Origin of the sequence: Pseudomonas farris, assembly GCF_019145235.1 — a bacterium.
GTDB lineage: Bacteria > Pseudomonadota > Gammaproteobacteria > Pseudomonadales > Pseudomonadaceae > Aquipseudomonas > Aquipseudomonas farris.
Genome location: NZ_JAHSTV010000016.1, coordinates 1 through 56,975, shown reverse-complemented (window position 1 = coordinate 56,975; position 56,975 = coordinate 1). Strand labels below are relative to the sequence as shown.

Sequence of the window (56,975 nt, the reverse complement as noted above, 5' to 3'; positions counted from 1 at the left end):
CTGGCTGTTGTCCGCCAATGTTGTAAATGCGCCATGGCGCCATGCTGCTGGCCGGGTCTGGTTGTTCGCGGTTCCACTGCGGTGCTGCTAGGGGGGCGCGCTCGATCAGACGGGCGATGCTCTCGATGATGTCGTCGATGTAGGTGAAATCACGCTGGTGCTCGCCGTAGTTGAACAGCTTCACCGGCTGCCCTTCGGCAATCGCCCGGGCGAACTGGATCGGCGACATGTCTGGCCGGCCCCAAGGCCCGTACACGGTGAAAAAACGTAAACCGGTGCAGGGAATGCCGAACAGATGGCTGTAGCTGTGGGCCATCAGTTCATTGGCTTTTTTGGTCGCGGCGTACAACGACAACGGATGGTCGACGCAGTCCTTGACCGAGTAAGGCGTGTGCTGATTGGCGCCGTAGACCGAACTGGACGAGGCATAGATCAAGTGTTTGACCGGGTGGTGACGGCAGCTTTCGAGGATGTTGAGAAACCCGCTCAGATTGCTGTCGACGTAGGCCCGGGGATTTTCCAGGGAGTAACGCACCCCGGCCTGGGCCGCGAGGTGAATCACCACCTCTGGTTGTTCACGAACAAACAAGGCATCGAGGGCCGTGGCGTCGGCCACATCGACTTTCGCGAGCGGGAAATCGCCGACTTGCTTGCACACCCAATCCACGCGGTCGTGCTTGAGCTGCGGGTCGTAGAAGTCGTTGAAATTGTCCAGGCCGCACACTTGATGCCCATCGCGCAACAGCCGCAACACGCAATGGGCGCCAATGAAACCGGCCGCTCCGGTGACGAGTATCTTCATGGCCGTGGCGCCTCGGGAGCGATGTGCCGAAGCCCGATACCGCTGTAGTGCAAACCGGCCGCCGCCACGTGCTCCGGGTTGTAAAGATTGCGCCCGTCGACGATCACCCGCGCGCGCAATTTGCTCGCCAGCAGATCGAAGTCGACCACACGGAAATTTTTCCACTCGGTGCAGATCACCAGCGCGTCGGCATCTTCCAGGGTGTCGTCGCGGGTCGCGCACAAGTGCAGGTCATTGCGGTAGCCGTAAATGCGCCGGCACTCGGACATGGCTTCCGGATCGTAAGCCTGCACGCTCGCGCCTCCGGCCCACAGCGCCTCCATCAGATATCGGCTGGGCGCTTCGCGCATGTCATCGGTATTGGGCTTGAAGGCCAGGCCCCAAATCGCGATGGATTTGCCGACCAGGCCATCGGGAAATAGCGCCTGCAGTTTGCTGAACAGAATGTGCCGCTGGCTGTCGTTCACGTCGGTGACGCTACGCAGCAGACGCATTGGCATGCCGTTGTGTTCGGCGGTGTGCAACAGGGCACGCAGGTCTTTGGGAAAGCACGAGCCGCCGAAGCCACAGCCGGGGTAGATGAAGTGATAACCGATGCGCGGGTCCGAGCCGATGCCTTTGCGCACCGCCTCAATGTCGGCCCCCAGCAACTCGGTGAGGTTGGCCAGTTCGTTCATGAAACTGATGCGGGTGGCGAGCATTGCGTTGGCCGCGTACTTGGTCAGCTCGGCGCTGCGGTTGTCCATGAACATGAGCTTTTCGCGGTTGCGGCAGAACGGCGCATAGAGTTCGCTCAATTGGTTGCGCGCTTCATCGTCATTGGTGCCGACGATGATCCGGTCCGGGCGCATGCAATCGGCCAGGGCGCTGCCTTCCTTGAGAAACTCCGGGTTGGACACCACTCGCACGTTCAACGCCTCTTTGCCACGGCGTTGCAGTTCTTCGTTAGCGGTGCTTGCCACCTGGTCCGCGGTGCCCACCGGCACGGTGGACTTGATGATCAGGGTGCGGTCTGACTCCATGAAACTGGCGATCTGCCGAGTGACATTCAGCACATGGCTGAGGTCGGCGGAACCGTCTTCATCGGCGGGAGTGCCCACCGCGATGAAAATCAGTTCGGCGTGTTCGACCGCGTCACTGGCCTGAGTGGAGAAGAGCAGGCGACCGGCCTTGATGTTGTCTTCCAGTGTGCTGGACAGTCCCGGTTCGCTGATCGGGGGCACGGCTTGTTGCAGTTGCTTGATCTTGTTGGGGTCAATATCAACGCACAGCACACGATGTCCGACATCGGCCAATGCCGCGGCTTGTATCAGACCGACGTAACCCGTACCAAATACGCTCACGTCCATATTGGCGTGCCTCGTAAAACGGTGGATGTAACTGAAATGAGACTGTCAAAAGGGGTATAGCCCAGCCATGGGAAAGCGAGTCAGCAAAATGACGGGTAACTCGACCGGGAAAACCCCGATTTCACGGGCTATTTGCCATCAAGTGCTTGCCGCTGCTGGATTTGCCGCGGTTTTGAGGGGTTTCTGACGGTTTGAAGAAAACGATAAACGGTCGTAAGGCTTGAAACACAAGGGTTACAGACGCTTGAGTGTGTCAGATTTGAGGCAACGTTTTTTTGACGCTTTAGGAAAAAAACCGGCATTTCTTGCGCTTCGAGGGCTCGGTGCTAGTGTCAGAAAATGGCCGACAATGCATTGGCCCCGGAGGTGCTGTAAACACCATGATCCATTACCTCAAAGAACTGCTGCTGGTTCTGTATCTGCTCAAGAATTACGACTACTACCTCGATCGTCTTAGTGCGCTGGGCATCGGTTTCCCGATGGTGCTGTATGGCGCAATGTTCGTCGTGCTGACCGTGGCGTTGTTCATGACCGCTTACATCCGCCAGGCGCTGATTCGTCATCTGTTCGCGTTGGCGATGTTTGGCTCGGCGGTGTTCTTCGACGTCTATACACAAGTGACTGCCGGTTACATGACCTACAGCAGTTTTGTGTCGCTGGTGTATTCCGGTGGGTTCATTCAAGAAGCGGCGTACCAGTACCGCGATGCAATCATCAGCGGGACAGTCAGTGGTTTGTTGCTGCTGTTCGGTATTGGGCTCAAGCCGCGTCGACGGGTGCCATTACCGGGTGCGTTGTTGGTGGCGGCGCCAGTGCTGGGGGTGCTGATGCTCAGCGCCGTGCTGTTCGTGCGGGCCGGCGAGGGTGCCCGTGGCTTGCCGATCATGTACACCCCGTTGGCCTATTTGAATCTGTTCACCTATGAAGCGCTGCACAACACCGTCGGCCCGCGGGAACCGGTGAGCCTGACGCGCATCGACCAGCCGGTGGGGCACGACATTGTGCTGATCATCGACGAGAGCATTTCCGGCAACTACCTGGACATCAACACGCCGTTCGGTGTGCACAGCAACCTCAAGGAACCGCGCCCGGGCGTGGACATTTTCAATTACGGCTACGCGGCGTCCATCGCCAATTGCAGCGCCGATACCAATGTCACGCTGCGTTACGGTGGCACCCGCGCCGACTACATGCGGATCAACAGCACGCTGCCGTCGATCTGGCAGTACGCAAAAAACGCCGGGCTGCGCACCGTTTACATCGACTCCCAACGCACTGCTGGCAACTTGCAGAACCTGATGAACGCTGCCGAGAAAAAGGACATCGACGAGTTCGTGCAATTCGACCAGACCAGCGTGCGTGACCGCGACATGGCAGCGGCGGCCAAGCTGATCGATCTGCTCAACGACGGTGAGCCGCAGCTGGTGGTGATCAACAAGGTGGGTGCGCATTTTCCGGTGCACGACAAGTACCCGGATGCGTTCATGGCTTACCGCCCGACATTGCCCCGTGGGCAGTTTGTCGAAGTGGCGGACATGGGCACACGCGATGGTTTCGACGGTCAGCCAGATGATTGGTTGCTGTACCGCAATGCCTACAAAAATACTGTGTTGTGGAATGTTGGCGAGTTTTTCGCACGGGTGTTCGCTCAGGCGGATTTGAGCCGTGCGCTGTTGATTTACACCTCGGACCATGGGCAGGATCTGCACGAGCGCGGTAACCCTGGGCTCAATACTCACTGCGGTGGTGATCCGGTGGAGGAGGAGGGGTTGGTGCCGTTGGTGGTGATTTCGGGCAGCGGTTTGAAGACGCTGGACTGGCAGGCGCAGTTGCCGGCCAACAAGGATCGCTCCAGTCACTACAACATCTTCCCGACGTTGCTGCAGGTGATGGGTTATGACCTGGCGGGGATTGAGGCGGTGTATGGCAAACCGCTGAGTATGCCGACGGGGGACGATTTCACCTTTAACTATCGGTTTAATGCGCGGTTGGGGGCCAAGCCTGAGTGGAAGCATATTGATCTGAACAGCATTGTGACGCCGGGGCGGGTGGTGCCGAGTGTGGCGGTGGGGCAGTGAGGTTGTTTGTTGGCTGAGCCGGCCACTTCGCGAGCAAGCCCGCTCCCACATTTGATCGATGTGTACACAGATTCTGCGTACACCGGCATCCCTGTGGGAGCGGGCTTGCTCGCGAATACGTCAGACCGTTCAACCCAAGATTATCGGGTGTACTCTCTACCCTTGCCCCCACTCATCAAAAGAGTTTCCCCTTAATGCTTCACGTCCAGGGCGTCTTCAAAAGCTACGCCACCCCCCAAGGCCCATTGCCCGTGCTGCAAGGCGTCGACCTCACGTTGAAGCCCGGCAGCAGCCTGGCGCTGATGGGTGAATCGGGCAGTGGCAAGAGCACCTTGCTGCACCTGATCGCCGGGCTGGACAAGGTCGATCGCGGCAGCATCCGCAGTGGCGAGCATCGGCTGGAGCAGATGAACGAGAGCCAATTGGCGAACTGGCGGCGGACCGAAATCGGTCTGGTGTTTCAGCAGTTCAACCTGATCGGCAGTTTGCGCGTTGAAGACAATCTGGCGTTTCAGGCACGTCTGGCCGGGCGCCACGATCCACGTTGGCAGGCGCATCTGGTGCAGCGCCTTGGGTTGGGAGATTTGCTGCGGCGCTATCCGGAGCAACTGTCCGGCGGGCAACAGCAGCGGGTCGCATTAGGTCGCGCCCTGGCATCGCAACCCAAACTGCTGCTGGCCGACGAGCCCACCGGCAGCCTCGATGAAGCCACCAGCGATGAGGTGTTGAAGTTGTTGCTGGAGCTGCTCGACGATAGCCCGACGACTTTGTTGATGGTCACTCACAGCCCACGGGTCGCCGCGCGGTTGGCAGACAAAGTGGTGCTGCACGGCGGCCGTCTGGCTGGCGCGGACGAGCGCTGAGGTGCGGGTTTTTCGCGAGACGTTGCGGGCGCTGCTCAGCCATTGGCGCCAGCATCCGGTGCAGTTTTTCAGTGTGCTGACCGGGCTCTGGCTCGCCACCAGCCTGCTGACCGGCGTGCAAGCGCTGAACAGCCAGGCGCGAGAAAGCTACGCCCGCGCCAGTCAACTGATCGGCGGCGAACCGCAAGCCAGCCTCAGTGCACCCAGCGGAGGGGTGTTTTCCCAGCAAGTGTTTGTCGACCTGCGTCGTGCGGGTTGGCCGGTATCGCCCGTGTTGCAAGGTCGGGTGACGCTCAAGGGCCATGAAGACCAGCGCTTGCAGTTGATGGGCATTGAGCCGGTGTCGCTGCCGGCCGGGTCCGCAGTGGCCGGGCGGTCGTTGCCAATCGAGCAGGTTGTCGAGTTTTTCACCCCGCCGGGCAGCACCTGGATTTCACCGCAGACTTTACAAGCGTTGGGCTTGCACGAAGGGGAAACCCCGGTGGCCCAGAGCGGAATCACCTTGCCGCCGCTGCGTGCCCAGACCGACATGGCGCCCGGCGTGTTGCTGGTGGACATCGGCTTCGCCCAACAGATTCTGCAATTGCCCGATCAACTGTCACGGCTGCTGCTGCCCAAGGATTTCAGCGCGCCCCTGCCTGATGAGCTCAAGGGCCAACTCCAGCTCAAAACCAGTGGCGAAGAAAACAATCTCGCGCGACTGACCGAGAGCTTCCACCTGAACCTCGATGCCTTGGGCTTTTTGTCGTTCGTGGTCGGCCTGTTCATCGTCCACGCGGCGATCGGCCTGGCGCTGGAGCAACGCCGAAGCTTGCTCAGAACCCTGCGCGCCTGTGGAGTCAGTGCGCGCATGTTGATTGCCTGTCTCGCCGTCGAGCTGGGGGGGCTGGCGCTGATCGGTGGTATCGCCGGTGTCGTCAGCGGCTACCTGTTGGCGGGTGTGCTGTTGCCGGACGTCGCCGCCAGCTTGCGCGGCTTGTACGGCGCCGAAGTGCCGGGGCAATTGAATCTAAGTCTGCTGTGGTGGTTCAGCGGTATCGGCCTGAGCCTGTTCGGCGCCTTGCTGGCCGGCGCCAACAGTTTGCTGCGTGCGGCGCGTCTGCCGTTGCTGGCGCTGGCCAATCCGCAAGCCTGGCACCAAGCCCACGCGCGCTGGTTGCGGCGCCAGGGTTGGGTCGCGGCGATGGCTGCGGTGATCGCGTTGCTGGCGTTGATCTTCGGCGACAGCCTGAGCAGCGGTTTCGTGCTGATGGCCGCCCTGTTGATCGGCGCCGCACTGGCCTTGCCGGTGGTGTTGAATAGCGTGCTCAACTGGGTGCTTGGGCGCAGTCGTTCGGTGCTCGGTCAATGGTTTCTCGCCGACTGCCGCCAGCAACTGCCGGCCCTGAGCCTGGCCTTGATGGCGCTGTTGTTGGCGCTGGCGGCAAACATCGGCGCCGGCAGCATGACCGCCGGTTTCCGTCAGACGTTCAGCAACTGGCTCGAACAACGCCTGACCGCCGAGCTGTACCTCAATCCGCAAAATCCCGCCCAGGCTCGAGAACTGCACACCTGGCTCAAACAACAACCTCAAGTCACCGCAGTGCTCCCGAACTGGCAGGTGTCGATCCAGTTGCAGGGCTGGCCGGCGGATGTCTTTGGCGTGATCGATCACCCGACTTATCGTCAGCATTGGCCATTGTTGGAAGCCTTGGGTGACAACCCTTGGGAGCGACTGGCCAAGGACGACGCGTTGATGCTCAGCGAGCAACTGGCGCGGCGGTTGAAGGTACGCCTTGGTGATCAACTGACGATTCCCACGCCGAATGGCCCATGGTCACCACGGATCGTCGGGATCTACGCCGACTACGGCAATCCCAAGGGCCACCTGCTGGTCAACATCAATCACCTGTTGCGCGGCTGGCCGCAATTGACGCCCAACCGTTTCAACCTGCGCATCGAACCGGCGTCGATTCCCGGATTCCTGGCCGCACTGCAAACCCGTTTCACCCTGGACGACAGCCGCATCGTCGATCAGGCCCGGCTCAAGGGCTGGTCCACGCAAGTGTTCGAACGCACCTTTGCCGCCACCGCCGCGCTCAATAGCCTGACGCTTTGTGTCGCGGGCGTGGCGCTGTTCATCAGCCTGCTGACCCAAAGCCAGAGCCGCCTCGGACAACTTGCGCCGCTGTGGGCTTTGGGCGTAACCCGTCGCCAATTGATGCTACTGAACCTCGGGCAAACCTGGTTGCTGGCGGTACTGACGCTGGTGCTGGCATTGCCCTTGGGCATCGCATTGGCGTGGTGCCTGGACACGGTGATCAACGTTCAGGCGTTCGGCTGGCGCTTGCCGTTGCGGGTGTTTCCACTGCAATTGTTGCAGTTGATGGGCCTGGCGTTGCTCGCAACATTGCTCGCTTCAGCGTGGCCGTTGTACTCGCTGTATCGCACGCAACCGGCGGATCTGCTGAGGACGTTTGCTCATGAAGATTAAGCTCGGCGTGTTGTTACTGGCCGCGCTGCTGAGCGGATGCGACAACACGCCTGCGCCGGAAAAAGGCTTCGCCGGCCTCGGTCATCAGGCCGAGGCATTTACCCCAGTGGTGCCCGGGCGGGTGTTCAGCTTCCCGGCAGACCACGGCCCGCACGATGGCTTTCGCATCGAATGGTGGTACGTCACCGCCAACCTCAAGGACGATCAGGGCCAGGAATTCGGCGCGCAATGGACGCTGTTTCGCAGCGCCTTGAAAGCGACTCCCGAACAATCTGGCTGGAGCAATCAAACCATTTGGCTGGGCCATGCGGCGGTGACTTCCGCCACGGCGCACTATGCCGCCGAACGCTACGCCCGAGGCGGCGTCGGCCAGGCCGGCGTGAGCCTGGCGCCGTTCAACGCATGGATCGACGACTGGCGTTTCAGCAGTCAGGCCACCCATGAAGAGCCTCTGGCGGACCTGCAACTCAGCGCCCGCGACAAGGCTTTCAGCTACCAGCTTCGACTGACCTCCACACGTCCGCTGGTGCTTCAGGGCGACAAAGGCTTCAGCCAGAAATCCGAACAAGGCCAGGCTTCGTATTACTACAGCCAGCCGTTTTTCCAGGCCAGCGGCACCCTGGAAATCGATGGCAAAACCTACACTGTCAGCGGCCCTGCCTGGCTCGATCGCGAGTGGAGCAGCCAACCCCTGACCGCCAACCAGACCGGTTGGGACTGGTTCTCCCTGCACCTGGACAGTGGCGAACAGGTCATGCTCTACCGCATGCGGCAAAAGGACGGCGCGCCGTACCTCACCGGCACCTGGATCGATTCCCAAGGCCAGACGCAGCTATTGCATGCCGACGACATCAGCCTCACGCCTCAAGACACCGCCAACGTGGCCGGGCGTTCGATGCCCGTGAGCTGGTCGATCAAAATCCCCGCCAAACACCTCGAAATCACCATCAGCGCCCTCAACCCCAAGGCCTGGATGGACTTGCGCATCCCCTATTGGGAAGGACCGGTGCGGCTCAGCGGCAGTCATGGCGGGCAGGGGTATCTGGAGATGACCGGGTATTAACCGGAACTCTCGCCGCCACGCCGTTTTCCTACGTAATGAAGCCCATTTCACGGGAGCCCGCCATGAGCGACGACCTCAAACCGCCCACCCTTGCCACCTGGCAGCGGCTGTTCGACGACAAGGCCTATTGGCAGCAATCTCCCGACGCGCATTACAGCGAATTGCTGCGCATCGCCGACGATCTGCTGGGGCAGGGCGCCATCGACCTCGATCAATGGCAGATCCTCAAAACCAAGGCCGATCAATCCCACAAAGACTCGCCCGCCGTGAACGTCGCCCACGAAGTCGACGATCCCGAAGCCTGAGGAAAACCCCATGAATCCCAAACCGACCACCCCCTCGGAAAACCCCGACGAGCCCCGGCCACCAGGCGAAGTCGAGCGCGACAACGACGCCTTGCGCCCCACCGACCCGACCCGGCGCAAGGAAAGCGGCAAGGGCACAGAAAGCGGCGAATCCACCGCGCAAGAAACTGCGAACACTCCCTGAGTAGCGTCTATGCAGGCGAAAATGAAAGATCTGAACGTAGAACAGAGCGTTGTGGTGATCTATACCGCTGTGCTGAAAGTCGCCAGCCAGCGACCAAGCTGATCATTATTTGTACGTATTGATTGTTCTTGTGCAAATAACTGTATAAGAACAATCATTTTTAATGGTCGAACTGGTGAGTTTTAGAAGTTTGTATCCGTTTTTTTAGCAAAAACTTACGAAATATTACGTGCATAAATTTCATGTTTATACCGAGGACATATCGGCCAAATTCTATTAAAATCCTTCCCGTTCGCCCGGTGTCAGGGCTCTTTACCGGTGCATGGATTGCCAGGCCATTACACTGGGCGAACACCTCCTCTGGAACGCAATGTTTATAAGTTTCGGACATAAAAAATGGGCGACCTTGAAGTCGCCCATTTTTATTGGGTGATTTAAAGCTGTGTCCGCAACCGCCGCCCGCGCAAATGCCTGCTACAACGCAGCGTCATCGCCATCGCCAAGCGCCTCGCCCAGGGAACGCGTTTCCAACCGTTGAGTCACGCTGCGAATGTGCCCTTAAATTGCATCCACTACCGGAGTGCTGGCCTGGAGTTGCTGCCGGTAGTTGGCCGCACGCTGAAGCACTCGGGTCAAGGCCATAAAGTTCGCCGGTTTGGTTAAAACGTCATTGGCACCCGCGGCCCTGAAACGCTCTATCTCGCTCGAAAAAGCGCTCGCGGTGAAAGCAACGATGTAGCAAGTATCGCCCAATGGTAGTTTGCGGATTTCACGAATGGCCGCTAGCCCATCCATAACAGGCATGTTGATATCCATAAAAATGATATCTGGAGTCGAAGTCATACACTGATTGACCGCCTCCAGGCCATCTGACGCAAGGTCGGGTGTATAGCCCAACTCCTGTAGCATCGCCATGGCAACTTTCTGACTCACTGGATGGTTTTCCACCAGCAGGATATCGAACGGGTAGTCCCCGGCAAAAGATGAGTCGAAACCCACCACTGCATGATCGTCCCCGATGGGTATTTCCGAGACTGAAAAAAGCTCCATGGGGAGTGAGAAGGAGAACGTCGATCCGACGCCAGGCTGACTGGTGAAAGATAAAGTCCCATGCTGCACCTCGACCAGATTTTTGCAGATTGAAAGACCTAGCCCACTCCCGGTAAAGCGTTGACTGGCCGGCCCTTTGAACTGAGTAAAGGGTTTGAATAGGCTGTTTTGCCGTTCCGCGGGGATACCTATGCCGGTATCGCGTATAGAGAAGTCGAGTCGGGCTTGAGGGCCGTAACCGCTAGTCGTGACCATGAGCGATACCGTTCCGGCTTCGGTGAATTTGACCGCATTGCCCAACAAGTTGAGCAATATCTGGCGAAGGCAATCGGTATCGGTTTTGACCAGGGAAGGTACGTCCGGTGAGACTTGGACCTCAAGTGCTATTGGCTTGTCCTGAATGTTTTGTCGGATCATTTCAATACTGGATAAAACCAATGCTCTCACTTCGAAAACACGAGGTTTCAATTCAAGTTTGCCCGCTTCGATTTTTGCAAGGTCGAGAATGTTGTCGATAAGAGACAGCAGGGCTCGTCCACTTGTATTAATCGTTCTTAGCAGACTGCTTTGCTCGGGGTTCAGGGCGGACCTCGCCAGCAACTCGGTCGCGCCGATAACACCGTACATGGGCGTACGGATTTCATGACTCATGGTGGCCAAAAATCTGGTTTTTGAACGATCAGCGTCCTCGGCGGCATTTTTTGCCTGATTCAATACCTGTTCGTTTATTTTCAATTGCTGGAGATGAGCACGCATGCGTAAAAGGCTGAGGGCGAGAAATACCAGAATGGCCAGGATGATATGGTGCAGGGAGTCCTGATTAAGTTGGTGGTAGTAGTCCGCCAACGTAATCTCCGCGCCAGTAACATAAATCGTACCGTCCTGCGATTTCATTGGGACGAAGACGGCGCGAAAGTCTCCCCAGTGATCCGAGTAGTCGATCCAGGTGGGTTCGGTGCGCTCGAAACTGTCGAGCAAAGCCTGACTGGCATCCGGATAGGGATCGAAAAAACGTACGAAATTCTGCTCTTGAATTTCTTTTTTCGATGCGCTGGAACTGACCAGATAAGCTTCACCCGCGCGCTTGACTACGCTGTAGACAAAGGCGGTGCCCATGGACTCGTTGAAGCTGGAGAGCCGCTGAATGGAATTCCAGTCTTCTGTCTCCGATTTGGACTGTTTGTCGATCAGATTGTCATGGTAGCGGTCGCCGAGGATGGCCGAAGCGCCCAACGCAGCATGCAGCAATTTGTTATTAATGTTTTCAGTGAGGACTCCTTGAGTCTCGACGTAGAGGTAGTAGATATAGCCACTGACACCTACGATGTAGACCAAGAGTAAAGCCCATGTTTTTCGCCTGAGTTTGAACATTTATCACAGCCTCCATACTGCGCGCGGAAGTATAGTTTGAAGGTGAGGTGAAAACCATGGTTTTGTTTTTCGCGGTTTTCAGGTGAGGCGGTGAGAAGTTACTTGACCGAAGAGACGGTTTTTTGTGCTCGCGATGTTGAGTCGTTTTTTTGGATTGATCAGAAGTTTAAAGACAGTTTTTAACAAACTCTTGCGAAGTGCTGCGTGCGTAAGTCTGGGAGGTGGTGTTTAAAAGTTGCGGATATAAAAATGGGCGACGCTACCTTGGGTCGCCCATTTTTATTGATGATTTAAAGTTGCGCTCGTAACCGCCGCCCGACCACATCCAGCAAATCGCAGCCATCACGCAATTGGATTGCTAACACCCGCGCAAACTCTTGCAACAGCGCAGCATCACCACCAAGCGCCTCGCCCAGAGACAGAGTTTCCAACAGTTGAGTGACGCTGCGAATGCGATACGCCGCCGTGTCGTGCAACACGTCGACAGGCGCTTCAGTGTCGATCAGCAGGGACGGGATCGTGCAGTCGATGCCGGTAATCGGCATGTATCGAGTCATGGCTGCACCTCCTGGGTGTCGGACGCCCCACCGGGTGGGTCGAGGTTGTCCAGCGCCCTGTTCACCAACAATTCACCCAGCACGGCCAATTGCTGAATCGATAGTGCCAGGCTGCGGTGCGAGCCTTCGAGCTCGCAGGCAAAGTCGGTAGTCAGCACGTTGAGCGAGGCGAGGGTTTCGCAGGCGTGGCTTAGCAGGGTTTCGGTGTTGATGTTGGGGAGGAGGGTGAAAACGTGGCTGGTGGGGTCAGGATTTTTTGGGTCGCGGAGACGGGCGCTGATGGTGCGTTGGGTTGCTTGGCTGGCGAGGGAGTCAGGTGGAAATTTTTTCATCGTGAAGCTCCTGAAACAATGGAGCCGCAAAGCGGCATTTGCATGCCTTGATCGTGTTCGGTCTGTCAAAACCGGTCGCTGAGTTGCAGCGGCTGGGGGAGGTTATCTGGGGAGGAGAGGGTGTACAAGTTCATGGGTGGCGATGGGGGTTGTGGGAAATGTCCGGTGCTCTTGTCAGGCGTCCCGAGGGGCTGAAAAATTGAGTCAGATTTGGTTTTAAGTGAGTTCGGGTTTTTTATCGTTCATATAAACCGAGGGTCCACAAAGTAGCGGAGATTTTGTTGTGAATTCAATTATCGAGCTGCTGTTCGAAGCATGAATCGTGAAGAGATTTCCGCTCTGAGTGATTCGTATACTAAGTTTTTCTTTTGTAGGTATATTTTTGATCATCAAGCTGCTGATTTCGCTGCAGTTTAAACCGATGCGGCATGTGTTGAATTCAGCCTTTTTCCATTTTTCGGGAGGGGCGTCAGGGAGTTCTTTGATGTCAAACTCCAGTATTATCGTTGGTCTGTTGTTGTCGATATTTACGGTGAAAAGTTCAATGAGTCCAATCTCTACGGGAGTCTTGAAAACCTGGTTGAAAAAGATGTTGCCGTCGATATCGTTCCAGAATTTCATTTTTTGATCCTTTAGGCCTAGCTGAGGGGGGAGATACAGTAAAAAGGGGATACTCGTTTTCTTGGCTTAAGGCTAACTAAAAAGAAGGGAGATCCCTAGCGTAGAAGATGAGCTCTCTATTTTTGGTTAAGGCTTCCAGAATTCAATGTTTTTCATGTGTCTTTCTATGTCGCCCATATCGTCTTCGCCAAGCGTGTTATCAAAGCTCGCGCTAAGTATTCGTCGTACCTTGGCGAGCTTTTGTGTGATTTTTTCGTTGTCTATAAAATAGGTTGTCGCGCGTTGGTAGTCTGCAATAGGTTTGTCACTATAATAGCTGCCCATTTTATGTGGAGAGATTAAGATAAACTCTATCTCTGCTAGTGCTTCGAGTGCGGACTCTCCGGGTATTATGATTTTTTTATTTGTATTTAGCATTTTTTATTATGAAAAACCAAAAGAAGTCGGATTTGTTTTCGCGAGCACGCAGAGAAAATACCTGTCCATTTGTTTTCTCGGGTGGTCATTTTTCTAGTTTGTTTAAAGCATCGGAAATTGCTTTGTTTAGTCCTGTCCAGTTTTTTGCTTTTTCGCTGAAAACTGGGTGCTCCCAGTCATAAGCTTTAATTAAAGAAATTCTAAATGTGCCGTTTTCACAGAATTCAGGGTGCCAGCCTATGTCAATAAGTTGATCATGGGGGAAGGCGGCTTGGAATAGGTCCTCCTTTAAATCATCAACGATCATCGAAGTGTCAATAAACTGATTGAGGTGGGAGATGTCATCAAATGTGATTGTTCCGCCAAGCTCAATGATTTTTTTAGTGTTCATTCGAAAAGTAGCCAAAAGGGTGGGGGTGTTTTCATGGGTGCGTAAAAAATAGGTTTCTAACTTTTATGTATGACTTTTATAATTGTTTGTAAGTTTATAGGGGGTAGTCACATCGCCACGGCGGTGTGAAAAGCTCCGGAGCAATATTGCTTTTTTCTAGAAGGAGATTTATTTCTTTTTTCGAGTCCATTGTTTCAAGTTTTGTTATTGTAATGTCTCGGTCATCAATACCGTCGCTTGTTTTTATTGTTTCAATTGGTATTGAGAATTCTATTGCTGCATAGCGTGAATTTTTTGATGAACTTATGAAGTCATAATATTGAAAAGGGTCGTCTGGCGAAAATTCAAATTTGTAAATTGCATATATGGCAATCCATTTGCGCAGTAATGGATCTACAGATTTAAGTTCTTGTGCGATTTTGTCATAGCCTGTACCTTCGAGTCCGTACCAAACGCTTCGCGGGATGATTTTTCGGTCGTTCATTTTGCTCCTAAAATTGATTTGGCCAATAGATGTGAGGGCGAAAGGGGACAGATTTATTTTCATGAGCGTGTAGAAAATAAATCTGTCTCCTTTTCAATCTAGCGGATAGTCACATGTCCAAGGTGGAGTGAATAGCTCTGGATCGATGCTGTTCTCTTGAAGGTAGTCATTTATCTCTTCTTCGGTTTCAAGAGCTTGACACTTAATAATGGCGGTGTCACTGCTTCCAATGCTATCCCTTGTTTCAATTATGAACTTTGGTATTGTGAAATCTATTACTACATATTTTGAGTTTTTTGCATCTTCCAGGAATTTATAATAAAACTCTCCTGGATATCTATTTGTAAAATTTAAATGATATATCGCGTATATAGCAATCCATCTGCGTAAGGAGTCGTCGTTTGTAGGGAACTCCTGCGCGATTTCTGTATACGATTTCGCTTCCAGACCCCACCAGACTTTTCTTGGGGTCATTTATTGAATGCTTCTCCTGTGAACGAATTTTGGCAGCAAATAAAGAGCCAAAGTGAGATAGGTTTGCTTTCAGGTGCATAGAAAATAAAGCTGTCCTCTTTTTTGATTCTTATTAAATGGATCTGTTCTGTTGTTCGAAGAAATCTTTGTAAGCTGATAAGGCAATTTTCCAATTTTCAAATAGCCGCTCTTCGGATCCTTCGACTCCTTCGGGGGCAGGCATGTATCTAACTAAAGAGGTAATTTCTTCTGGGTAGTCAAAGTCTGCGTACAGTTCTTCAACTATTTCAAGCGGATCTTCATAGTCTTCTTGATGCTCAAGTAAAAAGGAAAGTAATAAAAAAATCCAAGGTTTGGTGGTGTCTGTTGCTGGTGAGAGGTCCTTATCTGCCAGGGATTGGAGTAAGTCGCTTGCCAAATAATGTTCTTGAGGTAGCAATGAGGCGAGCTCAATTGCTTCTTGTGAGGATTTTTCTGTTAGGGTTTCACAGGCGTATTCCGATACTCCTTTTTCATCTATAAAGCCGTGCTCGAATCCATATAGAAGCTCTTTCCAATTTATCCATGGAGTTTTTTTGTATATGTAATGGCCGTCGAGCGGAAGATTTTTCATTTTGTATCTACTTGGGCAGTCTTGATGGGATTTGGTTTGGTGTACCAGTTATTTTTCTATCTGGGATGAATCGTTGGTGAGTTAGCTCTAGTTTTGAGGGCGAAAGGGGACAGATTTATTTTCATGAGCGTGTAGAAAATAAATCTGTCTCCTTTTCAGTCTTTGTAGTCGCTTTGTAGTTTTTTCTGAATTTATTTTTTGAATCTATGGATGCCAACTTCACTTTCAAGTTGGTATCCGGAAATATAATCAGATAATCCTGCGTTTACAATGTCTTCCCAGCCGGCCGGAATGGTTCCAATGTCATCGGTGTATTCTATCCATTCGGCTTCTGCGAATTTTTTATCATTTTCATCAAAAACGCCTCCTTTTGGGATGGCGACTTTAGTGATGTCTTTCGTGCATATATCAAATTCGCAGGAAGCGCCATATATAATGCCATCATTCGATTTGACAATTATGAGGTCGGCGCCTTGAGCGTAAGTACTTACATATGCGTCTGCAGCGTAAAATATTTTTTCCATTCGATCCTCACATTGGGAACGCGGTAACAACATTGTTTGTGTTCGGCTTTACTACGATTCTAATAGAATTCAAAACCGGGTGACCATCTGCTGCGCCAGGCATGCCGCCTTTAAAACCTGCGTTAGGATAGGGGACATCGTAGATCCAATTGCCATTTCCGGGCTGTTCAACGTATGGGGTTATGCCATCACGTTTGGCTATTGCCCAAGCATTCTCTGTCGCGGCTATGGGTTCCTCTGCAAATACTCCGTGAGGTACTTGTCGTGTAGGATCATCCGCACCATGTCGCTTTACATGATCCGCTCGAGTAAGCCCCTTTTTGTCGACTCCATTCCAGTCCAAATCTCCACTTGGCTTATGGTTAACGGGTACCTTCTTCTTGCTGCTTCCTGGGCATTGGTTTTTTGTAGTTACTAAGCCCAACGGATCCACCCACCCCGTAGGGTTAGGCACGTACTGGTAGTTGTTCAACCCACCCGCAAGCTTGATCGGATCCGGCGTCAAAAAACGTCCAGTGCCCGGATTGTAGTAGCGATGCCGGTTGTAATGTAAGCCCGTTTCCGCATCGAAATACTGACCCTGGAAGCGCAGCGGGTTGTCGATTTCGGCGATGTCCAGCGCAGCGAGGTTGCCATAGGCGCGGTACTTGGCCGACCACATGATCTCGCCGCTGTAATCGGTGAGTTCCTGTGGCGTGCCGAGGTGGTCGAGTTGGTAGTAGAACGGCGTGGCTTTCAGCGGGCCTTCGCCATCGAGCATGGCCAGCGGGCGGAAGCTGCCCGGTTCGTAGATGTAGCTGCGATAGCGGTTATCCGCGCTCTCGGCGATGAGGCGTTCGCCTTGCCACAGGAACTCTGTGGTGTGGCCGTCGACGGTTTTGGCGATGCGGCGGCCGAAGGCGTCGTACTGGTAGCTTGCGATGCTGCCACCGGGCAGGCTGACGCCGGTCAGGCGATGTTGGCAGTCGTAACGATATTCGGTGACGAGTTTCTGGCCGGCGCCGCGACGTTCGCGGATCAGGTTGCCGTGGGCGTCGTAGTCGTAATGACGGTCACCCTGCATCAGAAGGCGGTTGCCTTTGACGTTGGCTTGGTTTGCGGTTGGCTGGTCGCCTTGGCCGAGGAGGTTGCCCGCCGGATCGTGGGCGAAGCCTTCCGGGGTGGTGCCACGGACGTTGATCAGGCGATCGAGCGGATCGTAGTGATAGCTGCGGTTGCCTTTGCGGCTGTCGTCGATGCCGGCAAGGTTGCCGTTGGCATCGTAGGCGTAGCGGCGACGGAACAGATTGCGGTCCTGCTGGCTGACGGTATGGGCTTGCAGGCGGCCTTGTTCGTCGTACTGGTATTGGCTGAGCAGCAGCCCTTGTTGGCGCTGCTGTTCGCGACCGGCGTTGAACTGGTGCGTGGTCAGGCGCGAGCCGTTGAGGTCGATGCTGCTCAGGCGGCCGCCGGGTTGGTGGCGGTAGTCGAGTTTGCTACCGTCGGGGAGGCGGCAATGACTCAACTGGCCCAGGTTGTCGTACTCGTAACGCAGAGTGCCCCAGCCTTGGTGTTCGGTGATGAGGCGATCTTGCAGGTCGTACTCGTAGGCGAGGGGCCAATGGCCGTCGTCGACGTTCAGGAGGCGGCCGAGGGCGTCATAGCTGTAGTGAATTTCCTCGCCATCGGCCAGGGTTTTCACCAGCAAACGGCCAGCGGCGTCGCGTTGGTACTCGGTGACCAACTCACTGGCGTCGTCGCCGAATTCGGTTTTCTTCAGCAGTTGGCCGTTGAGGTCGTACTCGTAGGCAGTACGGCGACCGTCGAAACCGGTTTCCTGCTGGATCAGGCCGTTGGGGTAGTAATCGAGGTGGTAGTGTTCACCACGTTCGTTCTCGATCTCAGTGAGCAGCAAGCGTGAGTTGTCGTAGCGGTAGCGAAGCTGGCTGCCATCAGGATTGAGGCGACGGCTGACCAGGTGCAGGCCATCGGCGTATTCGTAGCGGGTGACGCGACCCAACTCACCGCGTTCAGCGGTGACTTTACCGTAGGCGTTGTAAGTGAATGCACGGGTTGCACCGCCGGGCAGGGTGATTTGTGCGAGGCGGTTGGTGGCGTCCCATTGGTAGTGGGTGATGGCGCCGGTTTCTTCCTGACGGGTAATCTGCCGGCCTAAGACGTCGTAACGGTATTTGCGCTGGCCGCCGTCGGGCAGGCGCTCTTCCAGCAGTTGACCGAGGTTGTTCCAGCCCAGTTGATGGCGGCTGCCATCGGGATGGCGGATTTCCAGCAGACGGCCCTGGCAGTCGTAGCTGTAGAGGGTGGCATTACCATCAGGGTCAATCTGTTGGGTGATGTCGCCCTGATTGTTTCGTTGATACTTCCAGGTGGCTTTGCCGCGGCGCACGTCACTGACGAACCCGTTGCTGTATTCATACGAAACGGGTTCATCTTCCGGGGGAATGACCGCCGTCATCAAGCCGTCTTCGTCGTACCGATACTCGGTAACAGCACCCAGCGGATCTTTTTCTGCGATCAGCTGACCTTTTTCGTCATAGGCCTTCAGGTGTTCAGCACCGTCGGGATCGATCTTGCTGATAAGCCGTGCTTTATCGTCGTGGGTGTAAACCTCTTCGCTGCCATCGGCGTTGGTAACGGTGACGCTGCCTTTATCGTCCCAGGCGTAATGCGCTTCCATCTGCGAGAAACTCGCCCAGTGATGGACGCAGCGCGACAACTTGCCTTCGTTCTCCCATTCCCAAAAGAAACTCGCGCCACCCGCCAGTTGCCGCTCAAGAATCACGTGTTGATCGTTGTAGCGATAGTGTTCGGCTTCACCGGCAGCGTTCTTCGCTTCAATCAGGCGATGCTGCGTGTCATAGCTGTACGTGACCAGCGTCTGGACGGTGTTCCAGGCGTCTCCCAGATTGTCGGCGGGAATGAACTGCTGATAGTCGACGGCGATGATGTGCTTGCGGTTCGCAAGAGCAGGGCGCGACCGGCGCCATTGTCGAGGCGTTTGATCCTGCCGTGGATGTCACGGGTGATGTGCAGCCGGTTGCCATAGCTGTCGCTGATGGCGATCAGGGTTGCGCCTTTGCTGTTGTAACGGAAGTGGTAGAAGGACGGTCGGCTCCCGGCTTGAGCCAGGACAAGTTCCGACGGGTCGTCACCGATGAAAATCGCTGCCCGTGACAGGCTGTTGGTGATCGCCGGCCGTTGTTGGCTTGGAAGCGGAAATGGCGTCGCCCGGTTTTCGTGGTCAGTCCAGATGACTTCATCGCCATTGATTTCGACTCGATGAGCCAGTGCATGGCTCCAGCCATAACCCAGGCCACAATCGATTTCCACTGCGCTGCTTCGATAAAGACGTGTCCACTCAAACGGCAGCAGGCCGTCGAGTTGGCCATCGTTGAGCGTCAATAACTCTTCACCGGTGACCATCGATACAGGGCACTTGTCGGTGCAGGTTTTGGCCGCGGGCTCAGCGCTTTGGTCGGCAGGTGTCTTGGCTTGCCTGGAAGCGTCGTCGCCCGTTTTGCCCTTGCCCAGTTTTGTGTTTTTCTTCCCGTCAAAGCGAACCTGCGCCACCCCTTTCTTCACCTGAGCCGTCACCCCACGAGCCGCTACCGCGGTGTATTTCGCGACGTATTCCATGAAGCCTTTGATGATCTTGAACACCGACTCCACAAAACCGGTCACGGCCTTGATGATGATTTCGCCGTACTTTTTCAAGCGCGCGGCGAGGTAGATGACACCGGTACCCTCCGCAGCAATGGTCAGCACGATCGAAATCACGATGTCGATCGCGATGCCGACGACCGCCGCCGTGGTCATTTTTGCGGCGTCACCGGCCATCTTCATCGGTGGCAGGCCGGCCAGCCAGATCACAGCACTGCGTACTATCAGGAACAGGGCGGCCTCGTCGCTGGCCAGCAGCATGGCCTTCTTCATGACGTCTGGCGCTTCTTTTGCCAGAGCTACCAGTTTTTGGGTGCCGGCACCGAGGTCTTTCGCAAACTTGCTCGGGTCTTGCAGGATGTCGAGCACCAGACTGATGCCGTCCCAGACCCCTTTGATTGCTTCCCAACCGCCTTCCAGGATGCCGTTGCCGACCGCCATGGCGGTCCCCGAAGCGGACATGTTCGACCATTGCGGCTTGAAGCCAGCCCATTCCTTGCGCAGGAAACCTTCCAGTTGATCGGTCAGGCCGTCATAGGACTTGAACAGGGTATCGATCTGAGCCGGCGTCACTTCGTTATGGATACGAATTTTGTAGAACTTGCCCGGAATACCGCCCGTCCAGCTGGCTTTGCCTTGGGCGTCGAGTTTGACTTTGCTGACCGCGCCGCCTTCTACCGCAACGATTTCGACTTCGATGTCACCCAGCGGGATGTCATACACCGATTCGAATTTGCTCTCGATCAGCAGCGGCCCCTTGAGTGGGCACTGGGCAACGTTCGAGGCGAAGTCGCCATCGGTCATGCTCACCGATTTGCTGGTGTTGCCGACCTTTATCACGCGCTCCATGCCCAGCAGGGAGGGCAGGTCTGTTGCTCGACTGCCTTTGTCGGCGGCTTTCGCGTACCAGGTTTTGGTCTGTTCTTGATACAGCTTCAAGCTGTCCTTGAACGTGCTCAGTTGGTTGTCAACGTAGGCAACGCGATCCATCAGCCTTGCTCCAGAATCAGGTGGTTTAACAGTGCTTCATTAAGGTTTTTTGGAGCATCGGCCCGGCGCACGAAGCGTGCGACTTTCAGCTTCAGATTGCTCTCGGGGTAAGCGGCGAAGATGTCTGGACGTTCCTCTTCCAGCCATTGCATCAGGTTGCCGATCAAGGTGGACGGGTTTTGTTTCGCGAGGCTGTCGAGCAGCTTCTGCGGCACCTCCCACCAAGGCCAGTCCTTCGCCGGTGGCACCGCGCGCGGCCCCACCTCCAGGCTCTTCCCATTGATCAGGTACCGATCAAACACCGGCAGCACTTCGCCGGCGGCATCGCCGAGGCCTTCCAGAATCGGGTAGATATGCCGCCCGTCCCAGAACCGGAAAAACACTTCAGTCCCATCCGGCATCCGAACCTGCGTGAGGCTGCGCAGATGTTCGAACACCACGTTCGGTTCGCTGCTGGAAACGGCCAGCCACCCCCAATCGAGGGCGTCGGTTTCGGCAATCCATGGCAGGAAGCTTGAGTTGGGTTTCAACTCGGTGAGGTAGGGCATCACTGGCTGCCAAGCCGCGTAGGGTGTACCGCCCCAGATCGGGATCGCCTGGGTTGTGGGTTCATTTTGGTAAAGCGTCTTGAGCGCTTCGGCATCACTGGCCGCACTGATGATCAGGTAAAGGCGTTCACCCGGCAGTAGCGGGGTTTCGGATAACCAGACCTGTGGATTGGTGTTTTCAGATGTCACAACAGCCGTCCTTGATGAGTGAATCTAAAAACTCATATCCGCTTCAATATTTTCTTCGTAAGTCGAGAGCAACTTCACAATGCTTTCGTTTCCGGAGTATTTCTCTTTCAACTGCTTCAGTTTTTGATCTGTGCCTTTGCAGTATTTATTGATGTCGCTGATGACACGGCTGAGGTTGTCCGGGTCGGCGGGGGCCGGCTCAGGAATATCTCCGCGCAGAGAGTCACAGTTGTCTCTGCTTGTTATGTAATCGGAGACGTCATCAGGCACTGAGCCATCGCTTTCGGCTGCACAAGCAAGCAGTGGGAGGGCGAATGCGATGAGCAAGAAATAGCGCGTGATTGTGTACATTTTAATGCCCATCATTTGACCAGTGAGGTTTGTCACTATTTCCACCAACAAATTTGATCACGCCGTAAGTGGCCCCTACGGTATGAAGCTCACTGTTCATCCCGGTTTTGGGGTCTGAGCTTATAGTGACCGCCGTGCCTGAGGCATTATTTATTGTTAATGTCCCGGCCCAGCTGATATTCATGTCGATCGCCTGTTTCTGGGTGTGCCGTGAGTTAAGCGCCGGGGCGACGTTCAATCCACTGATTCCGTAGCCATTCACCATGGCCCTGGCTGCCTGTACAGAGGCCTGTTGATCAAATGCGCCAGACTCGGAAGTATGTGCCCATTGGATTTTTATAACGTCACCTGGATAGCTAGGAACCTGTTGTGGGTCGTAGCCCGTTTTAACGATTTTCCACGACCAGTGCATTAGATAAGCTCTTTCCGGAGGCCGATATGTCGCAGAAATATGTACAGTCCCGCCGGCAGCTCTTACTGCATCGAGAAACTTTGTCACGGCTTCACGAAATGGAGACGCAAGTGACGTGACATTAGCGCTGCCCAGGAACCTTGCCACCCACTGAGCACCACTCGGTTCATCCGCTGAAACACTAACAGCTACAGGCGTCGGATCTGCAGTCGGAGTGAGTGTCGCTTGTAGTGTCGCCATAGTAGGGGGCCTCGATGGTGGCTTTTTCTGGTTTGTTGGATGAAACTTTTTGGGTCAATCCTTTACTGTCGGTAACACCCTTAACAATAAGTCCAGACTCAAGCTTGATTTGGTAAGGAGTATTCGGCTTGGGTTTGCCCGTTTTTTCGTCATTCACGACGAACACTAAATCGTGGGTAGTTTTTTCAGTATCGTGGGTGGGTTTTTCTATATCGCATACACCTGCCTTGCATTTCTCGCACTCTTCACAGAATGGCGCGTTACGTTTAAGAGTATTGATCTGCGCCGGGCTCAGCACCGCGCCAGCCTTATCCGCATCAGCCTGCTTCAACACCCCCGGCATCAACGGTGCCGCCCCGGTTCCGCTCCCCGGACTCCCCCCGGAGTTCATGTTGATCACCGGCCCGCTCAGCGTCACACCGCTGGCGTCGATCTTGATGAAGCTGCCGCCGCCCTTGAGGGTGAGTTCGCTGCCGGCTTCGAGCACGACTTTCATGCCGCTGCTCAGGTGGATTTCCTGGCCGGCTTCGATGAACTGGCCGGTGCCGATCTTGATGTGCTGGTTGACGCCCACGGTCAGGTGGTCGTTGGCGCGGGTTTCGACTTTGCGGTCGGCGTAGACAGTGTGGTGTTCTTCGGCCTTGAATTCGCTGTAGCTGTTTTGCTCGACGGTGTCGTGGCGTTCGTTGCCGACGCGGATTTTCTGGTCGTGTTCGACGTTTTCGTCCCAGTCGCGCTGGGCGTGCAGGAAGATCTGTTCCTGGCCCTTTTTGTCTTCGATGCGCAGTTCGTTGAAACCGCCGCCGCCCGGAGAGCTCATGGTTTTGAAGGTGCTGCGGGTCTTGTTTGCCGGCAGGGCGTAGGGGACGACGTTTTCCTTGTGGTACAGGCAGCCGCTGATCAGCGGTTGGTCGGGATCGCCTTCGAGGAAGCTGACCAGCACTTCCATGCCGATGCGCGGAACGGCGATGCCGCCATAGTGGGCGCCGGCCCAGGCGGAGGAGACGCGCAGCCAGCAGCTGGTTTTGTCGTCGGCCGCACCGATGCGGTCCCAATGGAATTGCACTTTGACGCGGTCGTATTGATCGCAGTGGATCTCTTCACCCTTGGGGCCGGTCACCACGGCGCTCTGGCTGCCGAGGATCCGTGGTTTGGGGTGGTTCAGCGGCGGGCGGTTCGGTACGTCCCACGGGGTGGCCTGGAAGCGGTTGCGGTAGCCCTGATGGAAATCGTCCTTGAGCTGGGTGGTGTCGCTGGTGACCGATTCCTCCAGCACTTGCGGCTGTTTGCCTTCGTGAAGGATTTCGGTCAGCAGCCATAGGTCGTTCCATTTGGCTTTTGGGTGTTGGGTCAGGGCCAGGAAGTGGCCGCTGACCAGCAACGGCTGATCGCTTTTGCCTTCGGCGAGCTGGAAGTCGCTGCGGTGACGCTCAAGGGCGCGTTTGGCCAGGTGCTTGCCGCGTTCGCGGTCGATGAAGCGGCCGGGGTAGTCGTAGTCTTCGAGGTCGGGCAGGGCGTCGCCACGGTTTTCGCTTTCCAGGGTCAGGCGCGGTTTTTCGAAGTCGTAGTCGCGGCGGGTGGTGCGGCTGGTGCGGGTTTCCAGGCGCAGGTCGAAGCGCTTGATCGCCGGGTCGTTGGCGACCATGCCGGAGTCTTGCTGGTAGGCCACGGGGGCGAGTTTCGGGAACACCGTCTGGTCATCGCCGAACACCAGCTTGTGGGCCGTGGCGCTGTGCTGGAAGTGGTAGTGGATACCTTCTTCCTCGCATAGGCGCTGGATGAACTGCAGGTCCGATTCATCGTACTGAACGCAGTAAATGCGCTCGGGATAAATCGTCCCGACTTTGAATTCGTAGGCATTGCTCTGGATGCCGTGCTCTTCGAGGACCATGCCAATGATTTTTGGCACGGTGAGGTTCTGGAAGATGCGTTGGTTGATGCGGTGCGCCAGGTAGGACAGCTGCGGACGCAGGGTCACCGCGTAGCGGGTCAGGCGTTTGCCGGAATCGCCTTGGGCGGCACGATAGATCTGGCCATGGATGCCGCTGCCGTCTGGCGAGAGCTGCAAAAAGGCCGGTTTGTGCAGCAGGGTCTCGAGGTCCAGGGACGGCTGTTCACTGACCAGCTCCACCTCAAAAACAAAAGGCTGGCTGATGGCTTCCCGACCTTGCAGGGAAAGGACCTGGAGATCGTTTTCCAGACCTTCGATAGTCAGGGCAAAGTGAGTCTGATTGGCCGGCGCGAACATCCCTTGTTCCTCGTACAGTGCTGCGGCGTTCGTTGAGACCCGGAAGCCGGGTCAACGGACGCAAAATTCTGGAAGGGCGTAAACAACATCGACCAGCAGAGCTGGCCGATGCTTGAAATGGTCGGCCTGGATCAGGCGACCGGAACACGCCAGTCATCGGAACCCGAAGTACCGGATACTTCGTGGGTCCAGGTGATTTTGCGGTAGGTGAATTGCACTTCTTCGAGATGCGTGAAGTGCGAGTTCGACGGATCCTGGCAGTTGTGCATTTTGTTGTTGATGGCGACGATGATCGCGTCTTCCAGTTTGGTGGTGTAGTAGTGCTCCTGGGTGCCTTGAGCCGAAGTGCGGTACCACTGGATAACGATTTCGCTCATGCGCTCGCCGGAAGTCAGCGCCGCTTGCAGCAGTGGCGAGGACTTGTCGTAGACCTTGGTGATCACGACTGGCTTGTGTACACGCTGACCGGTCGGTTGGCCGGACTGTGGGTCACGCGGGATGATCACGTCGTGGCTGAAAGCCTGAACCATGACCTGGTCTTCGTGACCTTCCTGGTAGGTGTTGCCTACGGAGTCGGCGGTGAACGCGCCGGCAGTGATCAGGCCTTGTTTCTCGCCGGTAACGGACATGTACGCTGGTGTAGCCATGGATGTGCTCCTTGCTAAAAGTTAGGGTGCCCGGGAGGCGGTATCGCCCGGTGGGTGCCTGACTGTTATCAAGGTCCGTGCCAGAAATGATTAAAGCTATATAAATCAGGTGGTTGATACGATTTATCCAGCGCCGAAAGGGTTTTCGGCAAGGATCAGCTGAAAAGGTGCGCAAGAAGTTGCGCAGCATTGCGCAACTTCTTGCGCACTCGGCTGGAGGGCTTCATAAACCTGGCGTCCAGCGTCGCTGGGGGGCTTTTCATCGAAATAGTTGCGCAACTTCTTGCGCATCAAGGCCATGAGCCGTCACCCCGAAAATGGGCGCAACGAACAGCGCTGTCCGATGGTCAAACCCAGCGCCGAGATCACTGAATAACCCTGAAATCGACTGGAGAACGACATGAAAATCCTGATGGTTTTAACGTCCCACGATCAATTGGGTAACACCGGTAAGAAAACCGGCTTTTGGCTCGAAGAATTCGCCGCACCGTATTACATCTTCAAGGACGCTGGCGCGCAGTTGACCCTGGTCTCACCCAAGGGCGGCCAGCCACCGCTGGACCCCAAGAGCGATGAGCCAGACGCGCAGACTGCGGCCACCGATCGCTTTCGCAAGGATTCCGCTGCCCAATCTGCATTAGCGTCTACCGGGGTGCTGAATACCGTGAGGGCCGAAGACTATGACGCTGTTTTCTATCCGGGCGGGCATGGCCCGTTGTGGGATCTGGCTGAAGACCCCTTTTCAATTGCGCTGATCGAGTCGTTTTACACGGCGGGCAAACCGGTGGCGGCGGTCTGTCATGCGCCGGGGGTGTTGCGTCACGTCAAGGATGCGGACGGCCAGCCATTGGTTAAAGGCAAGCGGGTGACGGGCTTCACCAACTCCGAAGAAGCCGCTGTGCAGCTGACGGATGTGGTGCCGTTTTTGGTGGAGGACATGCTCAAGGCCAATGGAGGGCTTTACTCCAAGGCCGATGATTGGGCGAGTTACGTGATTGCGGATGGTCTGTTGCTGACCGGTCAGAACCCGGCCTCGTCGGAAGCGACCGCCAAGGCTTTGTTGGCGAAGCTGCAATAAGACCAAAAGATCGCAGCCTGCGGCAGCTCCTACCTCGACCGTGTGCAACCGCGATGCAGCGGTGTACCCAATCCCCCGTAGGAGCTGGCGAAGCCTGCGATCTTTTTTGCAGCCATAACGCTTATTCGGAAACGTCCAAACCCAGTGCTGCCAAACACTCATCAATCGACCGCCGCTGCGTCTGCGCATACAACCCCAACTCATCAATCGTCGACCTTCCCAAGGCCTTTTCGAACGCTTGCTGGTTCGAATGCACGCCATAGTGGGTTTGCGCCGCATCCCCCAGGTTCGACTGAAAAATCCCCGCCGCACTGACCGGCAAAAAGTCTTCGTACACCAGCGGTTCAACCCGCACATAGCCGTCGCGGAGCAAATCTTCCAGCGACGCGCCTTTCAGCTCATGCACGGCCAGTCCCTTTTCCGTGACGAAGTAGCGAAAGTACGCCAGTTCCTGTTGGCGCATGTCCTCGACGGTGTCAGGGAATTCGCCGAAGTGCTGCGTCATTAGCGCGTTGTAGCGTGCGGCGTTGGCTTCATTGGGGAAGTCCTTCAGTTCATCCCGGGCAGCGTTGAGCAAACGGTCGTAAAGCGCTCGGCCTTTGGGGGTAAGCGCCGCCCCGCGTTGCTCGATTTCACCGAAGCGGGCGCTATGGCTGCCGCGGGTTTCGGCTTGATCGGTAAACGCAATCGGCTCGTCCAGCGCCTTGAAGCTGGTTTGGCGCAGCAGGATCGGGCATTGGCGGCGGGGAGGGCCTTCGATCACCGCTTTGGGGGTGATGCCATGGGCGGGCATTTGCGCCTGCACAATGTCGATGTCCAGGGTGCGTGGTGTCAGGTGGTTGATGTGCGGGCCTTTGAACGCCACCACGTCGGCGATCAGTCGATGCTGGGCGCTCAGTTGCTGGTACTGCGCGGCGGTGACGGTGGCGCTGTGGTGCCAGCGGAAGGTTTCCAGGGCTTGTGCGACGAAGTCCTGCGTCTCGTATTCAGTCAGGCCGCCCTGGGTTTCAGCGCGCTCAATGAGGGCCAATGCCGCCGGGGTGAAGATCGAGCGCGTGTCCAGCACCGACTGGGCAAAGGCCCGCAGTTCGGTGTCTTCGATCAGCTCCAGGCGCAGCAGCGAGGTGAACACCCGGAACGGGCTGACCTGCAACGCCGCCTCATGCACGGCACGGAACGCGGTGGAATGCACCGGCACGCCGGCCGGGGTCAGGTCGTAATAGCCCACCGGTTGCATGCCCATCACCGCAAACAAGCGGGCGAGGGTCGCCAGTTCAGCGGCGGTGCCGACGCGGATCGCACCATGGCGTTCCAGGTCCAGTCGCTGGATTTCACCGGTGCTTTTCAGCTGTTGGGCGATCTGCGGATCGCTGTCCAGCACGTGGCGGTTGGTCTGTTCCACCAGTTCCATCAGCGCGCCGTACAGCGGCACTTCTTCGCGGTACATGTCGGACATCGCTTTGGAGAAGCGTTGGCGGATCAGGTCAGGGCTGACGAAGTTCGGATGGCTCATGAAAAGTTTCCTGGCGCAGTGACGTATCGGATGCCGGAAAAGATCGCAGCCTTCGGCGGCGCCGACAAACGAAGTTTCTGACGAACTTCATTCTGCGAAGGACTGTTCTTGCAACGTAGGCTATTCGGTTATCGCAGCACTTGGTCCACCAGTTCGATCCAGTGCCTGACCGGCGTTCGTCCGGCGCTGTTGAGGTGGCTCTGGCAGCCTATGTTGGCGGTGGCGATGACCTCGGGATGGCCGCTTTCCAGGGCGTTGAGTTTGTTGTCTCTCAGTTGCCGGGCCAATTCCGGCTGGGTGATCGAGTAGGTGCCGGCCGAGCCGCAACACAAATGGCTGTCGGGCACAGTGGTGAGATTGAAGCCCAACCGGGTCAGCACGGCCTCTACCGCGCCGCCGAGTTTCTGTGCGTGCTGCAAAGTGCAGGGGCAGTGGAAGGCGATCCGCTGGTCGGTGGCTGCGCAAACCCGTTCCAAAGGTTCATCGGCCAGCACTTGCACCAGGTCCAGAGCCAGTTCGCTGACCTGCTGGGCTTTGGCCGCATAGACCGGATCGCGCTCCAGCAGATGCCCGTAATCCTTGATGAATGCGCCGCAGCCGCTCGCGGTTTGCACAATGGCTTCGGCGCCGTTTTCCAGGTGCGGCCACCAGGCGTCGATGTTGCGTCGGGCGCGGTCCAGGCCCATGGCCTGGGCGTCGAGGTGATAGTCCAGCGCGCCGCAGCAACCAGCGTTTGGCGCCGGGATCACGCTGATCCCCAACCGATCCAGCACCCGCGCGGTCGCGGCATTGGTGTTCGGCGACAGACCGGGCTGCACGCAGCCTTCGAGCATCAATACCCGGCGCGCATGCCGAGGGGCAGGGCGCTTGCCTGCGGCGGGAAGGTCGTGGGGCAACTTTGCCTCAACGCCCCGTGGTAGCAACGGCCGGAAGGTGGCGCCGATCTGCAGCAAGGTCTTGAACAGGTTCGGATTCGGCGCCAATGCCCGCAACCCTTGGCGCAACAGTCGCTGACTGGCCGGGCGCGGCACCGCTTGATCGATCACGGCGCGGCCAATGTCCAGCAAGTTGTGATAATCCACCCCGGACGGGCAGGTAGTTTCGCAGTTGCGGCACGTCAGGCAGCGATCCAGGTGCAACTGGGCTTTGGCCGTGGCGGGGGCGCCTTCGAGCACTTGCTTGATTAGGTAGATGCGCCCGCGCGGCCCGTCCAGTTCGTCGCCCAGCAGTTGGTAGGTCGGGCACGTCGCGTTGCAGAACCCGCAATGCACGCAGGTGCGCAGAATCTTGTCCGCTTCTTCGGCGCGGGGCAGTAGTTTGGACTGTTCGCTGAGATTGGTTTGCATTGAGAGCGCCCCTAGAGTTCCGCGTACATCCGGCCGGGGTTGAACAGCCCTAGCGGGTCCAGTTGCGCCTTGAGTTGCCGGTGATAGCGCAGCAGCGTCGGGGCCAGCGGCTGGAAGGGCGTCTCGCTGACGCCATGGCTGAAACAGGTGGCGTGGCCGCCGAGTTCAAGGGCCCGCGACTGAATGTTGTCGGCCGCGGATTTCAACCAGCGTTGCGCGCCGCCCCAGTCGATCAGTTGCTCACCGGGCAAGTCCAGAGGCCCGAGGTTATTGGGCAATGACAAGCGCCACAGCGGCAGGCCCTCATTAAAAAAGTCTAGTCGTTGTTCGTTCAGGTCGGCCCAATAACCGTAGTCCAACGGTTCGCCGCCGAGCCGTTGATGGGCGGCCGTGACCGAACCTTCGCCGCCTTCGAGCCGCAGATACAGACGCTGACCGTCGTGGCTGGCAGCGCTGATGGGCAGTGGTTGCTGGCCCCATTGCGCCAGATTTTCCAAGGCGCGGGCGCAGTCGATGTCCAGGCTGATGCTCAAGCATTGCCGGGGTTTGGGCAGCACTTTGAGCGAGACTTCGGTCAGCACCCCGAGGCAGCCATAACTGCCCACCATCAGGCGCGAGAGGTCGTAGCCGGCGACGTTTTTCATCACTTCACCGCCGAAGCGCAGGTGGGTGCCGAGGCCGCTGATCACCCGGGTACCGAGGACAAAATCGCGCACCGAACCGGACCACGGGCGCCGCGGCCCGGACAACCCCGCCGCGATCATCCCGCCAACAGTGGCGCCTTCGCCGAACGATGGTGGCTCGCAGGGCAGCATTTGCCCCTTTGCATCCAGTGCGGCAAACAGTTCGCTCAGCGGCGTGCCGGCGCGAACGCTGATCACTAGCTCGGTCGGGTCGTAGCTGACGATGCCGCGATGGGCGCGGGTGTTGAGTATTTCTCCGGCCACTTCACGGCCGAGAAACGCCTTGGTGTTACCGCCCTGAATGCGCAGCGGCGTGGCGTTCTCCCGCGCCTGTTTGACCTGCTCCAGCAGGGCTTCACTGGCATCGAAGTCCGGCATCAGAAACGCTCCAGCTCAGGGAACGGCAGTTGCCCGGCGTGGATGTGCATCGCACCGAATTCCGCGCAGCGGTGCAGGGTCGGGATATTCTTGCCGGGGTTGAGCAGGCCCTTGGGGTCGAACGCGGCTTTCACCGCGTGAAACAGCGTTAACTCATCACTGTTGAACTGCGCGCACATCTGATTGATTTTCTCCCGGCCGACGCCATGTTCGCCGGTGATGCTGCCGCCGACTTTCACGCACAGTTCGAGGATTTTGCCGCCAAGGGCTTCGGCCCGTTCCAGTTCACCGGGCTGGTTGGCGTCGAACAGGATCAGCGGGTGCATATTGCCGTCGCCGGCATGGAAAACGTTGGCCACGCGCAAGCCGTACTCTTGCGCCAGGCTGGCGATGCCCTTGAGTACACCGGGCAATTCGCGGCGGGGGATGGTGCCATCCATGCAGTAATAATCCGGCGAGAGGCGGCCAATTGCCGGGAAGGCGTTCTTGCGCCCGGCCCAGAACCGCACGCGTTCGGCTTCGTCCCGGGCCTGGCGCACCTCGCTGGCGCCGGCCTGCTGCAGCACCTCGCGGACTCGTTCGCAATCGTCGTGGACATCGGCTTCGACACCGTCCAGTTCGCACAGCAGAATCGCTTCGGCGTCCACCGGGTAACCGGCGTGGATGAAATCTTCGGCGGCACGGATTGCCAGGTTGTCCATCATCTCCAAGCCACCGGGAATGATCCCGGCGGCGATGATCTCGGCCACCGCGCGACCGGCCTTTTCCACCGAGTCGAAGCTCGCCAGCAGGACTTTGGCGACTTGGGGTTTGGGCAGCAGTTTGACCGTGACTTCAGTAATGATCCCCAGCAAGCCTTCGGAACCGGTGAACAACGCCAACAAGTCGAAGCCCGGCGCGTCCAGCGAATCGGCGCCGAGGGTCAGGTGTTCGCCTTCAAGGGTTAGCACTTCGAGTTTCAGCAGGTTGTGCACGGTCAGGCCGTATTTGAGGCAATGCACGCCACCGGCGTTTTCCGCGACGTTGCCGCCGATGGAGCAGGCGATTTGCGAGGACGGGTCCGGCGCGTAATACAGGCCGAAGGGCGCCGCTGCCTGGGAAATCGCCAGGTTACGTACCCCCGGCTGGACCCGTGCGGTGCGGGCGGCGGGGTCGATGTGCAGGATGTTGTTGAACCGCACCATCACCAGCAGCACGCCTTTGTCCAACGGCAGTGCACCGCCGGACAAGCCGGTGCCGGCCCCGCGCGCCACCACCGGCACGTTGCGGGCATGACAGAGCCTGAGCAGCGCCTGCACCTGTTCCAGCTGCCGGGGCAGGGCGACCAGCATTGGCGTGGTGCGATAGGCCGACAGGCCGTCGCATTCGTAGGGTTTGAGTTCTTCTTCGCGCCAGAGGATGTCCAGGTCCGGCACCTCCTGCTGCAAGGCCTTGAGTAACGCAGCCTTGTCGACATTGGGCAGAACACCGTCGATGCGTTCGTCGTAAAGAATGTTCATCGTTCACCACCAAGCGCAAAGGGGCTTGCCCCCTTCACCACAGGGGATCTCATCAGTTTTTCCTTCCCAAAAACTCCCGATATAACCGCGCCGTATTGGCCGGTTGCTCAACCATCGGCATATGGCCGACACCGTCCCAGATTTCCACCCGAAGATCGGCGATGCCCTTGCTCCAGACCGGTACGCTGCTGACGTCGATCAAACGGTCCTTGCGCCCCCACAGGAGCAGCGCCGGGCATTTGATGTCGGGCAGTTTCGGCTCCATCGGCGGGCTGGCGTGAAAGTCCCTGAAGATTTCTTCCAGTTCGTCGCGCTGCTGTTCATAGCGCTGGGCGACGGCATCCAGCACGATTCCCGGCACCCACGGCGGGGAGGCCATGGTCATGGCGTAGAAATACTGGAACTCTTCACGGGAATGAATCAAAAACGGGTTGTGGCCGCGGGCCAGGTGTCGCTCCATATCGCTAAGCTCCGGGGCAGTGACGCCGGCCGGGTCGAGCAGCGCCAGAGAGATAATGCGCTCCGGATAAGTGGCTGCCAGCCACGCGGCGATGTAGCCGCCCATGGAGTTGCCGATCACATGCACCTTTTCGACCCCACAGATATCGAGCAACTGGATCAATCGTTTGGCCTGGACCGGAATGTCATAGCCACCGCCGGCCTTGAAGCCGGTTTCGCCGTGCCCGGCGAGGTCAGGAATAATCACCCGGTAGTCGTCGACAAAGTGCCGGGCAAAGCGCAGCCAGATGTTCTTGTCGGCGCTGCAGCCGTGCAGCATCAGCACACTGCTGGCGGCTTCGTAAGGCCCGCCTTGCCAGGTCGAAACGGTCATTTCGGAGATTGGCACGACGATCTTGTGCAACCGGTACAGCCGGGCCTCCAGCGCCATGTTCAAGTCATAGAGCCAGTAACCGATGGCCGGGTAGCTCAACCAGCTCCAGGCCACGAAGACGGCGATAGTGACAACCAACAAAAGCATCAGGCTATTCCTTTGCAGTGATCAGGACAGAGTGTGGTCGGTGGGTTTGAGCGCGATCCCTCCCTTCATGTATAGACCAAACATCGGGCATTCAGCTCATGGCGAGGCCATGCTATTCAGACCGCCAACCGGTGATGGCTATTTGCCGTCGCCCTGATAGACTTCAAGCACACTTTCAATCCCGTGTGTTGTCAGGCTCCGTTCAGTGGTACAGAGGCCTCTATGGAAAAAAAGGGAGGAAAGGGACTTTCACTGGCCAGGAGGCTTTATGGGTCACGAATCCTGGGGCTGGCCCTTGGATTATTGTGCGTCGGCGCAGGCATGTATCCACTCAACCCGGCGCCTTGGGTCTGGGTAGTGATGCTGCTCAACGGGCTGCTCTGGCCGCATGTGGCCTATCAATGGGCGCGCCGGGCGAAAATTCCTTTCCACGCCGAACACCGCAATATCCTGGTGGACGCGTTTCTCGGCGGCTTCTGGGTGGCCGCCATGCAGTTCAATCCGCTGCCCAGCGCGGCAACACTGTCGATGATGGCGATGCACAACGTGGCCATCGGCGGTTTGCGTTTTCTGTTGATGGGCGCCGTCGCGCAGATGCTCGGGATCGGCGTCGGGCTGCTGGTGTTCATGCCGGCTTTTGTCCCGCAAACCAGTCCGTTTCAGCTGTACGCCTGTTTGCCTTTGCTGTCGATTTATCCGATGTCCCTGGGCTGGATCTGCTTCCATCAGGCCCATACTCTTGGCCGACAAAAGCGCGAACTGTTGGCCCTGAGCCGCACCGACAGCCTGACTGGCCTGCTGAATCACGGTGCCTGGAAAGATCAGCTGGAAATCGAGTTTCAGCGTTGCCAGCGCCAGCAGCAGGGCGGGGCGATAGCGCTGATCGACATCGATCATTTCAAAATCATCAACGACACCTACGGCCATGTCGCTGGGGACATTGTCCTGCGTCAGCTGAGCAAAATGCTCAAGCAGAACCTGCGGGCAGCGGATGTCGCCGGGCGCTATGGCGGCGACGAATTTTGTGTGCTGCTGCCGGACCTGCCGCTGGACCGCGCCGCCGTGGCGATGGATGCGCTGCGTGATCGTTTCGCCACGTTGGGTTATGAGCAGAACCCAGCGCTGAAAGTCAGTTTGAGCATCGGCCTGGCGGCCTTCAACCCGGCCCACGACGACGCGACCCTGTGGCTCAACGACGCCGACCAGGCGCTCTACGAAGCCAAGACCACCGGCCGCAACCGCGTCATCTGCCACAGCGATGGTAAACCGCATAAAGAGTTGCTCGATTCGGTGTAACCAAATCACCACAAATCCCTGTGGGAGCGGGCTTGCTCGCGAAGACGGAGTGTCAGTCGACATCATTGTTGCCTGATACACCGCTTTCGCGAGCAAGCCCGCTCCCACAGGGGATGTGTGGTCATTCAGGTTTGTGTATGTTGCATCCGGTGTAGAGCCTTGCGTCGTAGTCAGGTAGGGTATTTTCGACCCCCGACACGAAACAAGGATCGATTCATGACGTTCAAACGCTCTCGCTCCCTCCTGGCCACCAGCCTCGGCCTGACCCTCGCCCTCGGCGCCTTCACCCCCGCAGCCTTCGCCGAACCCCATAAACAAGTCCTCGCCGATGCCGAACAGTACAAAGGCGAAGCCCTGAAACTGCTGGAACGCCTGGTGAACATCGACTCCGGCTCCGGTTATGAACCGGGCCTGACCCAGGTGAGTGACATCGCCATCGAGGAGTTGAAGAAACTCGGTGCCACCATCGAACTTGTGCCCAACACCCCGGACAAGAGCAACCATGTACTGGCCACGCTTAAAGGCACCGGCAAGGCGAAAATCCTGCTGATGGCACACATGGACACCGTGTTCAAGGAAGGCTCGGCCGCCGCGCGCCCGTTCCAGATCAAGGAGGGCCGCGCTTATGGTCCGGGCGTGATGGACGACAAGGGCGGCATCGTCGCCGGGATCTATGCGCTGAAAGTCCTGAAAAACCTCGATTTCAAGGACTATGCGCAAATCACCTTCCTGCTCGACGCTAGCGAAGAGACCGGCTCGGACGTCGCCACTGATCTGATCAAGAAAACCGCCAAGGCCCACGACGTGACGCTCAACCTCGAACCGGGCCGCCCAGCCGATGGTCTGGTGGTATGGCGCAAAGGTAGCGCCACCGCCATGGTCGAGGTCAAAGGCAAGGCATCTCACGCTGGCGTCGCGCCGGAACTGGGGCGTAACGCCGCCATGGAAGCCGCGCACCAGATTCTGCAACTCGGCAAACTGGGCGATGCGCAGAAGAAAACCACCATCAACTTCACCGTGCTGAACGCTGGCGACCGCACCAACGTGATTCCGGATCAGGCCACCGCCAAGGCTGACGTGCGGGCAGCGGTGCCGGAAGAGTTCGACCGGATCGAAAAGGACCTGGCACGGGTCTCGAAAGACAAACTGATTCCCGAGACTGAAGTGACTACCACCCTTAAACGCGGCTTGCCGCCGATGCCGCAAACGGCGGAGTCAGATCGCTTGATGGCCATGGCCCAAGGGATTTATGGCGAAATTGGCCGCAAGTTGACGGAAGAAGGCAGCGGCGGGGCGGCGGATGCCAGCCTCTCGGCCGGGGTGGGTACACCGACGCTGGACGGGTTCGGGATTGTCGGCGGGAATATCCATACGCCAGAGGAATACGCCGAGGTCGAGAGCGTGGCGCCGCGGATTTATCTGTTGTCGCGGATGATTATGGAGTTGACCAAGAAATAAGCCACACAGCTCGGGCGCAGCTCTCTGTGGCGAGGGGGCTTGCCCCCGTTGGGGCGCGTAGCGGCCCCCTGCATTCTTTCAGACTCACCGAGTCGCCTGGATTTACGGCTGCTGCGCAGCCGAACGGGGGCGAGCCCCCTCGCCACGGGGTTGGCGGTGGTTCGGAATAGGGAAGTTCAAGGTCGCGATTTAGCGGTGTCTCATCTGGCCTCTTCGCGAGCAAGCCCGCTCCCACATTTGATTGCTGGCGTGCACAAATAATGTGTTCACAGAAGATCCAGTGTGGGAGCGGGCTTGCTCGCGAAGGGGCCAGATGCCACACCATCATTTCAGCCGAACCCTCACTCCTTGACGCTCATGTATTCCTTCGCCCAACGAATGTAATCCTCAGGCTGCGTATAGGTGTGAGTCAGTTCGGTGGCGCTCAGGTCCGACGCCTGGGTAAAGATCTGGCGTTGCTCGCGCAGGCTGTCATATGTCGCCTTGATCGCCGCGAAGTAGGCGCCATGGCCGTCGATGGTGACGCGCACGCCCAGTTCGGCCAGGCGATTGTCGTCGCGCAGCAGCGGGTTGCCGTAGGTGACCAGCATCAGCGGCACACTCAGGTGCTCGGCGATTTGTTCGAGGTGGTCGAAGTCCCGCACGCCCACCATGCAAATCCCGTCCGCCCCGGCCTGTTGGTATTGCTGGGTGCGGCTGATGATTTCCTGAACCGGCAGGATCCCGGCATTGGTCCGCGCAATGATCGCCATTTCCGAGTCGACCCGGGCTTCCAGAGCTGCGCGGATCTTGCCGACGCCTTCCGCGACCCCGATCAGGTCAGTGGACTTGCGGCCGAATTGCGCGGGCAACAAGGTGTCTTCAATGGTCAGGGCGGCCACGCCAGCGCGTTCGAGTTCGACGATGGTGCGCATGACGTTGAGTGCGTTGCCATAGCCGTGGTCGGCGTCGGCGATCACCGGCAATTGGGCTACGCGGCCGATGCGGGTAGCCTGCTCGGCGAACTCACTCAGGGTGATCAAGGCAAAGTCGGGGGCGCCCAGTACCTGCAACGACGCGACCGAACCACCGAGGATCCCCACTTCAAAACCCAGATCAGCGGCGATACGTGCCGACATGGGGTCGAAGACCGACGCGGTGTGATAGCAGGCGTTGGAAGCGAACAGTTGGCGGAAATTACGGCGCAAATCTTGATGTGACAGCCTGGACATATGAGTTCCACCAATACAAAGGAATGGAAGGGCTTGAGCAAAAGTGTCAACGCCGAAGGAACAAAAGGCTATCACGTGGGCGGGTGAAGAATGATGACGAATTTGCCGGCCAAGGAATGCAAGATCAAAAGATCGCAGCCTGCGGCAGCTCCTTGGATGTTCAACGATCGATGTGGGCGGGTAAAGAATGATGTAGAAGCTGCCGAAGGCTGCGATCTTTTCCGATCACGCCGCCACCGCCTGCTGCTGTTGGTTGCGCAGCGGCACGGCGCGGACCGAGTTGCCGGGTTGCAGTTGCAGGCGTTTTGCGGTGAGCCGGTCGACGATCAGGCTGTTGCCGACCAGCCGCGCCTGGGCAGTGGTGATGCGGCAGCTTTCCAGGCGGCGGTTGTGGATCAGCCATATTGGCGCCTGGTCGTCGGGCGTGCCGATGGCCAGCTCCAAGCGTTGGCTGTCACGCACCGTGCGGATTCTCGACACCGGGGCTTCGATCACCGGGCCTGCGTCGAAGATGTCGATGTAACCCTTATGGGCAAACCCCTCGGCGGCGAGGATCTTCAGCGCAGGTTCGGTGGTCGGGTGCGGCTTGCCGATCACCGCCTGCGCCTGTTCGGTGAGCAAGCAAGTGTAGAGCGGTTGGCGCGGCATCAGTTCGGCGATGAACGCTTTGCTGCCTAGCCCCGACAAGTGATCGGCATGGCTGAAATCCATCTTGAAAAAATGCCGGCCCAGGCTGTCCCAGAACGGTGAGCAACCTTGTTCGTCGGCACTGCCGCGCAGTTCGGCAATGAGCTTGTCGCCGAACAGATGGGGAAATTCGGCAACGAACAGCAGGCGCCCCAGCGACAGCAATCGACCATTACTGCCATGACGTTGATCGTGTCGCAGAAACAGCGAACAGATTTCCGATTGGCCGGTCATTTCGTTGTTCAGGAACAACGTGGGGATCTGGCGCTGAATACCCAGGTCCGGCGACGAGCTGACCGTGAGTCCGACCCGATAGTTGTACCAGGGCTCCCGCAGGCCGACAGCTCCCACCAGGGCACTGACGCCGACCACTTGTTGATCGTCGTCTTCGAGCACGAACAGGTAATCGGCGTCCGCACGCTCTACCTGTTCGGCAAAGGTGCGCTGGGCCCAGCGCACTCGGTGGGTCAGACGTTCTTCACTGGCCGGCAGGGTGGTGAACCCGGGGCCGGCCCGTTGCACCAGATCCAGCAGGGCGGGCAGGTCGGTGACTTGAACCGGGCGGACAATCATGATGCAGCTCCTTCTTCGCGCCTGTTCTGGCGCTGTCGTTGGGCACGGGGCCGGTGGCGGCTCACAGGGCGATCAACCGGATCGCACTGGCGTCGGTCACATTCAGGGCCGCGCACATTTCGGCGCTCAAGGCCACGGGTTGCCCGGCGCGATAGTCCAACTCGGCGACGATGGCGCGGTAACCCTTCAACGACTCGTTGCTTACCAGGTAGCTGCCGCGCGCATCGATGGCCGAGCCAGGGTGCACCGTGCCGGTCTGGCTTTGGGCGATGGAGCGAATGTTCGAGGTGCGTGCGTACAACGTCGGGCCACCGTCGAACAGGTCGATATAGCTGTTGGTCTCGAAGCCTTCGCGTTCAAGAATGTCGAAGGCCTCCTGACCGTCGGGATGAATCCGGCCAATACATGCTTGTGCCGCCGGCGGCAGCATCGGCACGTAGATCGGGTATTGCGGCATCAGTTCGGCGAGAAATGACCGGCTCTGCAGACCGCAAAGCCGCTCGGCTTCAACGTACGGCAGGTCGAAGAAATGCTTGCCCAGCGCATCCCAGAGCGGTGACTGGCCCTGTTCGTCGCTGTAGCCAACGATCTCGGTGATCACCGCTTCGGCAAAGCGCGCTGTGTGTGCGGCGATGAACAGCAGTCGCGCCCGGGACAGCAATTCGGAAAACCGCGTGCGTTCCAGCGCTGTGTCGATATGGAAACCGCGCAGCAAAGTATGACCACTGAGGTCGTGGCACAACGACAGCGCCGGCACCCCGTGCTCGATGTTCAGCTCCCGTGAGGCACTGGTGAAATGGCGATTGCGCAAACTGTAGAACGGCTCGTTGAACCCTGCGGTGGCGAGGATTTCCGAGCAGCCGACCAGATGGCGAGTCGTGAGATTTTCCAGAACGAAGAAATAATTCTCCGGGCCAGGCCCCTGGACGTCTTTCTCGAACGAAGCGCAGGAGTCGAGAATTTTCTCGCGCAGGCGTTCGGTGTCGTCCGGCAAGGACGTGACCCCCACCAGACTGTCGCGCGCCAGTTGCTGCAACTGGGGCAGGTCGGTTAACTCCACTGGGCGTAAGACCAGCATGGATGTACTCCTGTATCAAAGGGTTCGGCGATTTGCACCGAACCTGACTATCACTGTCGGTTTCCACGCGTTAAATCGGCAGTCGCCTGAATTCATGTCAGACGCTGCCCTTTTTCTTGTCAGCCATTGCTTGGGTCGGGTAGGACCGTGCTGGCACCCAGTTTGTTGAGGAAGAATAGATAGACCAGCCCCAGGGCAATCCAGATCAGGCCGAGTTTCTGTGCATCGACGCCCATGTTGTACATGATGGCCGCGACGATGATGAAGCCGATCACCGGGCAAAGCAGGTGACGAATCACCTGGCCGGACTTCTGCCGACGCCAGTAATAGTTGATTACGGTCAGGTGCAGCAACATAAAGCCGCTCAGGGCGCCGAAGTTCACCAGGGAGGTGAGGGTGTCCACCGAGTTGATGAACAGGTAGCAGATCACCAGCGACAGCGCCGCCACCAGATAGATACTCACATACGGCGTGTTGTGTTTCGGGTGCACCTTGGCCAGCACTTTCGGCAGTTTGCCGTCCCGCGCCATGCCGAACAGCAGGCGCGAAACCGCCGCTTGCGAGGTGATTGCGACCGCGACACCCCAAGCCAGGGCGGTGGCCACGGCAGTCAGGGTTGCCAGCCAGCTGCCGGCAGCGATTTCGGCGATTTCATAGAACGCAGTGTCGGCGGTCTTGAAGCCCAGGCCGGCGGCCAGATCCGTGGCAATCCAGGTCTGCACGACAAAGATCACGCCCATCACCAGCAATGTGATCAGCGCAGCCTTTCCGACGCTACGGCCCGGGTCGCCCTTGATCTCTTCGGCGAGGGTGGAAATCGCATCGAAACCGAGGAACGACAGCACCGCAATCGACACTGCTTGCATCAGCAGGGCGAAGTTGAATGTCTCGGGGTTGTACAACGGCGCCAGAGTCAGCTCGCCGTTACCGCCACCGTTGTGCAGGGCATTCCAGGCATAGAACAGGAAGATTCCCAGCACCACCAGTTGCGCCAGTAGAAAGATGATGTTCATCCGCGCGGTGAAGGTAATGCCCCGCAGGTTGACGAAGGTGGCGCTGACCAGAAAAGCCAGGATGAAGCCGACTTTCGGGATGTCCGGGTACAAATGATTCAGCGCCATCGCCGCGTAGACATAGAGCAGTGGCGGAATCAGCAAATAATCGAGCAACATCAGCCAACCGGCGATAAACCCGACATGCGGGTTGAGGCCGCGTTGTGCGTAGGAATACACGGAGCCCGCAATCGGAAAGGCCCGGGCCATGCTGCCGTAACTGAGGGCGGTGAACAGCATCGCCACCATGCCGATGATGTAGGCCAGCGGTACCATCCCCGGGGCTTCGGCGTTGACGTAACCATAAACGCCGAACGGGGCGATGGGGATCATGAAGATCATCCCGTATACCACCAGGTCCGTCAGCGTCAGGCTACGTTTCAACTCTTGCTTGTAGCCGAATTCTTCTATTTCCATGAAGCCCTTCTCCTTGATATGAAAGCAGCTGCATGCTGCGAGTTTGAAGCTATTGCTCTACAGCAGTGGCGCCAGATAATCGGTCCAGCGACCGATGTCTTCGGGGGTGCGCAGCAGATCGTTGCGTACCTCGATCAACACCGACTCAAGCCCGCGTGCATCGCCATGAACCGGCACGGTCATGTCACCCAGCGGATCGACTTTGTACGGCTGATTAGCCGCGACTTTCAAGGGGTGCCGACTCAACCCGTCGATCACTCGCTGCGCGTACTCCCCGGCCTGTCCGTACAACACGCCGGCTTCCAGCTCTCGTGGCTGGCCGTAATATATCGGCGTGAAACTGTGAATCCCCACCACGCGAACCGGTCGACCTTGCGCCACACGGGCGTCGATCAAGGTTTGCAGGCGTGTATGAAACGGCTTGAACAGGCAGTGCCGGCGATAGTCGCGGGTGGCCTCGTCCAGATCCCGATTGCCCGGCACCTGATAAATCTCGCTCTGCAACGCAATGCTGTCCGGCGCATGGCGCGGGCGGTTGAGGTCGATCAACAACCGTGAATAGTTGGCCGCCAACAGGGTGGCGCCCAGTGCTTCGGACAAGCCCTCGGCCAGCGCCAGAGCGCCGATGTCCCAGGCGATGTGTTCGCGGGCGGCTTCATGGCTCAAGCCCAGGTCATTCAATCCGGCCGGTATAAAACGACTGGCGTGCTCACACACCAGAATTAGCGGGTGCTCGGAGGCTTCCCGGCTCAGGGTGTACGCAGGTTGGGTATAGAACCCCAATTCGGCGGACTCAGTACAGGCGCGCATAGTGCTCACAAAGATCGGCGGGCGAGAGCTGTTCCGTCAGCCTCAGTTCCTCGGTTTTAAGGGCGAACCAGGTGTCCAGCAAGGCACTCGGCAGGGCTTCGATCAGCGCCTCGCTGTTGCGCAGGCATTCCAGCGCCTGGGACAGGGACGCGGGCAGGGCGACGATGCCGCGGGCCTGGCGTTGCTCTTCGTTCAGGGAATCGGGGACTTCATCGGTGATCGCGTTCAGGGCCAGGCGCTGCTCGATGCCCAGGCGCCCGGCGATCAGCAATGTGGCCATGGCCAGATGCGGCGAAGCGGTGGCGTCCATGGCGCGAAATTCCAGGTTGTACTGCGCCGCCACGGTTTTGCCGCCCAGGCTTACGGTCGGGCAAATCCGCAGCGCCGCTTCGCGGTTGCGTTGGCCGAGACAAGCGTAGGAAGCGCTCCAGTGATGGGGCTGCAAGCGCTCGTAGGAAACCGGTGTCGGCGCGGTAAAGGCGCAGAGCGCCGGCAAATAATGCAGAACGCCGGCGGCCCAATGCTGGCCGAGGGTCGACAGGCCGTTGGTGGTGCCGGCGTCGTACATCACCGGGTGGCCGGCCAGATCCTGCAGGCTCACGTGCAAGTGCACACCATTGCACACCGCCTGCTCGGAAGTCTTGGGGGCGAAACTCAGGTCCAGGCCCATTTGCCGGGCGATCTCACGGGTGATCTCGCGCACGTTCACCGCGCGGTCGGCGGCAGCGACCCCGAGGGTTGGGCGGCAGGTGATTTCGTATTGGTGCTTGCCGTATTCCGGCAGGAACATCTCTGGTTCCACACCGCCGGCACGCAGTGCGCTGAGCAACCAGCCGCCGAACTCGGCGCCCTGACGCTGCGCCTCAAGAGAGAACGCCAGATGGTCAACCGCGCCGCTGCCGAGGTTGAATTCATGTTCGAACGCGGCGTTGATCTGCAATCCCAATTCGCCGCGATAACGCTCCACCTCGTTGCGCAATAACGTGCGCGGGCAGGCACCCCACGGGCGGCCATCGGTTTCGTGAATGTCGCCGTGAATAAAGTCCAGCGCCGGGGCATTGGCGTCCGGGCCGTTGTTGACGGTCACGCGGCTGCTCAAGTCGGGGATCAGCCGCAAGTCTCCATAAGCACCCCACGGATTGCTGGAGGCAATGATGTCTTGCGGGGTCAGGGCGCTGTTGGCCGGCACCCAGCCGCAGCCGGCCACTTGATAGGTTTCGAGTTCGTCGGTGGGAAAGGAACGGCCGCGCGTCACGCCGATCAGGTCGGTGGTGACGATCGTGGTCATCGGCAGTGGCGACAGGGGAGCGCTCATGGCTGCATCTCCTGCAATCGGCCGAGCACAGTCTGGGTGTCGGTGATCCAGCAGTAGCCCTTGATGGCGTTCAGGCAGGCGTGATGCCGTTGTTCGGTGTAGGTGGCGCAGGCATCTTCGACCAGCGTCACCAGGTAACCGCGGTCGGCGGCGTCACGCACGGCCATGTCGACGCATTGGTCGGTGACGATGCCGGCGATGATCAGGTGGCGGGTTTCAAGGTTGCGTAGCACGTAGTCGATGTTGGTGGAGTTGAAGACCCCGGAAGATGTCTTGGGCAGCACGATTTCGTTTTCGATCGGCGTCAGGTCATCGATGATTCGCGCTTGCGAACTGCCCTTGGGCAGGTGCATGTCCGAGAGTTTGTGGTCCAGCGAACGATCGCGGCCATCGGCGGTGAGGCTTTCAATGAGCGTGTGCAGCACGTTTTGTCGTGCATTACGAAAGGCACTGAGCAACCGGCGTTGATTGGGCACCACTTGCATGTGGGCGCGGGTCAGAAAGTATTCGGCATCCGGCCCGTTGAGGTGCGGATCGAACTGCGGCTCAAGCCAGGCACGCTGCATGTCCACCAGCAACAGCGCGGTGTGGTCGGCGGCAAATGGCAAGTCCCGGGGCGAGTGGTGGGGGAGCGTGAACATCCTTATTTATCCTCCAGCAGGTGAGTGTCGAAGTCGGTGCGCAGGGCATCGATGCCTTCCAGGCGATCGGCCAGATCGGGGCTGCGCAGGGACAGGCAGGCAACCAGTGCTTCAACCTGGGCCAGTGCCGGGACCATGGAGTCGAAGGCCGACGCCGATTCCACCGGCGCACTGATGATCAGGTCGGCCATTTCCCGCAGCGGTGATGCGTAGATATCGGTGAACAACACGACCCGTGCATGTCGGCTCTTCGCGGCATTGGCGACCCGCAGGGCCTGGGACTGATAGCGGCGATAATCGAACACCAGCACCACGTCCTGACGTTGCACGTCGAACAACCGGTCCGGTAATTGCGCGTTGTCTTCCAGGGCAAAACAGCCGGGCCGCAACAGGCGCAGATGGTTGAGTAAATAGTTGGCGAGGAAACTGCTGAAACGGCCGCCGAAGCAATGGACCTGATGGCGGGTGTCGAGCAGCCATTCGATCAGAATTCGTACATCTTCAGGTTGGGTCAGCGCCTGGGTGTCGACCAATGCCCGATGGCTGTTCGCTAGATAGTGGCCCCAGGGATCATCTTTCTTGAGATGGGCGCGGGGTTGCAACAGGGTACTGGGAGAGCGCAGGCGGTCATCCATGTCGCTGAGCAAGGCTTCCTGAAAGTCGGCATAACCGCTGAAACCAAGCTTCTTTACCAACCGCACGATGGTCGGATCGCTGACACCGGCATGTTCGGCCAGACGTGACATCGGGCCCAGTCCGTTACGCGGGTACTGATCCAGCAAGGCACGTATGACTTTGCGTTCCGACGGCGTGAGTTCCAGGTCGGGATCGGTGATCAGGTCTCTGAGAGAGGGCATCCGGGCTCCTGCTGGATGGGTGTGTCGGTTTCGTTTCATAAATTGCTAAAACAGTATTTATGTAGCGTGTGCTACATGTCTAGTGAATTTTTTCGAGGATTTTAAAAGTCCAAAAATCGGGCGAAAATCCCGTGCGCCGGGGGCTACGCGGATGTCGACTGGCTTTGTAGGACATTGCCCATAGTGGTGTCAGAGATCGCTACTTATCGGCGATAAAATGGGACCGCCAACCCGATCGACTGCTTGAAGCGAAGCGCCCTGGATCGCGCGTCTTGCGGCACAATGGACCGATTAGTCGTGGCATCGTGCCGTTTTCCATCCCATCGACAGAGTGATCTTCCGTGCAGGCGACCCGCTTGACCCTCATGTGCCACGCTCGAACCGTCGCACAAAAATTGGCGTGTTTTCCTACGAATGAGCCGTTGGAAATGGATTGGCAATCGGCGAAGGGGTCGCGTTGCCGTCAGTTCAAGGGCACCCCCCGTTTGCTCTGTGGCCCGGAACTGCGGACCCGGCAAACCGCTGAGCTGTTTGGCGACGAGGTGGAGATTGTCGCGGCACTGGCAGATTGCGATTTCGGACGCTGGAAAGGCACGTCGATCGACGACCTGCAGATATCTGAACCCGAGACGCTCCAGGCATGGCTCAATGACCCAACCTCGGCACCCCACGGTGGAGAATCGGTGGCGCAACTCGGTGAGCGGGTGGCTGCGTGGTTGAACAGCCTTGAGGCGACGCCGGGGCATGTCGTTGCCATCACCCATCCTTTTGTCATCCGCGCCGCATTGATGCAGGTGCTGCAGGGCGCGTCGTTCAACCAGATCGACGTCGAACCGTTGTCGGCCATCGAGTTGCGGTTCAACGGTCGCTGGCGGCTACGCTTGATGGGCACGGACCCTGAGGGAGCATGTTGATGAAAAAACTTCTGGTCATTGGTGTCGGTGCCGGCAACCCCGACTACATCACGATGCAGGCGGTGAAGGCGCTGAACCGCGTCGATGTGTTTTTCCTCATGGACAAGGGCCAGAGCAAAGACAAACTGATCGACCTGCGCCGCGAGATCTGTGAGCGCTACATCACCGATCGTGACTACCGCTTCGTCGAAGCCCACAGCCCGGAGCGAGAACGCGGGGATGTGGATTACAAGGCCAGCGTCGAAGACCTGAACCGCGCCAAGCAGCAGACCTTCGAACGGCTGATCAATGAAGAAATGACTGACGACCAGTGCGGCGGTTTTCTGGTGTGGGGCGATCCCGCGTTGTACGACAGCACCATTCGGATTCTGCAGGCGATTCTGGCGTCAGGCCGGTGTGTGTTCGAGTTCGAGGTGATTCCCGGGATCACCAGCGTGCAGGCGTTGGCGGCGCAACATAAGGTGCCGCTGAATCGCATCGGTCGCTCGATTGAAATCACCACCGGCCGGCGGTTGGCGGCGGGGCAGGTGAGTGATGCCGACAGCCTGGTGGTGATGCTGGACGCGCAAGATGCCTACCATCACGTGGCCGATCCGGAGACGGAGATTTACTGGGGGGCTTATCTGGGGACGCCGGATGAAATTTTGATCAGTGGCAAGCTCAAGGATGTCGCGGATGAGATCGAGCGAGTACGCAAGGCCGCGCGGTTGGAGCATGGGTGGATTATGGATACCTATCTGTTGCGCAAGCCTTGAGGGTTTCGGTGGTTGGGCTGGCGCCTTCGCGAGCAAGCCCGCTCCCACATTTAGTCTGCGTCGTACACAAATGTTGTGCTCAATAGAGATTCAGTGTGGGAGCGGGCTTGCTCGCGAAGGGGCCCTCAAGCACACCTCAAGAAATCGCCTTTACCCCGCGCCCAAACCGCTCCCGATACACCGACGGTGGCACACCGACCACGCTGCGAAACGCCACCCGGAAACTCTCCACCGAACGATAACCGCAGCGCTGGGCAATCTGCTCAGTGTTCTGGCGGGTGCTCTCCAACAATTCGCGAGCACGGGCCAGACGCTCATGTTGCAACCATGCCTTGGGCGGCAGACCGCTGGCTTCGGTGAACCGCCGCAGGAACGTGCGCTCACTCATGGCCGCCTCGCTGGCAAGGTCGCGAACCTCCAGCGGTTCGTGCAGACGTTCCCGCGCCCATTGCATGACTCGCGACAGATCGCTGCGCGGCGTCGGGCTGACCGGTGACGGAATGAACTGCGCCTGGCCGCCGGTGCGTTGCGGCGACATCACCAATCGCCGCGCCACCGAGTTGGCCACCTGAGTGCCAAAATCCCGTGCGACCAGGTGCAGGCAGGCATCGATGCCCGCAGCGCTGCCGGCTGAGGTGATCAATTGGCCGGAATCAACATAGAGCACGTCCGGGTCCACCTGTATGTCCGGAAAACGTTCGGCCAGTTCAGCGGTGTAGCGCCAATGCGTCGTGGCGCCGTGACCGTCGAGCAAACCGGTGGCCGCCAGTACAAATACCCCGGAACAGATCGACAGCAATCGCGCGCCCCGGGCATGGGCCTGGCGCAGGGCGGCGAGCAAAGGTTCAGGCACCGCCGCGCTGCGGTCGCGCCAGCCGGGGATGATGATGGTCCGGGCCTCTTCCAGCAGTTCCATCCCACCGTCGGCCAGCACCTGAATGCCGCCCATGGCGCGCATCGGCCCTTGGTCGACGGCGACGATACGATGCTCATACCAAGGGAAATCGAACTCCGGCCGCGCCAGACCGAAGATCTCCACGGCGATGCCAAATTCGAAAGTGCAGAGGCCGTCGTAGGCCAGAATCGCGACCAATCCAGGGGTGGGCTGCATTTGGCGGAAAATTCCCGGTGAGTGTCTTGTGCGCCACTGTAGCGACAAGCGCAGGGCAGATAAAGTCTTCCCACACCCACCGAGACTTTGGAGTACCGCCCATGCCCAGCCTGGTTCGCGAAATTCCCGCAGCCCCATCTGCCATTGCCCTGATGCATTTCAGCAACCGTCTGACCTTCGAGACCGATTGTTCCGACGTCTATGGCAGCCAACAGGCCGGCGAGGTGGATTTTGTCCTGGTCGACGTGCGCGGACCGTTGGCGTTCGAACGCGGACATGTGCCACGTGCGATCAACATCCCGGGTCGACTGATCACGGCTGACGGCTTGGCGGGTTATTCGAAATCCACGCTGTTCGTGGTCTATTGCGCAGGGCCCCACTGCAACGGCGCCAACAAGGCCGCAGTGAAATTGGCGGCGCTGGGTTACCCGGTCAAGGAGATGATTGGCGGGGTTACCGGGTGGCTGGATGAGGGGTTTGAGTTGAGTGTTGCGGTGCAACAGCCGGTCAGTACCGTGATCGGCTGCGAATGTTGATGTAGCCGAAAAGATCGCAGGCTTCGCCAGTTCCTACATTGACCGGGTACACCGGTGAAATTACGGCTGTACTTCCCCTGTAGGAGCTGCCGTAGGCTGCGATCTTTTGATCTTGATTCAAACCGCTGTCCGCGCCGCCCACCACTGGTCGAGCGTCACCTGCAACCAGCCAAACACCGCTGCATAGGCGGCGCTCTCCTGTGACCCCCGAGGCAACGGCGATTCCTCGGCAAAGTGCTCATTGAGAATCGCCACCGATTCGGCATTCCACTCCGGGTGGAACTGCAACCCCACTCGCGTCACCCCGACGCGATACATCTGCTGCTCACACACGTCACTGCTGGCCAGCAATTGCGCATCCACCGGTAGATCGATTGCGTCTTCATGCCATTCCAGCACCTTCAGCCTCTGGCCATCCGCAAAGGTCACAGTCGACCAGCCAGTTTCGGGATGAGCCATGCGCCGCACATTCCCACCCAGGCTCAGCGCCAGCAATTGCGCGCCCAGACAAATCGCAAACACCGGCGCGTCCTGATCCAGACTACCCGCCAGCCACTGACGCTCCGTTTCCAGCCACGTTGGCCCGGCGTTGGATTCATAAGGCCCGCCCAACAGGATCACCGGTGCCGCGCTCACCGGCGGCAACTGGCCGAGGTCGGCGCGAAACACGTTTAGCGTAACGCCACGAGCCCGCGCCCATTCGGCAATGGCGCCAGGACCTTCGGCAGGATGATGCTGGATCAGGTTCAACGTGGGCATCACGCTTCTCTTCCGGGAATGGGTTGGCGGGGTCAATGTGCCGCAAAAAAAAGATCATCGCCAGTGCGACTGTTCAATCGGATCACGCCCGAAATCTTGTAGGTTTTGTCTGAAACAAAGGATTGTCCTACAGCCCTTGCACCACCGTGGCGCACGCTTCAAGTACCTTGAATCCCTCGGCTGTTTTTCTATAAGTATTTGTCGCTTAAACACAATTTGCCCTCCAGAAGCCACTCTAGACTGCCGGCCACTTCGGTATTCACCAACCGAAAGTTGCCAACAGAAAGCTGCCAATAAAAGCCTCCGTACACAGGAGTTATAAATGAAGAAGCGAGTGATGTTCGGTGCCCTGGCACTGTCGATGTTGTCCCTGACCGCCGTGGCCGAAGACGCCAAGCCGATTCGCCTCGGTATCGAAGCCGGTTACCCGCCATTTTCGATGAAAACCCCCGACGGCAAACTCACCGGTTTTGACGTGGACATCGGCGATGCGCTGTGCGAACAGATGAAAGTGAAGTGCACCTGGGTCGAGCAAGAGTTCGATGGCCTGATCCCGGCTCTGAAGGTCAAGAAAATCGACGCGATCCTGTCGTCCATGACCATCACTGACGATCGCAAGAAGAACGTCGATTTCACCATCAAGTACTACCACACCCCGGCGCGCTTCGTGATGAAGGAAGGCACCGACGTCAAGGATCCGCTGACCGAGCTCAAAGGCAAGAAAGTCGGTGTGTTGCGCGCCAGTACCCACGATCGTTTCGCCACTGAAGTGCTGGTACCGGCGGGCATCAACCTGGTGCGTTACGGTTCCCAGCAGGAAGCCAACCTGGACATGGTCGCCGGTCGTCTCGACGCGATGCTGGCCGACTCGGTCAACCTGGACGACGGTTTCCTGAAAACCGACGCCGGTAAAGGCTTCGCCTTCGTCGGCCCGACCTATGAAGACGCCAAGTACTTCGGCGGCGGTGCCGGCATCGCTGTGCGCAAGGGTGATAAAGAGCTGGCGGACAAATTCAACACCGCCATCACTGAAATCCGCGCCAACGGCAAGTACAAGCAAGTGCAGGACAAGTACTTCGACTTTGACGTTTACGGCCATTAATACGCCGTAGAAAAAAGTGGCCACTGTTGACGCGGTGGCCACTTTTTTTATGCTTTCTAATCAGGCCGCGATTTAATGTGTGAGCGGGCTTGCTCGCGAAGACGGCCTCAGAAGCGGCGAAGATGCCTGGGTCATCATCGACATCCCGCCTCACAGTGTTAGGCTTTGCCCCGAATCCTGCGCTCTGTGAAGGAAGGTTTATGTTGAAGTTACTCGCTCTGCTCACGCTCCTGGCGTCCTCCGCCGTCCACGCTCAAGCCCCGCTGCACACCGATCTGCCGCTCAAGTACCTGGAGCAGGCCGACGCTGAATCCCGCAACCAACCTTTGGTGATTTTCCTGCACGGTTACGGCAGTAATGAGCAGGATCTGTTCGACATCAAGGATGAATTGCCGCCGCAGTACAACTACCTGTCGGTGCGGGCGCCGATGACGTTGGAGGAGGGCAGTTACCAGTGGTTTCGCCAAAAGGGTGAGGGCGCCTATGACGGTGAGACGGACGACTTGAAGGCCAGCGGCCAGGTGCTGAGGGATTTTGTCGCACAAGCGGCGAAGAAATATCACACCGAAGCGGACAAGGTATTCCTGGTGGGTTTCAGCCAGGGCGCGATGATGTCCTACGAGGTCGCGTTGCGTCATCCCGAGGCGGTAGGCGGGATTGCGGCGTTGAGCGGGCGCATCCTGCCGGTGCTCAGGTCCGAGCTCAAACCGGATGAAAAACGCCAGCAGCTGGCGATTTTCATCGGTCATGGCACCGCCGACACACTCCTGCCCTACAACGACGGTACTGAGGCCGACAGCCTGTTGCAGCGCCTGTCACTCAAGCCCGAGTTTCATGCCTATCCGGGTGTCGGTCACAGCATCAGCGCCCCCGAGATGCAGAATTTGAGTGCCTGGTTGCAGCGCCTCAATCCCTGAATCGGTCGGGTTTATTTGCCGCTGACGATTTGTTTCACCAGCGTTTCGTGGCCGGTTTTGTCGTTGGGACGGGAGATGATCTGAACGATGGCCATGCGCGTGCCGGAAGCGGCCATCAACGTGCTGTCCAGCGTCATGCCACCGCCCTGGGTGGCGGTGCTGTCGATCTGCCGAAGGCCCAGGCCCGTGCCTTTCTGAGTCAGGCTTTTTTCGCTGGTTTTGTTGAAATCCGGCAAGGCATTGCGTTGCTCGGTGGCGAACGCGGACACGGTGGCGTCAAGGAACTCACCGTCGTTGTCCTTGACGTTGGCGCCGCCGGGGATGGTGTTTTCAGCGGCGATCACTACGGTTTTGGTGGTCTGGTTGGTGTACATCGTGCCCGTCGCCCCGGCAGTGCCGGTGGCCGCGTCGCCGGCTGGCAGCGGGTTGGCGATGAAACCCTTGGGCAGGGTGAAGGTGAACTTGCCGCCGAGCATCGAGACCTTCTGGGCCGGCGCTTTGTCGCTGGCAGTGGCCTTGGCCGCCTGCGCATTCAAGGCACCCAGGCTGGTAGCCGCCATCAGCAGCAGAACAACGGCTTTTTTACTCAACAATGACATTCAAACTCTCCTGGGGATGATCCGCGCTTTGATGGCGATCATCCCACGGATCGCGATCGGTAGCAGCTGCCGCAGCCTGCTACGTTCTCACCTTGGACGCAATGCCAGCCGCTTGGTGATCACCAGCATCCCCAACGACACGCCTATGCCCAAGACAAACCCCAGCCATCCCAATCTCGGCAGCGCCAACGCCAGCACCAGACAAAACGCCGCAAACGAATACATCCCGGTCGCCGTCGCCCTGAGCAAGGCAGCAGTAAAAGCCGGCCCGCGAGTCTGCTGGGAAAACACTGCCATCACACTGCCCAACACCGGGAATACCGCGAGCAGCCCGCTCCAGCGTTCGCCGACGGTGCCGGCCAGCAGCGTCACAGCCAATGTGAGCAGGGCGCCGGCCATCATGCGCAGCAGCAGTTTGTCGGACTTCGGCGCCGGGCCTGAAGCGATGGGCTGCACCGTAGGAAACAGGTACGGCGCGGCCAGCAATGCGATGGCGGCCGCGATCACTGAGAACACCAGCGACGGCGGGATTAGCGACAGCACACCGGCCGCCAGGGCCCAGACCAGCAGCGAAATCGTCAGCGTCCACGGCCAGCTCGAGCGTTGTGCAACCTGGGCGTAGGTCACGCAAAAGGTAATCATCGCGAACATTGCCGATAACGCTGCCGTCGCCGCCTGAGCGGCGAACATCACGCCTTGCTCGATGGCGAGAAAAAACAGAATCGGCCCGACCACCACCGGCAGCCCCGACAGCCAACCGGCCACGCCAGGGCCCCAGCGTTTACCGGCCAGGGAAATCAGCAAGAGAAATCCCGGAATCACCAGCAGTTTGAGCATCAGCACGCACGCGTCTCCGATCGGTGTGAGCCGGCCACGTTAGCATTGCGGGCGATGGATTGCTCAGCGTGGTCTCTGTGCAAGCGCTGAGTGTCTACACCGGAATGTGTGAAACGTCTAAGCTGCGCGCTCCCACCTGTTGACGGATGATTGCGTGAAATTCAGTTTGCCCAAAGTCGGCACTGCGCCGTTTTGCCCTCCGGAAGTGGCCGGCACTGTTGCCGTTGACCCGAGTGCGTCCTTCTTCAAACGCGTCCTGCGCTTTGCCGGCCCCGGTTTGCTGGTGTCCATCGGCTACATGGACCCGGGCAACTGGGCCACGGCCATCGAAGCCGGTTCGCGGTTTGGCTACAGCCTGTTGTTCGTGGTGTTGCTGGCGAGCCTGGCTGGGATGGTGGTGCAGTGTTTGTGTTCGCGTCTGGGTATCGCCACCGGACGTGATCTGGCGCAACTGTCCCGCGAACGCTACAGCACGCGGACCGCACGGACCCAGTGGCTGCTGGCGGAAATTTCAATCATCGCCACCGACCTCGCCGAAGTGCTCGGCTGTGCGCTGGCGTTCCACTTGCTGCTGGGCTGTTCGTTGACGTTTGGCATCGCACTCACAGCATTCGACACGCTGCTGGTATTGGCACTGCAAAACCGCGGCTTTCGCCGGCTGGAGGCGATCATGCTGGTGCTGGTGGGCACCATCGGCGCGTGTTTCTTCGTCGAGCTGTGGCTGATCAAACCCTTCTGGCCGGACGTCGCCCGTGGTTTCACCCCGTCATTCTCGGCGCTTGGTGATGCCGCGCCGTTGTACCTGGCCATTGGCATACTCGGGGCCACAGTGATGCCCCATAACTTGTACCTGCACACCTCGATCGTGCAGACCCGGATGATCGGCAAGGACCTGGCCAGCAAGCAGGACGCGGTGAAACTGGCGCGCATCGACACCATCGGCTCTCTGGCCTTGGCGCTGCTGGTCAACGCGGCGATCCTGATTCTCGCGGCGGCGGCCTTCCACAAGACCGGGCATACCGACGTGGTGGACATTCAGGATGCCTATCACTTGCTTGACCCGTTGGTGGGCGACGCGTTGGCCAGTGTGCTGTTCGGCGTGGCGTTGCTGGCTTCGGGACAGAGCTCGACCTTCACCGGCACCATTGCGGGCCAGGTGATCATGGAGGGCTATCTGAACTTGCGGCTGCCCTGCTGGCAACGGCGGTTGATCACTCGTGGGCTGGCGCTGATCCCGGCGTTCATCGGTGTCTGGCTGATGGGCGATGGGGCGATCGGCAAACTGTTGGTGTTGAGCCAGGTAGTGCTCAGCCTGCAACTGCCGTTCGCGTTGTATCCGTTGATTCGCATGACCAACGATCAAAAGCTCATGGGGCCGTTTGTGAATCGACTGCCGACACGGGTGTTGGCGTGGGGGTTGTTTGTGGTGATCAGTGGGGCGAACAGCTGGTTGATTCTGCAGTTTTTGGCCTGACTCGGGAGGGGTGTTGTCTGGTCGGGCCTCTTCGCGAGCAAGCCCGCTCCCACATTGGAACTGTGCCGATCACAAAATTTGTGATCGGCACAGTTCCAATGTGGGAGCGGGCTTGCTCGCGAAGAACGATAACGCGGCGGTCTAGGGGCTAGCGCTCGATGGCCAGTGCTACGCCTTGGCCTCCGCCAATGCATAACGTCGCCAGGCCTTTCTTGGCATCACGCTTGATCATTTCATGCAGCAAGGTCACCAGCACCCGGCAACCTGACGCCCCAATCGGATGGCCCAGGGCAATGGCGCCGCCGTTGACATTGACCTTGTTCAAGTCCCATTCCAGGTCCTTGGCCACGGCCAGAGATTGCGCGGCGAAGGCTTCGTTGGCTTCGACCAGGTCCAGTTGATCGATGGACCAACCGGCCTTGTCCAGGCAACGACGAGTGGCCGACACCGGGCCGATGCCCATGATCGCCGGGTCGACGCCCGCGTTGGCATAAGCGGCGATCTTCGCCAGCACTGGCAGCCCCAGCGCTTTGGCTTTCTCCGCACTCATCAGGATCACCGCCGCGGCGCCGTCGTTCAGCGAAGAGGCGTTGCCGGCAGTCACCGAGCCGTCCTTCTTGAAGGCCGCTTTCAGTTTGCCCAGGGAGTCGGCGGTGGTGCCGGCGCGAGGCTGTTCATCGGTGGTGAAGGACAGCGGATCGCCCTTGCGCTGCGGGATCAGGATCGGCGTGATCTCATCGGCAAACCGCCCGGCTTCGATGGCGGCCACGGCTTTCTGCTGGGACGCGGCAGCGAAGGCGTCCTGTTGCTCACGGGTCAGGCTGTATTTCTCAGCCAGATTCTCGGCGGTGATGCCCATGTGGTAATCGTTGAACGCATCCCACAGGCCATCGCTGATCATCGTGTCGACGATCTGTGCGTGACCCATGCGCAATCCTGTGCGGGCGCCCGGCATGACATAATTGGCCAGGCTCATGTTTTCCTGGCCGCCAGCGATGATCACTTCGGCATCGCCGCAGCGAATCGCCTGAGCCGCCAGATGCAGCGCTTTCAGGCCGGAGCCGCAGACCTTGTTCAGGGTCATGGCCGGCACGGCGAAGGGCAGGCCGGCCTTGATTGCGGCCTGACGCGCGGGGTTTTGCCCGGCACCGGCGGTCAGCACTTGGCCCATGATCACTTCATCGACTTGCGCCGGGTCCAGCCCGGTCTGCGCCAACAACTGGCGGATCACCGCAGCACCGAGGTCAACCGCGGACACATTGGCCAACGAGCCCTGGAAGCTACCGATGGCAGTACGAGTGGCGGCAACAATCACGACTTCTTGCATGGAAGGGTTCCTCACTGGGCAGCGAACTGCATTTCCGGGACGTGGTCAGGCACGATCAGTTTACCAGCGGTCTTGGCGACGATTTCTTCGACGCTGACGCCCGGCGCGCGTTCCTTGAGAACGAACGCGCCGTCCTTGATTTCCAGGTAGGCCAGATCGGTCAGCACGCGTTTGATGCAACCGGCGCCGGTCAGCGGCAGGCTGCAACGCGACAGCAGTTTCGACTCGCCGTCCTTGGAGGCGTGGGTCATGGTGACGATGATGTTATCCGCACCGGCCACCAGGTCCATCGCGCCGCCCATGCCCTTGACCAGTTTGCCAGGGATCATCCAGGAGGCGATGTTGCCTTCGACGTCCACTTCAAACGCGCCCAGCACGGTCAGGTCGATATGGCCGCCGCGGATCATTGCGAACGATTCGGCGGACGAGAAAATCGACGCGCCAATACGCGCGGTCACGGTTTGCTTGCCGGCGTTGATCATGTCGGCGTCGACTTCGGCGTCGGTCGGAAACGCACCCATGCCGAGCAGGCCGTTTTCCGATTGCAGCATGACTTCCATGCCTTCAGGGATGTAGTTGGCGACCAGGGTCGGGATGCCGATGCCGAGGTTCACGTAGTAGCCGTCCTGCATTTCGCGGGCGACGCGCTGAGCCATTTGTTCGCGGGAAAGTGCCATTGTTGTTATTCCTTCATTCGGTCCGGGGGCAGGGGATCACTTACGCACGGTGCGCTGTTCGATGCGCTTCTCGAACGTGCCGCAAATGACCCGGTCGACGTAGATGCCAGGGGTGTGGATCTGCGACGGGTCCAGCTCGCCGGGTTCGACGATTTCTTCGACTTCGACCACGGTGATCTTGCCGGCGGTGGCGGCCAGCGGGTTGAAGTTCTGGGCGGTGTGGCGATAGACCACGTTACCGAAATGGTCGGCTTTCCAGCCTTTGACGATGGCGAAGTCACCGGTGATGGATTCTTCCATCAGGTACTTGCGGCCCTTGAATTCGCGGACTTCCTTGCCGTCGGCCACCGGAGTGCCGACGCCAGTGGCGGTGAAGAACGCCGGGATGCCGGCACCGCCTGCGCGCATTTTCTCGGCGAGGGTGCCTTGAGGGGTCAGGACGACTTCGATTTCGCCGCTCAGCAGTTGCTTCTCGAACAGCGCGTTTTCGCCGACGTAAGAGGCCACCACCTTGCGGATCTGCCGGTCTACCAGCAGCACACCGAGGCCGAAACCGTCGACGCCGCAGTTGTTGGAGACCACGGTGAGATCACGGGTGCCGCGGTGCTGGATCTCGGCGATGAGATTTTCCGGAATCCCGCACAGGCCGAAGCCGCCGGAGATCACGGTCATGCCGTCTTCAAGACCTGCCATCGCTTCCTCGTAGGAATACACGCGCTTGTCGAACCCTGCCATATGCACCTCTTTTATTCTTTGTGGGCGGCTGGCTAGCCGGATGGGGAGGGAGTGTCACGCTGGAGGATTTATTTGTTAAGTTGATTTTTAAGGTTGATTGATAGATAAAACTCACTAATTCGTTTCGTACCTCGTTGGAGGCAGTAGCCATGACCGTCAAACAGATCCGTGCATTCCTGGCCGTGGCCCAGAGTTTGAGTTTTGCCGTGGCGTGCGAGCGGCTGCACTTGTCCCAGTCGGCGTTGAGCCTGACCATCAAGGCGCTGGAGGAGGGCTTGGGCGGACGCTTGTTCACGCGCAACACCCGCAACGTCGCGCTGACCGCCGAAGGCGAATCGCTGCTGCCCTTGGCCCGCCGGTTAATTGCGGACTGGGACAATGCCGAGGATGATTTGCGCCAACGCTTCACCCTCCAGCGCGGCCGCGTGACCCTGGCGGCGATGCCGTCGTTTGCCGGCAACCTGCTGCCGCCGATCCTCAAGACCTTTCGCGCGCGTTATCCCAAGGTCAACGTCACAGTGAATGACGTGATCAACGAGCAGGTGCTGGAACTGGTTCGCGACCGTCAGGTGGAACTGGGCGTGGCGTTTGAACCGACACAGAGCTCGTCGCTGGTGTTCACGCCGTTGTACATCGACCGGTTTGTGGCGGTGGTGCCGTTCGATTCACCGCTGGCGGAGCTGGACGACATTGATTGGCAAACCTTGCTCAAGGAACCGTTCATTACCTTGCAGCGACCATCAACGGTGCGGGTGATGCTCGAAGAACACTTGCAGACGCGCGGCATGAAATTGCCGGTGGAATTTGAAAGCCATCAATTGGCAACGGTCGGGCGGATGGTGGCCAGCGGATTGGGCGTAAGCGCGGTGCCGGCGTTGTGCGCCGGGCAGATGCGCGAGCTGGGCGCGCGTTGCATTACCCTGCGGGATCCGGTGGTGGAACGCGCGATCGGGGTGCTGACGACGGGGCATGAACTGTCGGCGGCGGCGCAGGCGTTGTTCGATATTCTCAAGGCCGAAAACCTTGGGGAGCGCCTGTCCATGCAGTGAACACGGTCACCTGTGGGAGCGGGCTTGCTCGCGAAGGGGCCAGTACAGTCAACATCGATGTTGCCTGACACTACGC

General features: G+C 58.5%; 52 protein-coding genes and 1 pseudogene (1 of these 53 running past the window's edge). 16 read left to right on the top strand and 37 right to left on the bottom strand.

The features are described from left to right. Positions 1-802, bottom strand: partial view of an NAD-dependent epimerase gene (locus KVG95_RS27145; protein ID WP_217858592.1) — the 5' portion only. The gene continues 257 nt to the left of window position 1, outside the view; 802 of the gene's 1,059 nt are visible here — the first part of the coding sequence; it begins with the start codon at positions 800-802; its stop codon lies beyond the left edge, outside the window. Continuing rightward, complete coding sequence (locus tag KVG95_RS27140; protein ID WP_217858591.1) at positions 799-2,151, bottom strand: UDP-glucose dehydrogenase family protein; 1,353 nt, start codon at positions 2,149-2,151, stop codon at positions 799-801. The genes KVG95_RS27145 and KVG95_RS27140 overlap by 4 nt, the downstream gene beginning before the upstream one ends. Positions 2,152-2,531: 380 nt before the next feature. Between KVG95_RS27140 and KVG95_RS27135 the strand changes: the two genes are divergently transcribed. The 6 genes from KVG95_RS27135 (at position 2,532) to KVG95_RS27110 (ending at position 9,117) form a co-directional block, all read left to right on the top strand. Then, the gene (locus tag KVG95_RS27135) at positions 2,532-4,229 is read left to right on the top strand and encodes a sulfatase-like hydrolase/transferase (protein ID WP_217858590.1); all 1,698 of its coding nucleotides are present in this window, start codon (positions 2,532-2,534) and stop codon (positions 4,227-4,229) included. A gap of 194 nt (positions 4,230-4,423) precedes the next feature. Beyond that, positions 4,424-5,092, top strand: coding sequence for an ABC transporter ATP-binding protein (locus tag KVG95_RS27130; protein WP_048394989.1), 669 nt, complete (start codon positions 4,424-4,426; stop codon positions 5,090-5,092). Between the two features lies 1 nt (position 5,093). After that, positions 5,094-7,565 (top strand): ABC transporter permease, encoded by a 2,472-nt coding sequence (locus KVG95_RS27125; protein WP_217858589.1) that lies wholly within the window; start codon positions 5,094-5,096, stop codon positions 7,563-7,565. Continuing rightward, positions 7,555-8,628, top strand: coding sequence for a lipocalin-like domain-containing protein (locus KVG95_RS27120; RefSeq protein ID WP_217858588.1), 1,074 nt, complete (start codon positions 7,555-7,557; stop codon positions 8,626-8,628). The genes KVG95_RS27125 and KVG95_RS27120 overlap by 11 nt, the downstream gene beginning before the upstream one ends. A 62-nt stretch (positions 8,629-8,690) precedes the next feature. After that, on the top strand, positions 8,691-8,933 hold the full coding sequence (locus tag KVG95_RS27115) for a hypothetical protein (RefSeq protein WP_052965204.1): 243 nt from the start codon (positions 8,691-8,693) through the stop codon (positions 8,931-8,933). 10 nt (positions 8,934-8,943) lie between these two features. Continuing rightward, entirely contained in the window at positions 8,944-9,117 is a 174-nt protein-coding gene (locus KVG95_RS27110; RefSeq protein ID WP_217858587.1) for a hypothetical protein, read from the top strand. A 558-nt stretch (positions 9,118-9,675) separates the two neighbouring features. Here KVG95_RS27110 and KVG95_RS27105 read toward each other — a convergent pair. The 15 genes and pseudogenes from KVG95_RS27105 to KVG95_RS27035 form a co-directional block, all read right to left on the bottom strand. Next, positions 9,676-11,538, bottom strand: coding sequence for an ATP-binding protein (locus tag KVG95_RS27105; protein ID WP_217858586.1), 1,863 nt, complete (start codon positions 11,536-11,538; stop codon positions 9,676-9,678). Between the two features lie 290 nt (positions 11,539-11,828). Further along, a complete protein-coding gene (locus KVG95_RS27100) occupies positions 11,829-12,095 on the bottom strand; it encodes a hypothetical protein (protein WP_123721104.1) in 267 nt (88 codons plus the stop codon). Further along, positions 12,092-12,427, bottom strand: coding sequence for a DUF6124 family protein (locus KVG95_RS27095; protein ID WP_217858585.1), 336 nt, complete (start codon positions 12,425-12,427; stop codon positions 12,092-12,094). Before KVG95_RS27095 ends, KVG95_RS27100 begins: the two co-directional genes overlap by 4 nt. A gap of 216 nt (positions 12,428-12,643) precedes the next feature. Continuing rightward, positions 12,644-13,048 carry an Imm50 family immunity protein gene (locus KVG95_RS27090; RefSeq protein WP_217858584.1) on the bottom strand — a complete coding sequence of 135 codons (405 nt, stop codon included), beginning with the start codon at positions 13,046-13,048 and terminating at the stop codon, positions 12,644-12,646. A gap of 502 nt (positions 13,049-13,550) precedes the next feature. Beyond that, the gene (locus KVG95_RS27085; RefSeq protein ID WP_217858583.1) at positions 13,551-13,856 is read right to left on the bottom strand and encodes a hypothetical protein; all 306 of its coding nucleotides are present in this window, start codon (positions 13,854-13,856) and stop codon (positions 13,551-13,553) included. A 94-nt stretch (positions 13,857-13,950) separates the two neighbouring features. Further along, positions 13,951-14,340, bottom strand: coding sequence for a hypothetical protein (locus KVG95_RS27080; protein WP_217858582.1), 390 nt, complete (start codon positions 14,338-14,340; stop codon positions 13,951-13,953). A 586-nt stretch (positions 14,341-14,926) separates the two neighbouring features. After that, entirely contained in the window at positions 14,927-15,427 is a 501-nt protein-coding gene (locus tag KVG95_RS27075; protein WP_217858581.1) for a DUF2247 family protein, read from the bottom strand. A 191-nt stretch (positions 15,428-15,618) separates the two neighbouring features. Continuing rightward, positions 15,619-15,951: a hypothetical protein gene (locus KVG95_RS27070; protein ID WP_217858580.1), complete on the bottom strand. Its 333-nt coding sequence runs from the start codon at positions 15,949-15,951 to the stop codon at positions 15,619-15,621. A gap of 7 nt (positions 15,952-15,958) precedes the next feature. After that, positions 15,959-20,601 (bottom strand): annotated as a pseudogene (locus KVG95_RS27065) (RHS repeat-associated core domain-containing protein). Beyond that, positions 20,601-21,338: a DUF4123 domain-containing protein gene (locus tag KVG95_RS27060; RefSeq protein ID WP_217858579.1), complete on the bottom strand. Its 738-nt coding sequence runs from the start codon at positions 21,336-21,338 to the stop codon at positions 20,601-20,603. Before KVG95_RS27060 ends, KVG95_RS27065 begins: the two are co-directional and overlap by 1 nt. Before the next feature lie 24 nt (positions 21,339-21,362). Then, on the bottom strand, positions 21,363-21,689 hold the full coding sequence (locus KVG95_RS27055) for a hypothetical protein (RefSeq protein ID WP_217858578.1): 327 nt from the start codon (positions 21,687-21,689) through the stop codon (positions 21,363-21,365). A 1-nt stretch (position 21,690) separates the two neighbouring features. Then, on the bottom strand, positions 21,691-22,101 hold the full coding sequence (locus tag KVG95_RS27050) for a hypothetical protein (RefSeq protein ID WP_217858577.1): 411 nt from the start codon (positions 22,099-22,101) through the stop codon (positions 21,691-21,693). A gap of 181 nt (positions 22,102-22,282) precedes the next feature. After that, positions 22,283-24,589: a type VI secretion system Vgr family protein gene (locus KVG95_RS27045; RefSeq protein ID WP_217858576.1), complete on the bottom strand. Its 2,307-nt coding sequence runs from the start codon at positions 24,587-24,589 to the stop codon at positions 22,283-22,285. 131 nt (positions 24,590-24,720) lie between these two features. Continuing rightward, a complete protein-coding gene (locus KVG95_RS27040; protein WP_007900657.1) occupies positions 24,721-25,236 on the bottom strand; it encodes an Hcp family type VI secretion system effector in 516 nt (171 codons plus the stop codon). A 123-nt stretch (positions 25,237-25,359) separates the two neighbouring features. Beyond that, positions 25,360-25,536 carry a hypothetical protein gene (locus KVG95_RS27035; RefSeq protein WP_217858575.1) on the bottom strand — a complete coding sequence of 59 codons (177 nt, stop codon included), beginning with the start codon at positions 25,534-25,536 and terminating at the stop codon, positions 25,360-25,362. Positions 25,537-25,636: 100 nt separating this feature from the next. On the opposite strand from KVG95_RS27035, the gene KVG95_RS27030 reads away from it, so the two are divergent. Then, positions 25,637-26,314, top strand: coding sequence for a type 1 glutamine amidotransferase domain-containing protein (locus tag KVG95_RS27030; protein WP_217858574.1), 678 nt, complete (start codon positions 25,637-25,639; stop codon positions 26,312-26,314). Between the two features lie 121 nt (positions 26,315-26,435). Here the strand turns inward: KVG95_RS27030 and hglS are convergent, their stop codons facing one another. The 5 genes from hglS to KVG95_RS27005 form a co-directional block, all read right to left on the bottom strand. After that, positions 26,436-27,827 carry a 2-oxoadipate dioxygenase/decarboxylase HglS gene (hglS, locus tag KVG95_RS27025; RefSeq protein WP_217858573.1) on the bottom strand — a complete coding sequence of 464 codons (1,392 nt, stop codon included), beginning with the start codon at positions 27,825-27,827 and terminating at the stop codon, positions 26,436-26,438. 128 nt (positions 27,828-27,955) lie between these two features. Beyond that, positions 27,956-29,173 carry a glycolate oxidase subunit GlcF gene (gene glcF / locus KVG95_RS27020; RefSeq protein WP_217858572.1) on the bottom strand — a complete coding sequence of 406 codons (1,218 nt, stop codon included), beginning with the start codon at positions 29,171-29,173 and terminating at the stop codon, positions 27,956-27,958. 11 nt (positions 29,174-29,184) lie between these two features. Beyond that, entirely contained in the window at positions 29,185-30,234 is a 1,050-nt protein-coding gene (gene glcE, locus KVG95_RS27015) for a glycolate oxidase subunit GlcE (RefSeq protein ID WP_217858571.1), read from the bottom strand. Beyond that, positions 30,234-31,733 (bottom strand): glycolate oxidase subunit GlcD, encoded by a 1,500-nt coding sequence (gene glcD / locus KVG95_RS27010; RefSeq protein ID WP_123721115.1) that lies wholly within the window; start codon positions 31,731-31,733, stop codon positions 30,234-30,236. The genes glcE and glcD overlap by 1 nt, the downstream gene beginning before the upstream one ends. A gap of 52 nt (positions 31,734-31,785) precedes the next feature. Further along, complete coding sequence (locus KVG95_RS27005) at positions 31,786-32,712, bottom strand: alpha/beta fold hydrolase (protein WP_217858570.1); 927 nt, start codon at positions 32,710-32,712, stop codon at positions 31,786-31,788. Between the two features lie 222 nt (positions 32,713-32,934). Between KVG95_RS27005 and KVG95_RS27000 the strand changes: the two genes are divergently transcribed. Beyond that, positions 32,935-34,008 (top strand): diguanylate cyclase, encoded by a 1,074-nt coding sequence (locus KVG95_RS27000; protein ID WP_217858569.1) that lies wholly within the window; start codon positions 32,935-32,937, stop codon positions 34,006-34,008. Positions 34,009-34,224: 216 nt separating this feature from the next. Then, complete coding sequence (locus tag KVG95_RS26995; protein ID WP_217858568.1) at positions 34,225-35,466, top strand: M20/M25/M40 family metallo-hydrolase; 1,242 nt, start codon at positions 34,225-34,227, stop codon at positions 35,464-35,466. A gap of 341 nt (positions 35,467-35,807) precedes the next feature. Here the strand turns inward: KVG95_RS26995 and KVG95_RS26990 are convergent, their stop codons facing one another. The 8 genes from KVG95_RS26990 to KVG95_RS26955 form a co-directional block, all read right to left on the bottom strand. Continuing rightward, complete coding sequence (locus KVG95_RS26990; protein WP_217858567.1) at positions 35,808-36,677, bottom strand: isocitrate lyase/PEP mutase family protein; 870 nt, start codon at positions 36,675-36,677, stop codon at positions 35,808-35,810. Positions 36,678-36,902: 225 nt separating this feature from the next. Further along, positions 36,903-37,937 (bottom strand): arginine N-succinyltransferase, encoded by a 1,035-nt coding sequence (gene astA, locus KVG95_RS26985; protein WP_217858566.1) that lies wholly within the window; start codon positions 37,935-37,937, stop codon positions 36,903-36,905. Positions 37,938-37,998: 61 nt separating this feature from the next. Then, positions 37,999-39,015: an arginine N-succinyltransferase gene (locus KVG95_RS26980; RefSeq protein WP_217858565.1), complete on the bottom strand. Its 1,017-nt coding sequence runs from the start codon at positions 39,013-39,015 to the stop codon at positions 37,999-38,001. Positions 39,016-39,134: 119 nt separating this feature from the next. Further along, a complete protein-coding gene (locus KVG95_RS26975) occupies positions 39,135-40,484 on the bottom strand; it encodes an APC family permease (RefSeq protein ID WP_217858564.1) in 1,350 nt (449 codons plus the stop codon). A 57-nt stretch (positions 40,485-40,541) separates the two neighbouring features. Beyond that, positions 40,542-41,294, bottom strand: coding sequence for an N-formylglutamate amidohydrolase (locus KVG95_RS26970; protein WP_052965182.1), 753 nt, complete (start codon positions 41,292-41,294; stop codon positions 40,542-40,544). Next, a complete protein-coding gene (locus KVG95_RS26965; protein ID WP_217858563.1) occupies positions 41,278-42,609 on the bottom strand; it encodes a type I glutamate--ammonia ligase in 1,332 nt (443 codons plus the stop codon). The genes KVG95_RS26970 and KVG95_RS26965 overlap by 17 nt, the downstream gene beginning before the upstream one ends. Beyond that, a complete protein-coding gene (locus KVG95_RS26960; RefSeq protein ID WP_217858562.1) occupies positions 42,606-43,250 on the bottom strand; it encodes a cysteine hydrolase family protein in 645 nt (214 codons plus the stop codon). The genes KVG95_RS26965 and KVG95_RS26960 overlap by 4 nt, the downstream gene beginning before the upstream one ends. Positions 43,251-43,252: 2 nt before the next feature. After that, positions 43,253-44,107, bottom strand: a complete 855-nt coding sequence (locus tag KVG95_RS26955) for a MurR/RpiR family transcriptional regulator (RefSeq protein WP_217858561.1) — start codon at positions 44,105-44,107, stop codon at positions 43,253-43,255. Positions 44,108-44,448: 341 nt separating this feature from the next. On the opposite strand from KVG95_RS26955, the gene KVG95_RS26950 reads away from it, so the two are divergent. Both KVG95_RS26950 and cobF read left to right on the top strand, forming a co-directional pair. Then, positions 44,449-45,021, top strand: a complete 573-nt coding sequence (locus KVG95_RS26950) for a histidine phosphatase family protein (protein ID WP_217858560.1) — start codon at positions 44,449-44,451, stop codon at positions 45,019-45,021. Continuing rightward, the gene (gene cobF, locus KVG95_RS26945; protein ID WP_217858559.1) at positions 45,021-45,776 is read left to right on the top strand and encodes a precorrin-6A synthase (deacetylating); all 756 of its coding nucleotides are present in this window, start codon (positions 45,021-45,023) and stop codon (positions 45,774-45,776) included. The genes KVG95_RS26950 and cobF overlap by 1 nt, the downstream gene beginning before the upstream one ends. A gap of 136 nt (positions 45,777-45,912) precedes the next feature. Here cobF and ftrA read toward each other — a convergent pair whose 3' ends face one another. Further along, positions 45,913-46,887 carry a transcriptional regulator FtrA gene (gene ftrA, locus KVG95_RS26940; RefSeq protein ID WP_217858558.1) on the bottom strand — a complete coding sequence of 325 codons (975 nt, stop codon included), beginning with the start codon at positions 46,885-46,887 and terminating at the stop codon, positions 45,913-45,915. Positions 46,888-46,988: 101 nt separating this feature from the next. On the opposite strand from ftrA, the gene KVG95_RS26935 reads away from it, so the two are divergent. After that, positions 46,989-47,423, top strand: coding sequence for a rhodanese-like domain-containing protein (locus KVG95_RS26935; RefSeq protein WP_217858557.1), 435 nt, complete (start codon positions 46,989-46,991; stop codon positions 47,421-47,423). A gap of 117 nt (positions 47,424-47,540) precedes the next feature. Here KVG95_RS26935 and KVG95_RS26930 read toward each other — a convergent pair whose 3' ends face one another. Then, positions 47,541-48,182: a type 1 glutamine amidotransferase gene (locus KVG95_RS26930; protein ID WP_217858556.1), complete on the bottom strand. Its 642-nt coding sequence runs from the start codon at positions 48,180-48,182 to the stop codon at positions 47,541-47,543. A gap of 322 nt (positions 48,183-48,504) precedes the next feature. Between KVG95_RS26930 and KVG95_RS26925 the strand changes: the two genes are divergently transcribed. Together KVG95_RS26925 and KVG95_RS26920 are read left to right on the top strand one after the other, a co-directional pair. After that, complete coding sequence (locus KVG95_RS26925; protein ID WP_217858555.1) at positions 48,505-49,284, top strand: ABC transporter substrate-binding protein; 780 nt, start codon at positions 48,505-48,507, stop codon at positions 49,282-49,284. Between the two features lie 200 nt (positions 49,285-49,484). Then, complete coding sequence (locus KVG95_RS26920; protein ID WP_217858554.1) at positions 49,485-50,201, top strand: alpha/beta hydrolase; 717 nt, start codon at positions 49,485-49,487, stop codon at positions 50,199-50,201. Between the two features lie 11 nt (positions 50,202-50,212). On the opposite strand, the gene KVG95_RS26915 is transcribed toward KVG95_RS26920, so the two are convergent. Beyond that, complete coding sequence (locus tag KVG95_RS26915; RefSeq protein ID WP_201060113.1) at positions 50,213-50,800, bottom strand: DcrB/PsbP domain-containing protein; 588 nt, start codon at positions 50,798-50,800, stop codon at positions 50,213-50,215. Between the two features lie 87 nt (positions 50,801-50,887). After that, positions 50,888-51,643, bottom strand: a complete 756-nt coding sequence (locus KVG95_RS26910; protein WP_217858553.1) for a hypothetical protein — start codon at positions 51,641-51,643, stop codon at positions 50,888-50,890. Positions 51,644-51,791: 148 nt separating this feature from the next. On the opposite strand from KVG95_RS26910, the gene KVG95_RS26905 reads away from it, so the two are divergent. Further along, positions 51,792-53,111, top strand: coding sequence for an Nramp family divalent metal transporter (locus KVG95_RS26905; protein ID WP_217858552.1), 1,320 nt, complete (start codon positions 51,792-51,794; stop codon positions 53,109-53,111). 148 nt (positions 53,112-53,259) lie between these two features. On the opposite strand, the gene KVG95_RS26900 is transcribed toward KVG95_RS26905, so the two are convergent. The 3 genes from KVG95_RS26900 to KVG95_RS26890 are packed head-to-tail and all read right to left on the bottom strand — an operon-like array spanning position 53,260 to position 55,850. Next, positions 53,260-54,438, bottom strand: a complete 1,179-nt coding sequence (locus tag KVG95_RS26900; protein WP_217858551.1) for an acetyl-CoA C-acetyltransferase — start codon at positions 54,436-54,438, stop codon at positions 53,260-53,262. 11 nt (positions 54,439-54,449) lie between these two features. Further along, positions 54,450-55,115 carry a CoA transferase subunit B gene (locus tag KVG95_RS26895; protein WP_052965168.1) on the bottom strand — a complete coding sequence of 222 codons (666 nt, stop codon included), beginning with the start codon at positions 55,113-55,115 and terminating at the stop codon, positions 54,450-54,452. Positions 55,116-55,151: 36 nt separating this feature from the next. Then, entirely contained in the window at positions 55,152-55,850 is a 699-nt protein-coding gene (locus KVG95_RS26890; RefSeq protein WP_217858550.1) for a CoA transferase subunit A, read from the bottom strand. A 149-nt stretch (positions 55,851-55,999) separates the two neighbouring features. Between KVG95_RS26890 and KVG95_RS26885 the strand changes: the two genes are divergently transcribed. Then, positions 56,000-56,899, top strand: coding sequence for a LysR family transcriptional regulator (locus KVG95_RS26885; RefSeq protein ID WP_217858549.1), 900 nt, complete (start codon positions 56,000-56,002; stop codon positions 56,897-56,899). The last annotated feature ends 76 nt before the right edge of the window (positions 56,900-56,975 follow it).

Coding starts and splice junctions, on each gene's coding strand:
- KVG95_RS27070 (WP_217858580.1), bottom strand. CDS start 15,951: ATGGAAAAAATATTTTACGCTGCAGACGCATATGTAAGTACTTACGCT.
- KVG95_RS27055 (WP_217858578.1), bottom strand. CDS start 21,689: ATGTACACAATCACGCGCTATTTCTTGCTCATCGCATTCGCCCTCCCA.
- KVG95_RS27115 (WP_052965204.1), top strand. CDS start 8,691: ATGAGCGACGACCTCAAACCGCCCACCCTTGCCACCTGGCAGCGGCTG.
- cobF (WP_217858559.1), top strand. CDS start 45,021: ATGAAAAAACTTCTGGTCATTGGTGTCGGTGCCGGCAACCCCGACTAC.
- KVG95_RS26980 (WP_217858565.1), bottom strand. CDS start 39,015: ATGCTGGTCTTACGCCCAGTGGAGTTAACCGACCTGCCCCAGTTGCAG.
- KVG95_RS27110 (WP_217858587.1), top strand. CDS start 8,944: ATGAATCCCAAACCGACCACCCCCTCGGAAAACCCCGACGAGCCCCGG.
- KVG95_RS27050 (WP_217858577.1), bottom strand. CDS start 22,101: ATGCACTGGTCGTGGAAAATCGTTAAAACGGGCTACGACCCACAACAG.
- astA (WP_217858566.1), bottom strand. CDS start 37,937: ATGATTGTCCGCCCGGTTCAAGTCACCGACCTGCCCGCCCTGCTGGAT.
- KVG95_RS27005 (WP_217858570.1), bottom strand. CDS start 32,712: ATGCTTTTGTTGGTTGTCACTATCGCCGTCTTCGTGGCCTGGAGCTGG.
- KVG95_RS27090 (WP_217858584.1), bottom strand. CDS start 13,048: ATGAAATTCTGGAACGATATCGACGGCAACATCTTTTTCAACCAGGTT.
- KVG95_RS26960 (WP_217858562.1), bottom strand. CDS start 43,250: ATGTTCACGCTCCCCCACCACTCGCCCCGGGACTTGCCATTTGCCGCC.
- KVG95_RS26925 (WP_217858555.1), top strand. CDS start 48,505: ATGAAGAAGCGAGTGATGTTCGGTGCCCTGGCACTGTCGATGTTGTCC.
- KVG95_RS27095 (WP_217858585.1), bottom strand. CDS start 12,427: ATGAAAAAATTTCCACCTGACTCCCTCGCCAGCCAAGCAACCCAACGC.
- KVG95_RS27130 (WP_048394989.1), top strand. CDS start 4,424: ATGCTTCACGTCCAGGGCGTCTTCAAAAGCTACGCCACCCCCCAAGGC.
- KVG95_RS27030 (WP_217858574.1), top strand. CDS start 25,637: ATGAAAATCCTGATGGTTTTAACGTCCCACGATCAATTGGGTAACACC.
- KVG95_RS26935 (WP_217858557.1), top strand. CDS start 46,989: ATGCCCAGCCTGGTTCGCGAAATTCCCGCAGCCCCATCTGCCATTGCC.
- KVG95_RS27120 (WP_217858588.1), top strand. CDS start 7,555: ATGAAGATTAAGCTCGGCGTGTTGTTACTGGCCGCGCTGCTGAGCGGA.
- KVG95_RS27135 (WP_217858590.1), top strand. CDS start 2,532: ATGATCCATTACCTCAAAGAACTGCTGCTGGTTCTGTATCTGCTCAAG.
- hglS (WP_217858573.1), bottom strand. CDS start 27,827: ATGAGCCATCCGAACTTCGTCAGCCCTGACCTGATCCGCCAACGCTTC.
- KVG95_RS26955 (WP_217858561.1), bottom strand. CDS start 44,107: ATGCCCTCTCTCAGAGACCTGATCACCGATCCCGACCTGGAACTCACG.
- KVG95_RS26890 (WP_217858550.1), bottom strand. CDS start 55,850: ATGGCAGGGTTCGACAAGCGCGTGTATTCCTACGAGGAAGCGATGGCA.
- KVG95_RS26975 (WP_217858564.1), bottom strand. CDS start 40,484: ATGGAAATAGAAGAATTCGGCTACAAGCAAGAGTTGAAACGTAGCCTG.
- KVG95_RS27040 (WP_007900657.1), bottom strand. CDS start 25,236: ATGGCTACACCAGCGTACATGTCCGTTACCGGCGAGAAACAAGGCCTG.
- KVG95_RS26930 (WP_217858556.1), bottom strand. CDS start 48,182: ATGCCCACGTTGAACCTGATCCAGCATCATCCTGCCGAAGGTCCTGGC.
- KVG95_RS26995 (WP_217858568.1), top strand. CDS start 34,225: ATGACGTTCAAACGCTCTCGCTCCCTCCTGGCCACCAGCCTCGGCCTG.
- KVG95_RS27075 (WP_217858581.1), bottom strand. CDS start 15,427: ATGAAAAATCTTCCGCTCGACGGCCATTACATATACAAAAAAACTCCA.
- KVG95_RS26900 (WP_217858551.1), bottom strand. CDS start 54,438: ATGCAAGAAGTCGTGATTGTTGCCGCCACTCGTACTGCCATCGGTAGC.
- KVG95_RS26990 (WP_217858567.1), bottom strand. CDS start 36,677: ATGTCCAGGCTGTCACATCAAGATTTGCGCCGTAATTTCCGCCAACTG.
- KVG95_RS26920 (WP_217858554.1), top strand. CDS start 49,485: ATGTTGAAGTTACTCGCTCTGCTCACGCTCCTGGCGTCCTCCGCCGTC.
- KVG95_RS26970 (WP_052965182.1), bottom strand. CDS start 41,294: ATGCGCGCCTGTACTGAGTCCGCCGAATTGGGGTTCTATACCCAACCT.
- KVG95_RS27035 (WP_217858575.1), bottom strand. CDS start 25,536: ATGGCCTTGATGCGCAAGAAGTTGCGCAACTATTTCGATGAAAAGCCC.
- KVG95_RS27000 (WP_217858569.1), top strand. CDS start 32,935: ATGGAAAAAAAGGGAGGAAAGGGACTTTCACTGGCCAGGAGGCTTTAT.
- KVG95_RS27080 (WP_217858582.1), bottom strand. CDS start 14,340: ATGAACGACCGAAAAATCATCCCGCGAAGCGTTTGGTACGGACTCGAA.
- KVG95_RS26895 (WP_052965168.1), bottom strand. CDS start 55,115: ATGGCACTTTCCCGCGAACAAATGGCTCAGCGCGTCGCCCGCGAAATG.
- KVG95_RS26915 (WP_201060113.1), bottom strand. CDS start 50,800: ATGTCATTGTTGAGTAAAAAAGCCGTTGTTCTGCTGCTGATGGCGGCT.
- glcD (WP_123721115.1), bottom strand. CDS start 31,733: ATGAACATTCTTTACGACGAACGCATCGACGGTGTTCTGCCCAATGTC.
- KVG95_RS27045 (WP_217858576.1), bottom strand. CDS start 24,589: ATGTTCGCGCCGGCCAATCAGACTCACTTTGCCCTGACTATCGAAGGT.
- KVG95_RS27140 (WP_217858591.1), bottom strand. CDS start 2,151: ATGGACGTGAGCGTATTTGGTACGGGTTACGTCGGTCTGATACAAGCC.
- glcF (WP_217858572.1), bottom strand. CDS start 29,173: ATGCAAACCAATCTCAGCGAACAGTCCAAACTACTGCCCCGCGCCGAA.
- KVG95_RS26885 (WP_217858549.1), top strand. CDS start 56,000: ATGACCGTCAAACAGATCCGTGCATTCCTGGCCGTGGCCCAGAGTTTG.
- glcE (WP_217858571.1), bottom strand. CDS start 30,234: ATGCCGGACTTCGATGCCAGTGAAGCCCTGCTGGAGCAGGTCAAACAG.
- KVG95_RS26965 (WP_217858563.1), bottom strand. CDS start 42,609: ATGAGCGCTCCCCTGTCGCCACTGCCGATGACCACGATCGTCACCACC.
- ftrA (WP_217858558.1), bottom strand. CDS start 46,887: ATGCAGCCCACCCCTGGATTGGTCGCGATTCTGGCCTACGACGGCCTC.
- KVG95_RS27085 (WP_217858583.1), bottom strand. CDS start 13,856: ATGAACACTAAAAAAATCATTGAGCTTGGCGGAACAATCACATTTGAT.
- KVG95_RS27100 (WP_123721104.1), bottom strand. CDS start 12,095: ATGACTCGATACATGCCGATTACCGGCATCGACTGCACGATCCCGTCC.
- KVG95_RS27105 (WP_217858586.1), bottom strand. CDS start 11,538: ATGTTCAAACTCAGGCGAAAAACATGGGCTTTACTCTTGGTCTACATC.